General features: G+C 39.7%; 39 protein-coding genes. 20 read left to right on the top strand and 19 right to left on the bottom strand.

Translation table 11 applies throughout. The features are described from left to right. Nucleotides 1-27: 27 nt before the first annotated feature. The 3 genes from JHD79_RS13560 to JHD79_RS13550 form a co-directional block, all read right to left on the bottom strand. Nucleotides 28-1,509 carry an outer membrane beta-barrel protein gene (locus JHD79_RS13560; RefSeq protein ID WP_199119836.1) on the bottom strand — a complete coding sequence of 494 codons (1,482 nt, stop codon included), beginning with the start codon at nt 1,507-1,509 and terminating at the stop codon, nt 28-30. Nucleotides 1,510-1,920: 411 nt separating this feature from the next. Beyond that, the gene (locus JHD79_RS13555) at nt 1,921-3,540 is read right to left on the bottom strand and encodes a PspC domain-containing protein (RefSeq protein WP_233164705.1); all 1,620 of its coding nucleotides are present in this window, start codon (nt 3,538-3,540) and stop codon (nt 1,921-1,923) included. Nucleotides 3,541-3,553: 13 nt separating this feature from the next. Next, complete coding sequence (locus tag JHD79_RS13550; RefSeq protein WP_199119835.1) at nt 3,554-3,907, bottom strand: PadR family transcriptional regulator; 354 nt, start codon at nt 3,905-3,907, stop codon at nt 3,554-3,556. Nucleotides 3,908-4,224: 317 nt separating this feature from the next. Between JHD79_RS13550 and proB the strand changes: the two genes are divergently transcribed. The 3 genes from proB to JHD79_RS13535 all read left to right on the top strand — a co-directional run bounded on the left by proB (nt 4,225) and on the right by JHD79_RS13535 (nt 7,093). Then, nucleotides 4,225-5,304: a glutamate 5-kinase gene (gene proB, locus JHD79_RS13545; RefSeq protein WP_199119834.1), complete on the top strand. Its 1,080-nt coding sequence runs from the start codon at nt 4,225-4,227 to the stop codon at nt 5,302-5,304. Nucleotides 5,305-5,395: 91 nt separating this feature from the next. Continuing rightward, nucleotides 5,396-6,643 (top strand): glutamate-5-semialdehyde dehydrogenase, encoded by a 1,248-nt coding sequence (locus JHD79_RS13540; RefSeq protein ID WP_199119833.1) that lies wholly within the window; start codon nt 5,396-5,398, stop codon nt 6,641-6,643. Between the two features lie 288 nt (nt 6,644-6,931). Continuing rightward, nucleotides 6,932-7,093 (top strand): hypothetical protein, encoded by a 162-nt coding sequence (locus JHD79_RS13535; RefSeq protein WP_199119832.1) that lies wholly within the window; start codon nt 6,932-6,934, stop codon nt 7,091-7,093. A gap of 4 nt (nt 7,094-7,097) precedes the next feature. Here JHD79_RS13535 and JHD79_RS13530 read toward each other — a convergent pair whose 3' ends face one another. Next, on the bottom strand, nt 7,098-8,240 hold the full coding sequence (locus JHD79_RS13530; protein WP_199119831.1) for a putative sensor domain DACNV-containing protein: 1,143 nt from the start codon (nt 8,238-8,240) through the stop codon (nt 7,098-7,100). Nucleotides 8,241-8,495: 255 nt separating this feature from the next. On the opposite strand from JHD79_RS13530, the gene JHD79_RS13525 reads away from it, so the two are divergent. The 3 genes from JHD79_RS13525 (at nt 8,496) to JHD79_RS13515 (ending at nt 11,161) form a co-directional block, all read left to right on the top strand. Beyond that, a complete protein-coding gene (locus JHD79_RS13525; protein ID WP_199119830.1) occupies nt 8,496-9,209 on the top strand; it encodes a pirin family protein in 714 nt (237 codons plus the stop codon). Between the two features lie 4 nt (nt 9,210-9,213). Continuing rightward, nucleotides 9,214-9,516 carry a hypothetical protein gene (locus JHD79_RS13520; RefSeq protein WP_199119829.1) on the top strand — a complete coding sequence of 101 codons (303 nt, stop codon included), beginning with the start codon at nt 9,214-9,216 and terminating at the stop codon, nt 9,514-9,516. Nucleotides 9,517-9,661: 145 nt separating this feature from the next. After that, the gene (locus JHD79_RS13515; protein WP_199119828.1) at nt 9,662-11,161 is read left to right on the top strand and encodes an acetyl-CoA hydrolase/transferase family protein; all 1,500 of its coding nucleotides are present in this window, start codon (nt 9,662-9,664) and stop codon (nt 11,159-11,161) included. A gap of 118 nt (nt 11,162-11,279) precedes the next feature. Here the strand turns inward: JHD79_RS13515 and JHD79_RS13510 are convergent, their stop codons facing one another. Then, nucleotides 11,280-12,863 carry a S8 family peptidase gene (locus JHD79_RS13510; protein WP_199119827.1) on the bottom strand — a complete coding sequence of 528 codons (1,584 nt, stop codon included), beginning with the start codon at nt 12,861-12,863 and terminating at the stop codon, nt 11,280-11,282. A gap of 495 nt (nt 12,864-13,358) precedes the next feature. On the opposite strand from JHD79_RS13510, the gene JHD79_RS13505 reads away from it, so the two are divergent. Continuing rightward, complete coding sequence (locus tag JHD79_RS13505) at nt 13,359-13,553, top strand: hypothetical protein (protein WP_199119826.1); 195 nt, start codon at nt 13,359-13,361, stop codon at nt 13,551-13,553. 11 nt (nt 13,554-13,564) lie between these two features. On the opposite strand, the gene JHD79_RS13500 is transcribed toward JHD79_RS13505, so the two are convergent. The 6 genes from JHD79_RS13500 to JHD79_RS13475 all read right to left on the bottom strand — a co-directional run bounded on the left by JHD79_RS13500 (nt 13,565) and on the right by JHD79_RS13475 (nt 22,133). Continuing rightward, nucleotides 13,565-14,974, bottom strand: coding sequence for a TolC family protein (locus JHD79_RS13500; protein ID WP_199119825.1), 1,410 nt, complete (start codon nt 14,972-14,974; stop codon nt 13,565-13,567). Between the two features lie 99 nt (nt 14,975-15,073). Next, nucleotides 15,074-18,241: an efflux RND transporter permease subunit gene (locus tag JHD79_RS13495; protein ID WP_199119824.1), complete on the bottom strand. Its 3,168-nt coding sequence runs from the start codon at nt 18,239-18,241 to the stop codon at nt 15,074-15,076. A gap of 9 nt (nt 18,242-18,250) precedes the next feature. Continuing rightward, nucleotides 18,251-19,444: an efflux RND transporter periplasmic adaptor subunit gene (locus JHD79_RS13490; RefSeq protein WP_199119823.1), complete on the bottom strand. Its 1,194-nt coding sequence runs from the start codon at nt 19,442-19,444 to the stop codon at nt 18,251-18,253. A 142-nt stretch (nt 19,445-19,586) separates the two neighbouring features. Then, nucleotides 19,587-20,186 (bottom strand): TetR/AcrR family transcriptional regulator, encoded by a 600-nt coding sequence (locus JHD79_RS13485; protein ID WP_199119822.1) that lies wholly within the window; start codon nt 20,184-20,186, stop codon nt 19,587-19,589. Nucleotides 20,187-20,408: 222 nt separating this feature from the next. After that, entirely contained in the window at nt 20,409-20,783 is a 375-nt protein-coding gene (locus JHD79_RS13480) for a response regulator transcription factor (RefSeq protein WP_199119821.1), read from the bottom strand. Nucleotides 20,784-20,921: 138 nt separating this feature from the next. Continuing rightward, nucleotides 20,922-22,133 carry an MFS transporter gene (locus tag JHD79_RS13475; protein ID WP_199119820.1) on the bottom strand — a complete coding sequence of 404 codons (1,212 nt, stop codon included), beginning with the start codon at nt 22,131-22,133 and terminating at the stop codon, nt 20,922-20,924. Between the two features lie 191 nt (nt 22,134-22,324). Here JHD79_RS13475 and JHD79_RS13470 point away from each other — a divergent pair, with 191 nt between their 5' ends. The 4 genes from JHD79_RS13470 (at nt 22,325) to JHD79_RS13455 (ending at nt 30,565) form a co-directional block, all read left to right on the top strand. Beyond that, nucleotides 22,325-23,572, top strand: a complete 1,248-nt coding sequence (locus JHD79_RS13470) for a DUF2130 domain-containing protein (RefSeq protein WP_233164704.1) — start codon at nt 22,325-22,327, stop codon at nt 23,570-23,572. A gap of 370 nt (nt 23,573-23,942) precedes the next feature. Next, nucleotides 23,943-27,041, top strand: coding sequence for a TonB-dependent receptor (locus JHD79_RS13465; protein WP_199119819.1), 3,099 nt, complete (start codon nt 23,943-23,945; stop codon nt 27,039-27,041). Nucleotides 27,042-27,052: 11 nt separating this feature from the next. Continuing rightward, nucleotides 27,053-28,861, top strand: coding sequence for a RagB/SusD family nutrient uptake outer membrane protein (locus tag JHD79_RS13460; RefSeq protein WP_199119818.1), 1,809 nt, complete (start codon nt 27,053-27,055; stop codon nt 28,859-28,861). 30 nt (nt 28,862-28,891) lie between these two features. Continuing rightward, nucleotides 28,892-30,565 (top strand): endo-1,4-beta-xylanase, encoded by a 1,674-nt coding sequence (locus tag JHD79_RS13455; protein ID WP_199119817.1) that lies wholly within the window; start codon nt 28,892-28,894, stop codon nt 30,563-30,565. Between the two features lie 242 nt (nt 30,566-30,807). On the opposite strand, the gene JHD79_RS13450 is transcribed toward JHD79_RS13455, so the two are convergent. Further along, the gene (locus JHD79_RS13450) at nt 30,808-32,739 is read right to left on the bottom strand and encodes a sialate O-acetylesterase (RefSeq protein WP_199119816.1); all 1,932 of its coding nucleotides are present in this window, start codon (nt 32,737-32,739) and stop codon (nt 30,808-30,810) included. 118 nt (nt 32,740-32,857) lie between these two features. Between JHD79_RS13450 and JHD79_RS13445 the strand changes: the two genes are divergently transcribed. Then, the gene (locus tag JHD79_RS13445) at nt 32,858-34,519 is read left to right on the top strand and encodes a glycoside hydrolase family 43 protein (RefSeq protein ID WP_199119815.1); all 1,662 of its coding nucleotides are present in this window, start codon (nt 32,858-32,860) and stop codon (nt 34,517-34,519) included. A 79-nt stretch (nt 34,520-34,598) separates the two neighbouring features. Here JHD79_RS13445 and JHD79_RS13440 read toward each other — a convergent pair whose 3' ends face one another. Genes JHD79_RS13440 through JHD79_RS13425 form a run of 4 tightly spaced genes read right to left on the bottom strand, consistent with a single transcriptional unit; the run spans nt 34,599 to nt 40,785 of the window. Beyond that, nucleotides 34,599-35,693: a glycoside hydrolase family 43 protein gene (locus JHD79_RS13440; protein ID WP_233164703.1), complete on the bottom strand. Its 1,095-nt coding sequence runs from the start codon at nt 35,691-35,693 to the stop codon at nt 34,599-34,601. A gap of 23 nt (nt 35,694-35,716) precedes the next feature. Further along, the gene (locus JHD79_RS13435) at nt 35,717-38,569 is read right to left on the bottom strand and encodes a glycosyl hydrolase 115 family protein (RefSeq protein WP_199119814.1); all 2,853 of its coding nucleotides are present in this window, start codon (nt 38,567-38,569) and stop codon (nt 35,717-35,719) included. 2 nt (nt 38,570-38,571) lie between these two features. Next, entirely contained in the window at nt 38,572-39,702 is a 1,131-nt protein-coding gene (locus JHD79_RS13430; protein ID WP_233164702.1) for an endo-1,4-beta-xylanase, read from the bottom strand. Nucleotides 39,703-39,744: 42 nt separating this feature from the next. Beyond that, complete coding sequence (locus tag JHD79_RS13425) at nt 39,745-40,785, bottom strand: LacI family DNA-binding transcriptional regulator (RefSeq protein WP_199119813.1); 1,041 nt, start codon at nt 40,783-40,785, stop codon at nt 39,745-39,747. A 163-nt stretch (nt 40,786-40,948) separates the two neighbouring features. On the opposite strand from JHD79_RS13425, the gene JHD79_RS13420 reads away from it, so the two are divergent. From JHD79_RS13420 to JHD79_RS13385, 8 genes are all read left to right on the top strand, one after another. Beyond that, nucleotides 40,949-41,968 (top strand): LacI family DNA-binding transcriptional regulator, encoded by a 1,020-nt coding sequence (locus JHD79_RS13420; RefSeq protein WP_199119812.1) that lies wholly within the window; start codon nt 40,949-40,951, stop codon nt 41,966-41,968. A 150-nt stretch (nt 41,969-42,118) separates the two neighbouring features. Continuing rightward, the gene (locus JHD79_RS13415; RefSeq protein WP_199119811.1) at nt 42,119-43,627 is read left to right on the top strand and encodes a xylulokinase; all 1,509 of its coding nucleotides are present in this window, start codon (nt 42,119-42,121) and stop codon (nt 43,625-43,627) included. Further along, nucleotides 43,624-44,955, top strand: coding sequence for a xylose isomerase (gene xylA, locus JHD79_RS13410; RefSeq protein WP_199119810.1), 1,332 nt, complete (start codon nt 43,624-43,626; stop codon nt 44,953-44,955). The genes JHD79_RS13415 and xylA overlap by 4 nt, the downstream gene beginning before the upstream one ends. Before the next feature lie 136 nt (nt 44,956-45,091). Beyond that, nucleotides 45,092-46,780, top strand: a complete 1,689-nt coding sequence (locus tag JHD79_RS13405) for a sodium/sugar symporter (protein ID WP_199119809.1) — start codon at nt 45,092-45,094, stop codon at nt 46,778-46,780. A gap of 198 nt (nt 46,781-46,978) precedes the next feature. Further along, nucleotides 46,979-48,178, top strand: a complete 1,200-nt coding sequence (locus tag JHD79_RS13400; protein ID WP_199119808.1) for a glycoside hydrolase family 88 protein — start codon at nt 46,979-46,981, stop codon at nt 48,176-48,178. Between the two features lie 64 nt (nt 48,179-48,242). After that, entirely contained in the window at nt 48,243-49,679 is a 1,437-nt protein-coding gene (locus tag JHD79_RS13395) for an alpha-L-fucosidase (RefSeq protein WP_233164701.1), read from the top strand. A gap of 10 nt (nt 49,680-49,689) precedes the next feature. Further along, nucleotides 49,690-51,747: a glycoside hydrolase family 2 protein gene (locus tag JHD79_RS13390; RefSeq protein WP_199119806.1), complete on the top strand. Its 2,058-nt coding sequence runs from the start codon at nt 49,690-49,692 to the stop codon at nt 51,745-51,747. Nucleotides 51,748-51,828: 81 nt separating this feature from the next. Continuing rightward, a complete protein-coding gene (locus JHD79_RS13385) occupies nt 51,829-52,320 on the top strand; it encodes a hypothetical protein (RefSeq protein ID WP_199119805.1) in 492 nt (163 codons plus the stop codon). An 83-nt stretch (nt 52,321-52,403) separates the two neighbouring features. Here the strand turns inward: JHD79_RS13385 and JHD79_RS13380 are convergent, their stop codons facing one another. From JHD79_RS13380 to ggt, 3 genes are all read right to left on the bottom strand, one after another. Beyond that, nucleotides 52,404-53,726, bottom strand: a complete 1,323-nt coding sequence (locus JHD79_RS13380) for an OmpA family protein (protein WP_199119804.1) — start codon at nt 53,724-53,726, stop codon at nt 52,404-52,406. Between the two features lie 223 nt (nt 53,727-53,949). Then, nucleotides 53,950-55,659 (bottom strand): DUF885 family protein, encoded by a 1,710-nt coding sequence (locus JHD79_RS13375; RefSeq protein WP_199119803.1) that lies wholly within the window; start codon nt 55,657-55,659, stop codon nt 53,950-53,952. Between the two features lie 140 nt (nt 55,660-55,799). After that, on the bottom strand, nt 55,800-57,527 hold the full coding sequence (gene ggt, locus JHD79_RS13370) for a gamma-glutamyltransferase (protein ID WP_199119802.1): 1,728 nt from the start codon (nt 57,525-57,527) through the stop codon (nt 55,800-55,802). Nucleotides 57,528-57,671 lie beyond the last annotated feature (144 nt).

Here is a 57,671-nt window from a genome sequence, read left to right as displayed (position 1 = left end):
CCCCAATCCCCCCCCCCCCACCCACATCTACACTATGGCTCGATCGTCGGCAGCGTCAGATGTGTATAAGAGACAGGAACGACCTAGGGCATCGGTCCATTGACCATTGTTCAACTGTTCTGATACAAAATCATTATTGGTTTTAACAAAGCTGCTTTTAAGGCCCGATTCGAATTTAAGGGTTTTGGAAAATGGCCAGGTAAAATCTGTTTTTGCAGCCATCACTTCTATGTGGGCATCTGTAAGATTCCTTAGACTAGAGGTATTGGTAAGGGTTTGGGCAGCATTGAAATAATTTGCATCGAAATTTTCGCTTCGATCCATGTTATAGCCTGCATAATCCAGATCAAAAGTAAGACTGGCATCTTCCTTTACCAAATCGTGCTTTACATTGAAGTTGGCCGTAAGGTTATTGAACTTGCCATTGTTGCCACTGTTCTGGCTAACAGAACTTGGTGTTTGCGTACTGTTCTGATATTCGTTAATATAGGTATCGCTAAATCCCACCTGGTTATTGTTCACCGTCATTAGGTCTACCATCACGCCTATCACCGTTTTTTTAGAGGCATAATAATCTGCACCGATCTTTCCCGAATAACCAGGTCCTTTTTGTCTACGGTTAAAAGTTTGGTCGAAAAAGGTTTGGGTATTTGCGGTATTAACGGTACGGTTCAATACGGTCTGATTAAAATTAGAACGGGTATTGAAAGAAGCATTACCAAATATATTCCATTGTTCTACCCTATGGTTGAGATTAAGGTTTGCGCTGTGCCGATACAGGTCTGTAGGGCCATTTTTAACACTAGCCCAACCAGAATTGGCGGCTATGCTTCCATTAGTCCCAAAGTTTTTGTTTCTTTTGAGCTTAATATTAATAATGCCCGCATTTCCAGCCGCATCGTATTTGGAAGAAGGATTGGTAATCAACTCAATGGTAGCTACCTGATCGCTGGTCATATTGCTAAGCAACGTTGTGATATCTGCACCAGAAAGAAAATTGGTTTTGCCATCTACCATAATGGTAATTCCAGCTTTATTATTCAGCTTAATCTGTTCGTTTTGCCTATCTACAGTAACACCGGGAGCTTTTTCTAAGAGTTCCAAAACACTATTGCCCGCAGCACTAATATTCTGCTCTACGTTGAGCACTGTTTTGTCTGCTCTACGTTCTACAAAGGGTTTTTGTCCCACGACATTCACTTCTTTAAGCTGCTTGGTATTGGACATCATTTTTATGGGGGCCAAAATAAGATCTACCTCTTCCACTAACAGTTTTTGGATGGTGTGGTTGTGATAGCCCACCATTTTAACAACGAGCCTATAGTTACCCCGCGGTGTATTTGCAAATTCATATTGGCCATCAAAATTGGTCGTAGCCTGCAGTTCCTTCAATGTATCTGCCAGGTTAACAAGCCTTAAGAGGCTATAAGGCAATGGCTCGTTGTTTTCAGCAAGCACTTTTCCACTAAGGCTTGCTTTTTTCTGGGCAAAACAAGCCCCCCACGCCATCAGGCATGTGATTAAAAGTAAAATCTTTTTCATGTTGTATAATTTTTTAGTGATGATGAAGCCATCATGATGTTATCTATGCCCTTCCATATCTTGGAAAATCACAATGGCTTTCGCCTGTTTATTTTTATATTTCAGTAGTCCGCAAAACTTATTCTTTCGAAGTTTCATGGGTTTAAGAACCCTAAACGATCATCCGATAGCTCCCATTGCATTTCCTCCTATATTATGCTTAACTTAAAACAATGCTTCTATTCGTTCAGCATGCCCTTATTACCAATGTACACTTAGCATTTTTTGGGCAATACCCTATCCTCCCTCTTCAAAGAGGGCTATTTCAAGGGTAATAGATCAGTTATTAAAAAAGTGTCGGTAGTTTAAGGCACTTGATAAATAGGCGGCACTAGTTTATTATTGGCCATTTTCTCCACCTTCGGGATGATCAATATCATATTTACATTTTAATCCTTCTTCTGTCATGACCCATTCCCGATAAGGATCATTTTCGAATTTTCTATCTGTTCTACACCAATAGAATTGATAAAAGCTAAGGTATCTATGGCTGTTTTGGTTCACCAGTAATCGAGTACCCACAGGCAATTTCAATAAGATATGTACTCTTTGTCCACGCCAGGCAATATTTTGTTTGAACCGTAAGTTAGGATTAAAGATAAGGGCCGAGTCTTTCTGTATAAAGCGATATTCTATATTCTGCACATTTTTAAGCGCCGTCTGGAAATCCCTGCCCTGCGATTCAAAAGTACTTATAGCAGACGCCTTATCATTCAAACTTTTCTCAATTTCCAAGCTTACACTTCTCGGGTTTTTGAATGGCCCGCTATCGTAATTATCAACAATAACACGATTGCCTATATTCATTTCTTCCAGGTGATAGGTTGCACTATCTTGTTTACTAAACACCATGCTCTTATCCACATCAATTACATAAATTGGATATTGCTTAAGTTCGGTATGTTGCACCAATTCTGCCTCTTCCTTAAATTCGCCCAATATTTTCGCGGTGTAATAGCCCGAGGTAGAGGCCCCTATTAACCATAAAATCAATAATGCGAACCAAATGTACTTGCTGATTTCAATTCTATTGAAAACGACCCTCAGCGCAAATAATACCAAGGCCAAAACAGGGATAAAAAGGGTAAGAAAAGCATTAAAGATCAAACCGTCTCTAAAGGGAATATTGATCACATTCAATGGAAATGTTTGATAAGTGCTCTCATCCCAAAAGCCCAAAAGCATACCCAAGCTCACAATCAGTGTGATCATCATGCCGAAACCTAACACAATAAAACAGATGGCTATCGTTTTACCAAATACCTTGACCAAGCTGGTTATTAAACGCCCGAACATTTTAACCACATCGTTAAAAAAATTGCCTGAACGTCTAACCAATGGCTGTATTTGCTCATTGGCTGATTTCATATTCGCCTTAATGGCAGCAACTTCCTCATCAAAACTTCTTTTATAGCCATACAGATTGGTAGCCTCGCCTCTCATTTCCATTCTTTCTGAACGGGTAACTGCTCTTGGCATAGCAATCCATAAAATAAGATAGGCTAAAACACCTGTACCCGCCAAGAATACCAATAAGAAGAAAGCCAATCTAATCCAACGGGCTTCTACGTTAAGGTAATGGCCTAGGCCTGCACAAACTCCGGCAACTACGCCTTCATCGGTATCTCGGTACAGCTTTTTAATGCCTGTATAATGCATGTTCAAGTTTTCTGCCTGTGCAGTTTCCTCTTCTTCGTTTAAGAAATCCTGCACACTTCCCATTTGGGCAATCACCTCTTTTACATCGGCCACATCGATTACCTGTTTCTGTCCCTTCTGTAAGATTTCGGCAAACATTTCTGCTATACGGTTCTCTATATCTTTAACGATCTCAAAATCATCAGCATTTTTGGCAAAATGATATTTGATTTCGTTCAAATAGGCCATCAATATTTCATATGCTTCTTCTTCAATATGAATGATGGAGTTGCCTATATTTATGATTATTGTCTTATTCATGGTGGGTTAATTTCTATTTTTCTTCTTCTGTTGATTGGTTTGCTCCTTTTTGGGAGGTGGTTATGGCGTACATTAGCTCTTGCCATGTACCATCCAGCTGCGTTAGAATTTGCCTACCCTCTGGAGTAAGCACATAATATTTACGTGGCGGTCCCGAAGTTGATTCCACCCAATTGTAACTCAACAAGCCATTATTCTTCAACCTGGTGAGCAAAGGATATAAGGTACCCTCTACCACCAAGAGCTTTGCTCGTTTGAGCTCGGCAATGATATCTGACGCATAAATCTCTCCCCTAGAGATGATTAGAAGCACACAGTATTCCAGTATGCCCTTGCGCATTTGTGTTTGCGTATTTTCGGCTATCATAATACAAAGATATATGTTTCATATAGTATTATGCAATACATAGTACTATAAAAATAACAAAATAAAACACAAACAACTGATAATCAACATATTTAATTTTAATATACTTTTTTAAATAGAAATTTAAGAGGGCAATTCTATTAGATTCTGTAAAACAACATAGCTCTTCGTGGCAAAATCAGTTTCGCTTTTAGCCATATTTCAGCTTCAATCTGGTTTGTTTAACAACGTTTAGCTTCCAAAAAATCAAATAGCAAACAAGCAATTCTTATGAAAAACACGACTTATTTGGTAGATTAGCAGTTTCAGATCAAACAATGGCTTTACAGTATAAAAAAATCGTCGTTAAAATAGGTTCTAATGTAATTACACAGGCAGATGGATTACCAGATGAAACACGTATTATGCATTTGGTATCACAATTGTCTACCCTTAAACAAAAGGGCATTGAAATCATTTTGGTATCTTCTGGGGCCGTTGCAGCTGGACGCAGTTTAATCAAGATATCTGAAAAACAGGATGCTGTAGCCACCCGTCAACTATTGGCAGCTATTGGGCAAGTAAAGCTGATCAACACTTATGCCGATTATTTTGGCCAGCATCAAATCAAATGCGCACAAGTTTTGGTTACCAAAGAGGATTTCAGAGATCGTGTACACTACCTCAACATGAAAAACTGTATGAACATTCTATTACAGAATAACGTAATACCAGTAGTGAACGAGAACGATGTTGTTTCTGTTACAGAGCTAATGTTCACCGATAATGACGAACTTGCTGGCTTAATTGCTTCAATGCTCAATGCCGATGCCCTGTTTATCCTTTCTAATGTAAATGGCATTTACGATGGCGATCCCAAATTACCTGGTTCAAAAGTAATTGAACAGGTAAAGGGCACGTTAACGGATCTGAGCTCATTCATCAGCACAGGAAAGTCTCAATTCGGCAGGGGCGGTATGATCACCAAATCTACCATTGCGCAAAAAGTAGCCAAATTGGGCATCAATGTTCATATTACCAATGGGAAAACCGATCATATTCTAACAGATCTACTAGCACATAAAGTTGTACATACGCATTTTTTAGCCGACAAGATCAAATCGGGCAAAAAGAAGTGGATTGCCCATGCAGAAAATGCGGCAACCGGTGCCGTACAGTTAAACAATGGCGCCAAAGCCGTACTCACTTCCGGTAAGGCCACTAGCCTATTACCAGTTGGCATTATTGCCATTAAGGCCGATTTTCTAAAAGGTGATATTATTAAAATTTTGGATGAAGAAGAAAAATTGATAGGGCTAGGTATTGCCAAATATGGATCTGACAAGGCCAGGGAAAGAATTGGACAGAAGAACGAGAAACCCTTAGTACACTACGACTATTTTTATGCTGCCATTTAGCTAAAAAAGTCCAAAAACCTAAGGTCCGAGGAGTTGAATCCGAGCTTTAAAACAACGATCAACCGATTTAAACAGTTAACCAGTAAAACAAATGAACCACACTATATATTTCGAACAAGCGAAGCAAGCGACCAGAAACATCATTTCCCTAAACAAGGAAACGATTAATTTAGTCCTTAATAATTTAGCAATTGCCTTAATAGAAAACAGCCCTTTCATTCTGGCTGAAAATCAGAAAGATTTGGAGCGCATGCCTGCTACAGATCCAAAATATGATCGGTTAAAATTAACAAAAGACCGTATACAAGATATAGCCAATGATGTTAAAAACGTAGCCAATCTAGCTAATCCATTAGGCAATATCATTCAGGAAAAAACTTTGCCCAACAACCTTAATATTAAAAAGGTACGTGTACCTTTAGGGGTAGTTGGTGTGATTTATGAGGCCAGGCCCAATGTCACCGTTGATGTTTTTACCCTCTGCTTTAAAACCGGAAATGTTGCTGTATTAAAAGGAGGTAGCGATGCAGCATTTTCCAATCTGGCAATCTGTAAAGTGATACACGATGTATTAGAAAAACACCAGATCAATATAAATTCCCTTACACTCTTGCCAGCAGACCGTTCCGCTACCGAAGCGCTTTTAAATGCTACAGGATATGTAGACGTACTTATTCCAAGAGGTAGTCAATCACTTATCAATTATGTACGCGATCATAGTAAAATCCCTGTTATAGAAACTGGCGCAGGCATTGTACACACTTTTTTTGATGCTTCAGCAGATCTGGAAAAAGGAAAAATAATTATTGCCAATGCCAAAACCAGAAGAGTTAGCGTTTGCAATGCACTAGACTGTGTATTGGTGCATGAAGCCAGATTAAAAGACTTACCATTTTTGGTATCCCCCTTGGCAGCAAAAGAAGTAGAACTTTATGCCGATGAAGATAGCTATCATCTATTAAAGAGCACCTACCCTGCTCATTTATTGCACAAGGCCATGCCAGAACATTTTGGCACCGAATTTCTCTCCCTAAAAATGGCCGTTAAAATGGTTAAAGATATTAATGAAGCACTTGACCACATTGCCTCTTATAGCTCTAAGCATAGCGAAGCCATCATTACTGAAAATGCTGAGAATATTGCCCTGTTCTTAAATCAGGTAGATGCAGCTGCCGTATATGCCAATGCCTCTACCGCTTTTACCGATGGGGCGCAGTTTGGGCTAGGTGCAGAAATTGGCATTAGCACGCAAAAACTACATGCCCGTGGCCCAATGGCATTAGAAGAATTAACCAGTTATAAATGGCTGGTTACCGGTAATGGACAAGTAAGGGCTTAAAAAGTACTGAAGTTTTTTAAAACATATGATTTTGGGCGGGACTGCCCACCCAAAGTCTATCTTGACTATTTAATCTGAAGCTTGATATGAGCTAAGCATTTGAATGATCTAAAATTGACCCTTTGTACAATGGCAATTGTTCATAAAAACAGACATTTCTACCTACCCCACAAAACCTTCAGGAATAAATTAGAATAAAAAACATAACTTTTCCACATTTTAACATACTCATGTTCATTGGCTTACATTTTGCTACATTCAAAATATTAATTAAGAAAGGAGTAAGCCATGTTAGCGAGATTACAACAACCGCACTTATCTGTCTATACAAATACCAAGAGCAATGAAGTTGCCAAGGCTTCTACTTATAAGGAAAGGGTTAAAGCAGATCGTATTGTGATGCTGGCCATGTTGGTAATCACCATAATTGGAGCCGTGTTAACCAGTTAACTTATTACAATAAGAGCGCATCAATACGATGTGCCTGTACCATATTCAAATATATAGACCAGCTAAATATAGTGAAATGGCCGTCCTGGGAAGCAACAAGTGCCAAAGCATTGCGTTGATCAAAAACAAACTGTGCTGCAGAAAGATGCCTAGTTCCTCCTATTTTTGCGGGGTGTACAATAATTGCCTCTCCATCATTGATAGGTTCAGAAAATAAAATTTGTTGTATGTGTTCACTGCTATTGGCCCTTCCTGTTTTAGCACCAAAGGCCAACAACTCATACTCATCGGTAATGATTGTAGCGCCATCTACAGCGGTAAGCCCAGCCAAATGATCTATTTCTCTTTTTAGGGCAGTTTGCCAAAAAATTTCGCTAGCTTCTGTACGGTCTTTTCTCACCAGATCGGCCAAGCCCTTAAATGACGGTGTTAAGGCATAATTAATGGGGTGTATTACCGATGTCTCCCAATCCTTCGAATCTTGAGGAACCACCAATACCGCACCGCCCCTACCGTGGGCCCTCATGGACACGGAAAGTTGTATCAGGATATTTGCCGAATCGTTCCAATAAGAATGTGCAGTAAGGTCTAACAACGACAGCAATATACTAGGACAATCGCCCTGACTTGCTCCCTTTTCATTTACAATTTTAATCTGGTCTCCTTTGAGTACAGCTACGTTGGTGAACTTACCGAAACCATAGATTCTACGGTGTTTTACAACCAATAAACCAGGTTCTGAAACATCAACTACAAAGCAATAGTTCGGAATATTCAAGGTAGTCCCCCAAATATGCAGATTGTAACCATCATGCCAAACCCCAATATGTATCCCTCCTCTCTCTACCCCCGGAGCCAATTTAGTAAGTACAGTGGGATTTAAGGGCAACATCTGATTGAACAACAAAGGCTTAGTAGCTTGTTCTGGTGGTAAAAAGGCAATAGATATTTTAGGAGAATGGCCCTCTTCCTTGCGCAAACTGCTCCAAAAAGCGGCGTCTATAATTGCTTCTATTACGCGTGCAGGAGGTTGGGGAGCCAAATCAACTTCGCCTTTTTTATTGGCTTCAGCCAGGTGACTGGCAAAATGTGCTTCTATGGTAGAAGCCACAATTTTCGCTGCTTGGTAGGTAGCCCTATTAATCATACCACTAAGTTATCTATTTGGTAACGCAAAATACGACTTTAGATTTACGAATGACGTTTAGAAGACAGGAAATCGTTTAATGCGCTATGGTTTAATTGTTGGATTGTTTCACTATTAAAATAAAACTGTCAATTGATTAAGGAACTTAATTGTTTAATTGTTTAATATTTTTTTGTGGGATTTTCTTTCTTATCCTACATCAATAGCAAGCAGCTACTTATGCTGTACATTTGTGTCATTAAAAGGAGAATAAAAATGGCACAAACAGTATTACATCCAGCCAACACCCGTGGAGCGGCAGATCATGGTTGGTTAAAAAGTTTCCATTCTTTCAGCTTTGCTGGATATTACAACCCCGAACGCATCCATTTTGGTGCACTAAGAGTACTTAACGACGATTTCGTAACTGGCGGCATGGGCTTTGGGGAACATCCACACGACAACATGGAGATCATTTCCATTCCTTTGGAAGGCGAATTGCAACACAAAGACAGCATGGGAAATGTAGCCACCATTAAAGCTGGCGAAATACAGGTAATGAGCGCCGGAACTGGAATTTATCATTCCGAATATAATTCAGATCCGAACCACCCGGCCAAATTTTTACAGATATGGGTTTTCCCCAACCAAAGAAATGTAGCACCCCGATACGACCAGATAAACATAGATAAAGACACCAGAAATGAGTTTATACAAATTCTATCGCCAAATGCAGACGATGCGGGTGTATGGATCTATCAGGATGCCTGGTTCAATTTAGCCAACTTTGATAAGTCGACCAGCAGGACTTATACATTGAACAAAAAAGAGAATGGCGTTTATGTTTTTGTACTAAGTGGTCGTTTGGAAGTAAATGGTCAACCTTTAGCTATAAGAGATGGTCTTGGTATTTGGGATACCGATAGTTTTGAAGTGAAGGCCGCCGAAAATGCCGAATTTTTACTGATGGAGGTTCCCATGAAATTCTAAGCACATGCAAAAAATTGAAATTTTAATTATAGGCACCAATGAGCCTATCGTTAAAACCATTGCCCGCTTAATAGACAAGAAAGATCAGTGGCATGCCGCAACGGCATTTAGCCTAAATGATGCGCTCGAGCATTGCTATGCAAAAGCCTATCATTTGATACTAATCGGCGCAGGCATTGACGATAGACAGGAAGAAGTATTAAAACTACATTTGGAAAAGCTGCAACAGGATACTCCTGTGGTAAAACATTATGGTGGTGGTAGCGGCCTGTTATATGCCGAAATTTATCAGGCTATTGGCAAATAGGCCAAATTAACTGGAATATATAGTTAGAAAACTGATCAAAATCAGAATTCCTATTGAAATTTAAAACACCAGGCAGACGTTATTTTTTTACATTTGGTTATAGACTTGGTCTGCCAGAACACCTTTGTTAATGATATCAAATCATATGTATGAAAACAGAATACGTAAACCTACACTAGAACAACTTATCATTAGTGCAGAACAGGCTGCATTGCTGTTTAAAGACAAGATGGTGGTCGCTTCTAGTGGCTTCACCAAGGCTGGCGATAGTAAAGCTGTACTCATGGCCTTAGCCGAAAGGGCCCACAAAGATTCATTAAAGATCACGTTAATGACCGGTGCCTCTTTAGGTTATGGAACCGATGGTGCATTGGCAGAAGCAAAAGCACTATCGTTGCGGCTTCCTTTTCAGGTAGATCCCGTTCTACGAAAAGCGATCAATAATGGAGAGGTATTTTTTATAGATCAACATTTGGGCGAAACAGCCAACCTATTAAGGGCAAACAACTTCCCCAAAATAGACATTGCCATACTCGAAGCCTGCTTAATTGAAGAAGATGGCAGCATTATTCCAACTACCTCGATTGGAAATTCGGCCTCTTTTGCCGCCTTGGCAGAGAAAATCATTATTGAACTCAACTTATCTGTTCCCCTATCTATTCAGGGGGTTCATGATATTTTTTCCACGGGAGAATATCCAAACCGAAAGGAAATTCCAATTACCAAAGCCTACTCAAAAATTGGCACTTCGGCCATTTCCATTAATCCCGATAAGATAGCGGGCATTGTAATCACCTCTAAAACAGACAGTCCAGCCGACATTGAAGCTCCAGATGACGCTACTACAGCCATTGCCAATCATTTAATTGGATTCTTTAATCGTGAAGTGGCCAGGGGTAATTTAACCAAATCGCTACTGCCATTACAAGCTGGAATTGGTAAAGTGGCCAATGCTGTGCTTACAGGATTTACACATAGTGATTTTGAAGATTTAACCATGTATTCGGAAGTTTTACAAGACAGTACATTCGATTTGCTGGACTCCGGAAAACTGCTATTTGCTTCCGGGTCATCCATAACAGTATCACAAGCATACTACGACAAGATTTTTTCTAATTTTGAAGCTTATAAAAACAAGATTGTACTACGTCCTCAAGACATTAGCAATGCTGCCGAAGTAATTAGAAGATTGGGAGTTATAGCGATGAATACCGCTTTAGAATGTGATATTTATGGCAACGTAAACTCTACCCATATCGGTGGTACACACATGATGAATGGCATTGGTGGTTCTGGTGACTTTGCCCGCAACTCTTACCTTAGTATTTTTGTCACTTCTTCGGTAGCCAAAGACCATAAAATTTCCTGTATTGTGCCTATGGTATCGCATGTTGACCATTGTGAACATGATGTAGATATTATTGTAACCGAACAGGGGTTAGCCGACCTACGTGGACTGGCACCGAGACAGCGGGCCAAAGTCATTATCGAAAAGTGTGTACATCCCCAATACAAGCAACAACTACAAGACTATTTTGAAAGAGCTTGTTTGAAAGGGGGCCAAACACCGCATTTATTAGAAGAAGCTTTTAGCTGGCATGTGCAACTAAAAGAAACGGGAAGTATGAAAATGCCAATTAAATAAAAAGGTGTCCAAAAAACCTCGTCTATCATCTATCCAATATTCTCTTTGGCATTCCTGTTTTTCACAGGGATAATGATTTGATTCTTCAGACACCTTTACGAAAAGATACCGGTCCTAGTTAATACGTGGCAGCCAACTTTAACGCATTGTAGGCGTTTACGATGCCTCCAGAAACCGATAGGTTGGCAAAAGGTACGCTGACTACATCTGCTCCTTTTCTAAAACTTACATTATAGTCGATCTTCTCTACAGATTTTACAATAATTTCCTTTACCTGAGGAGCGGTTAGTTTTGGATAATATGAACGTATTAACGCTGCCAAACCTGCCACCACTGGCGAAGCCATACTTGTTCCATTCTCATCTAAATATTTTTGGTCAGGCACTGTCGAATAAATGGCTACTCCTGGTGCAAAAACATCTACATTCACCTTACCATAATTAGAGAAAGATGCTTTTAACTTATCGCCACTTTTTGGTCCTGATGCTCCAACGGTAATCCAAGATTTACGTATATTAGCATCTACATCTTTATTAGAAGGATAATTAGGGGCCACATCAATATCGTTATTATCATTCCCTGCAGCTTGTACCAATAAAACATCTTTGCTCACTGCATATTTAATAGCTTCATCTACCACCGACTTATCCCAAACATAAGCCTTTCCAAAGCTCATGTTCAATACCTTTGCGCCATTATCTGCTGCATAGCGGATGGCATTTGCTACGTCCTTGTCTCGCTCATCGCCATTAGGCACGGTACGTACGCTCATGATCAATACATTGTCTGCCACCCCATTAATACCAATATTATTGGTACGGTCTGCAGCAATAATACCTGCCACATGGGTACCGTGCAAAGCATCTGGGCCTTGTACATCATTATTGCCGTAAATACGCTCTTTACTATCGTTAGGGTTATCTCCCACTATACTACGAGGATCATAGGCTAAATTGTAATTGTAATTTACCTGATCATAAAAATAATCATAGGGTGCTTTTATCTGAGCCTCATAAAATGAAGCAAAATCTGCATTGACCATATTTTGCACAAGAATTCTTTTGGCATCGGATTCTTTTTGGCCTTCTGGTGTATAATTTTTCACCTCTTCCAGTGTAGGATTATCCTTCCCAATTTTCTTTACCAAAGCATCAATATTTTCTTTCCTATTGGTGTAACCAATTAAGGATGCTTTAGCTTTAGCCAGCCCTGTTTCTAGTGCTCTTTTATTTCCAAGATAAGTTTCATAATCTGCCTTGTCTTTTGCAGGCACATTTTCCTCAGTTACATTGGCAAAACGTGCCTGATCTCTACGTACCAAGCGGGTAAGCTCTAACGTTTCATGATTGACCGAACCATTTTTACCTCCAATAAAGTTCCAACCATGAATATCATCTATGTAGCCATTTTTATCGTCATCTTTACCATTGCCAGCCTTCTCTTTTTTATTGACCCACATGATCCTTTTCAGGTCTTCGTGCTTGTAATCTACCCCAGCGTCTAAAACACCAACAATAACGGGAGTTGATTTTTTACCTTTTAAAAGTTCACTGTACGCTTTTTCTGTACTGATACCAAAAACGCTATCAGTTTTAAGATCTAGATTATACCAATTCAGTTTTTGAGATTGGGCAGATGCTAAAAATGGAGCTGCTGCCAATAAACCTATAGCAACCAGACTTTTCAGGTGATGTTTATTCATACTTTATATTTTTATAAATTAAGTTAACGTTAAAAAACGGCAATATAGTTGGTTTAGTATTGATTTCCATGCCAGGAGATCATGATATCATACTTATGGAGCAATCCTGACAAATTTTCAACAGATATTTGGCCTTACGTACTTTGTTTATTATTTGTATGCTATACCCAAACATAAAATACCATAAAAGTCCGTATGGCTCATATTTTATCTTCATACAAACTGCTACAGCAAAGTCTAATCGATCAAAAACGTCTAAAGTAAGACGGCCTCCAAGGCATCGCCACCTTTGGAACTATTCAACTTTATCAAATATTGCATACTACAATAGCTTCTTTTTTGTTTAAGAAAAACTTTTGTATGCAAATTAATCATTTCACTTCAATATCGACATCTTCAGTGCTATTAAAGTGCTTTCAAAACTATACTTTTTTTCATAAGCAACAGGAGAAAGAGAATGAGTATTTACAATAGGCCGAATGACCTAGCAGAGAATTGAGGAGGAAAGCATTTGGAGAGGAAGAACTGACCTCAGAAAGTAGGCGATTGATCAGTGAGCAAATTGATCGTTTACTTTGGCAGTTAACCAATCAGGAGTTAACCGTTAATCATTGCTATTATAAAGGGCTAAAGCCTATTAAGATCGCCAAGAAGTATTCATCTTATATGAATTTCCTGACGATCCCATAGTCAAAATTTGTCTATTGCCATCCACCACCTAAGGCCCGATACAAATCTAAGCTAGCCGTAAGCTGGGCTGTTTTTAAACTGGTAAGCTCTAATTCGCCTTGTAATAGATTTCCTTGTGCCGTGATGACCTCTAAATAATTTGCCATTCCGCTTTTAAAGAGCAGATCAGCATTTTTAACGGCAAGCTGCAAAGTCTTAACCCGCTGCTGGGCAATAATATATTCATTTTTTAGGTTTTCTAGCTTAGCCTGTTCATTTGAAACCTCTACCACTGCCCCTATAATAGCCTGTCTAAATAAAAGTACCGATTTCTCACGCTCTACTTTGGCCAGCTCGAATTGGGTTTTCAGCTCTTTATGCTGAAAAATAGGCTGTGTTATTCCTGCGCCCACTACACCGAATAATGATGCAGGTATGTTGAACCAATTACTCGCTTTAAAAGAATTAAGCCCTGCGCTGGCCGAAATTGTAAGGGTGGGATACAACCTTGCATTGGCAATACCTACTTTGGCATTGGCAATCTTTAGATCTAGCTCAACACTTTTAACATCTGGCCTAATGCTAAGCATTGTTGCCGGAATTCCTATGGCCAACTGCTCCGGAACTTTTAATTCCTCAAGGGTCACAGCCCTTTCAATTGTTGTAGGATATCGTCCTGTCAATTCACTCAGTACATTTTCCTGAATACTGATTTCCTGGGTAATTTTCGGGATAAGTTGGCTTGCCTTGAGCAGTTGTACTTCGGCCTGCTGTATAGCCAACGAGCTCACTTGAGCAGCTTCAAACTGTATCCTGATCATTTTCAAGGTACTGTCATTCAACTTCACATTTCTTTGAGCTACTTTCAATTGGGCATCCAACATCAATAGGCGGTAAAAGCCACCAGCAACCGTAGCCACAATACGGGTTTGAACTGCTTTTTTAACTTCTGCCGATTGGAGATAAGCGGCATAAGCTGCATTTTTTTGTCCCCTAATCTTCCCCCAAATATCCGCTTCCCAACTCAGGGCCAAACTTCCATTAAAATCTTCTATATGACTGGTATTGAGGAATTGCGAAGTGCTCAACCCATTCAAACTATTATCTGATGGACGATTTGAATTAGTGGATACCTGAAGATTCAATTGAGGTAGATTGCCCAATTTTGCCCTAGACAATAAAAGGTTGGCTGCTTCAATATTCTTTAATGCTATTTGCAGGTCAATATTTCTAACCAGGGCACTATCTATTAATTGCTGAATAGCTGGTGTAGTAAAAAACTCTTTTACCGGTAGTGAGCCAATGCTATTCGTATCCACACTGCGAATGTCCCTAAACTGAAAAGGCACGTCTTTTCTGGGATTGATCACACTTTGAGGAATACTACAGCCATATATTGCTAAAAATAAAATGGCCAGGAAACTATTTATAATTGTCTTCATTTTTTTTAATTTTTATTGAACCATTTTTCCAACCATGCCCTAATATGAGCCACATCTTCTTTTGAAGCATGCAGCTTTGTTCTTACTGATAAATCGTCATTAAATTTCATGGCTATCATTTTGTGGTCCCGATTGGGCCAATGTGAATGGCAATCCTGTTATTTTTTCTTGCAGGTACTGGAATATAATGAACAAGACCGGAATAATAAACACGCCCAATACCACTCCAAAAATCATCCCTCCGGCTGCAGCTATACTAATGGAATGGTTACCAAGAGCAGATGGCCCAACTGCCGTCATCATTGGGATCATACCTACAATGAATGCCAAAGAAGTCATAATAATTGGGCGCAAGCGTAATTTTGCCGCCTCTAATGCCGAGGCCAGTAAAGACTTTCCTGACCTTCTTCTTTGGATGGCAAACTCTACGATCAGAATGGCATTCTTTGCCAATAATCCGATGAGCATAACGAGAGCTACCTGTACATAAATGTTATTGGAAATTCCGGTCAGGCCAATGGCCACAAAAACGCCAAATATTCCTGTTGGGATAGACAGAATAACGGAGAATGGCAAAATATAACTTTCATATTGTGCCGAAAGTAAAAAGTAGACAAATAGCAGACACAGTATAAAAATAATGGCCGACTGTCCTCCTGATGAAAGTTCTTCTTTTGTCATACCCGAAAATTCGTACCCATATCCTCCCGGCAAATGCTTAGCAGCTACTTCCTCTACCGCTTTAATGGCATCTCCCGAACTATAGCCCGGTTTTGCCATGGCATTTAAACTAATGGAACTAAAAAGATTATAGCGTGAGGCGGTTTCCGGACCATACACTCTTTCCAGTTTCACTAGTGTATTGATGGGCACCATTTCATTATTCACATTTTTAACAAAGACACCATCCATGGCGCTTGCATTGGCCCGATCGGCTTGATCGGCCTGTACAATTACCCTGTAATACTTACCAAAACGATTAAAGTCTGAAGCTTGGGCACTCCCAAAATAAGCTTGCATAGTTTGCAGCACATCTTTTACGTTTACCCCAAGCTGTGCGGCCTTAACTTCATCCAATTTCATTTCCAGTTGGGGATAATCCGATCTAAATGAAGTAAATGCCACAGCTATTTCTGGTCTTTTCATCAATTCAGCTATGAAGTTGCTGGCAACCCCACTGAATTTATCCAATCCACCACTTGTTTTATCCTGTAGCACCATATCCAGTCCATCAATATTGCTAAAACCAGGTACTGTTGGGAAGGTGAACACAAAAAAGTTCGCCCCTTTAATGGCCGATAGTTTTTGCCTTACCTCATTCATAATTCCGTCTATATCCTTTACTTTACCTCTTTCTGGGGTTGGTTTTAGGAGTACAAACGCCACACCTGATGATGGACTTGAAGATTGGGTGAGCATATTGAAACCGGAAAGCCCCATTAATGTTCTTTTTGATTCCATATTGCCCAACAACGATTCTGCCTGTTTAATGACTTCGGTTGTGCGATCGAGGGAAGCGCCTGCTGGCATAGACAATGATATGGCAATAAAACCCTGATCTTCGGAAGGAATAAAACCGGAAGGTGTTCGCTTAATCAATATACCGGTAACGACTAATACCGCTGCCAATGCAGCTAAGCTTAGCCAACGAAAGCGGATCAATGTTCGTAAGGTGCGTACATATTGATTGGTTATTTTTTCGAATCCAGAATTGAACCCTGCGAAGAATTTTTCCTTAAAGGTTTTCTTTTCCGTTGTGTTATGATGACTTTCCTTTAAAAATAATGCGGCCAGTGCCGGACTTAAAGTAAGTGCATTAATTGCCGAAATCACAATGGCTATGGCCAAAGTAAAAGCAAACTGTCTATAGAATAACCCTGTTGAACCTTCCATGAAGCCCACAGGAAGAAATACAGCCGACATGACCAGTGTAATGGAGATAATGGCGCCTGTAATTTCGTGCATAGCTGCTGCAGTTGCCACTTTAGGTGCCAAATGACGATGCTCCATTTTTGCATGGACGGCTTCCACCACCACAATGGCATCATCAACCACAATACCTATGGCCAATACCAAAGCAAAAAGGGTAAGCAGATTAATGGAGAAGCCAAAGATCCACATAAAAAAGAACGTTCCTAAAATGGCCACCGGAACTGCAATAGCCGGAATAAGTGTAGACCTAAAATCCTGCAAAAAGATAAACACCACCAAAAAAACCAATATAAAGGCCTCTATCAGCGTATGTATGACCTGATCTATGGACTGATCCAACGCATTTTTGGTATTATACAATATCAGGTGCTTTACGCCTTTGGGGAAATCTTTCGCCGATTTTTCCATGAGCTTGGCAATGGCGATCTGAATTTCATTTGAATTTGAACCCGCCAACTGAACCACCCCAATATTAACGCCTGGTTTGCCGTTTACCCTTGTAAAATTAGTATAGGAGTAAGCCCCAAACTCAATTCTGGCCAAATCCTTAAGTCTAAGTATGGATCCATCGGCATTAGCCTTGATAACCATATCTCCATATTCTTCCGGCTTATTTAATTTCCCTTTATAGGTTATGACATATTCAAAGGCTTCTTTACTACTTTCTCCAAATTTACCTGGAGCCGCTTCTAAATTTTTTTCCTGAATAATGGCCATTACTTCCTTTGGCGTTAGGTTGTAAGTCGCCATTTTTGAGGGATTCAGCCAAATTCGCATAGAGTAATCTTTATTACCTCCAAAAATGGTTGCCGATCCTACACCTGGTATCCTCTTAATATCGGGAATGATATTGATCTGCGCATAATTGGCCAAAAAGGTCTGGTCATAATTTTTCTCATCATCAGTAAAAAGATCTACCACCATAATTAAACTATTTTGTTGCTTTACGGTGGTAATACCTGCCTGGACTACTTCTGAAGGGAGCTGGCTGGTGGCCTGTGCAACCCGATTTTGCACATTAACTGCCGCTTGGTCGGGGTTGGTGCCCAGTTTAAAATAAACGGTAATGACCAATGAACCGTCATTACTTGCCGTAGAGCTCATGTAACTCATATTCTCTACCCCATTTATGGATTCTTCTAAAGAAGGGGCAACAGAACGGAGCACTGTTTCGGCATTGGCACCAGGATAGAAAGCCATTACCTGTACTGCTGGCGGTGCAATATCTGGAAATTGTTGCAAGGGTAATTTTGATAATCCCAATACGCCTAGTATAACCAAAAGAATAGAAATGACCGTTGCTAAAACAGGTCGATTTAGAAATATTTTGAACATGATATATATTTATTTTGAGGTATTAAAAGCGGTAATGGCTTTTATTTTTTCTGGTTGGATCAGATCACCTTCCTTTAAACTTTCAAAGCCTTTAGATACAATTTGATCGCCAGATTTAAGTCCTTCACTAACCAGGTAGTTTGTACCACTTGTACCCAATACCTTGATCGGTTGTTTACTCACTTTATTATCCTTATCTACTGAAAACACAAAAATCTTATCCTGTATTTCGATGGTAGCAGCCTGAGGCACCAACATCACTTTTTCATGGGCCAATGCCAACCTTATTTTACCGGTATTCCCAGATCTCAATGTTCCTTCTTTATTTTCAAAAATTGCCCTCAAGGTGATGGCGCCGGTGGTTTTATCAAACTGTCCATTTACCATATCTATCTTTCCTTTTATGGGATATAGGTTCTGATCGGCCAGAACTAGGGAAACTGCAGGTAAATGCTTAATTCTATCGATGACCGAGTGCCCTTGGTACTTTGCATTGAAGTTGATAAAATCTGTTTCCGCTAATGAAAAATAAGCGTATACTTCATGTACATCGGAAAGCTGGGTCAAGGGTTCAATATCAGTTGGTGCCACCAAACTTCCCTGCTTTTTGGGAAGTCTCCCAATGTAGCCGCTGATGGGTGCCTTAATTTGTGTATAGGCTAAATTAATTTGGGCGCTGTTTACACTGGCTTTGGCCTGTTCTACATTGGCCAATGCAATTTGATAAGTAGTTTTTGCAGTCTGTAGCTGAAAATCTGACACGACCTTGTTTTGTACCAAAGGGGTAAGCTTATCTATTTCCAATTGTGCATTTAAAACCGCAGATTTTGCCGCCTGTAAGGCTGCCATAGCATTATTTAACTGCGCCTTAAAGGGAAGCTCGGAAATCTCGAATAGCAATTGGCCTTTACTAACCAACTGGCCTTCATTTACATAAATCCTATCAATTGTGCCCGCTATCTGCGGTCTAATCTCTAGGTCTGTAACGCCTTGTATAGCCGCCGGATAATCAGTAAAAGTCTCTTCAGCGCTTTCATTGATCTTTACTACTGGTAATAACGGAGCTGTAGCTGTATTCACTTGTTCTGGTTGTCCCGTGCAACTTGCCAGGAACAGAATAATGGTAACAGCAGCTAAAATTATCCACTCGTTAAATAATTTAACGTTGTTAGATAATGGATTAAGTGGGGACAGATTATTCATAATTATTGAGATTTTAAAAGTATACTTTACAGTTATTAAGTTATTTAACGTTGTTAAGTAAAAGACAGTCAAGTCATCATTAGCCGTTCCAATTTTACAGCTATAATTTATTTAACACTGTTAGATAATGGTATAAAAAATTTTAGTCGTTAATGGTAGCAATAATTGCTTTTATTGCGCCTATCAAAATCTGTTGGTTAATTTCTTCATTGGTACCTTTCTGAACAAGGTTAATGGAAATCAGTCCGTGGATAATAGACCAAAAAGTGTAATATTTTAAGCAGACCACATTTTCTTGATGTGTATCTTTTGTAATCAGCTTTTCGATTTCATCATTAAACAATTTGGTGGTGTATTCTGCCTCTGGCAATATTTTGTTCAGTTCGCAACAATTCATATCTACTCCAAACATCAACTGGTAAAGTTCCTTTTCTTCAAAAGCAAAATTCCAGTAGGCAATCCACATGGCTTCTAATTTTGCCGCTGTTCCGGTCTCTTTTTCCTTTGCAGCCTTAATCTTAGCGCCCAACTTGATATATCCCTGTCTAGTCAGTTCAATGAGAATACCTTCCTTATTAGAAAAATACTCGTAAATAATTGGCGCAGTATATTCAATAACATCAGCGATCTTCCGCATGCTTAACGCATTCCATCCCTCTTGTTTTACAATATGCAAGGCTGCACCTAAAATATTCTTACGTGTATCTTCTTTTTGTCGTTGAATTCTTTCTTTACTTCCCATCTCTGATAAGTGACGTAAAATAATCTAACACCGTTAGGCAAATGTATAAACAGTTTTAACAATACATATCATTAATTTGTCAGATAATTAAAATTAGATTCGCTGATACTTTTAATGTTCCGTATACAAGGCAATAAAAGAACTTACTGCACAAAAGATTAAGCTATTTAATTGGCCTTGACTTTTATACAGTAAGAATCAATTTTGGTTTGATTAAAGCTCTTAAGCTACTTTTTGTTCACCAATTAGCCTTTTAATCCTGACTTCAATATCATCAAGATCGAAGGGTTTACTAATGTAATCGTCTGGGCTTGCCGCTTCGCTCATTTGTTTGCTGCGCACATTTGCCGACATCACAATTACAGGAATGTGCTTTGTGAACACATCATTTTTCAAATCTTTACAAATCTCCAAACCATTTCCGTCTGGCAGCATTACATCTAGGATAAATAGATCAGGAATGGAGTCTTTAAGTTTACTTTTCAATTCTTTAAATGTGGAAGACACTTGTATTTCGTATCCTTCGTCTTTCAGCAAAAACTCAATAATAAAGGCAATATCCTTGTCATCTTCTAAAACGTGTATCCTCTTTTTCATTTATTTATTATATGGCTAGATTAAATAATTATTGTTCGGCAATTTAATAGTCATTACAACTTCTAGTTGTTGAAACAAATGAGCCGAAAAATTGTTTGCCTTGGGCTCAAAATATTTTTAAAAAAAGAAAAATAAACATCACTGCATTGGTTCATCCTTTAGGTTAAGCAGGCTAAACCCATAAGCACACAATAAAAGTAAGGCAACTATAGCCATCCAAAGTACATTATAACCAAATCTTTCGGCAATGTAAAAGCCACTGGTTGGTCCTATGACCTGTGCCACAGACCAGCTCAGGGTATAACCTGCGGCATAAAGTCCGCGATTAAATTCATTGCTCCTCTTCACCACAAAGGTATTGAAGAAAGGTAAGGAAAACATCTCCCCGAAGGTAAAAAACAAAATACTGGCCACTGCCAAAACCAGAGGTATAGATTTGGGCAGCATAAGCACTCCAAAAGAAAAGGATATAATAATTACCCCCAATACAATGTAAAATATAGGTGACTTTTTATTTTCTATCTTATTGATCATTACCATCTCCAAAACAGCAATAACGATTCCGTTAATCCCTAAAATAAATCCAATTAAGGCCTCATTGAGGTGCCAAACTTCCTTATAAAACACAGGCACTACCCTGAACATGAGAAAAAAGCAAGTAATAAAAATGGTAGAGAGGCATAAAAATTTGATAAACAAAGCATCTTGCCAAGGCTTTCTCACGCGACCTACAAACTGGGCCTTGGCTTTTTTTAACCTTTCATTGATAGAGGGCAATAACCACAAAATGGCAAAAGATACAAGTACGCTAATTCCTCCATCTACCATAAATAAGAGCTGGTAATTAAAAGAGGCTATAATCCCCCCCATACTCACCCCAACTGCCCAACCAATATTGGTGGCCAAACGATTTAGGGAATAGGATCTGGTTTCGGTTCCCTTTGCAGCATAAGCAGCAATGGCGGAATAGTTCGCAGGCCTAAAGGCTTCCGAAAAAAAACTAATCACTACCGCAAGCACACAAAGTGAAGTAAAATGTGTTACAAAGGCAAAACATAAGAAGAATGCACCACCCATTAACGAAGCCATAATCTGTACTGGCCTAAACCCAAAAACATCAGTCAATTTGCCGCCCACCGCTGCACCGCCTATAGCGCCAAACCCAAATAGGGAAATAATAATTCCGGCATCAGATTCTGGCCGATGTAATGCTTGGGTAACATATAAGCCCATAAAGGGCACTGCCATAAATCCACAACGGTTTATTAAGATGACTAAGCTAAGTACCCAGGTTTCCCTACTTAATCCCGAAAAAGAGGATTTATAAGCGTCAAAAATCTTTTTGAACATTTGTTTTGGTTGAGCCGCAAAATTAACCATTATGCAATCCAACATGAACAGTTGATGATTAAATAATTTTAAACATATGAAGAACCGCCCAATGACAACAAAACACCTCCGAGCTTTGGAAACATAAATGTAAACAGATGAAATCTATTGCGTAATTTTGGGTTCTTCTTAATTTTCATAACCATAATTTTATGTCTACAGAAATTAAATGCCCTAACTGTAACCATGCTTTTCCCATAGAAGAAGTAATGGCCGAAGAATACAAGAAAGATCTTAGGGAAAAGATGCAAGCTTTTACCAAACAAAAGGAAGAAGACTTTAGGAAAAAGATTGAAGAATTTGAAAATCAAAAAAGGCAACAGGAACAGGCCTTTGAACAAAGGCTGGCCAAAGAAAAGGCCGATCTGCAAAGCAGCGTATCAGAAAGTTTACGCAAGTCTATTAGTGCCGACTTTGAAAACAGGCTAAAGCTACTTGATGAATCGAATAAAGAGAATGAGGAAAAATTAAAAGCGGCCCGACAAAAAGAACTGGAATACCTGCAAATGGCCAATGAACTTAAGCGCAAGCAGGAAGAACTTGACTTAGAAATTCAAAAGAAACTTACCGAAGAGCGGGAGAAAATGGCCACAGACATCAGGAACATAGAGAACCAACGCTTACAGCAGGCCGAACTTGATTTTAAGATGAAACTGGCCGAAAAGGACAAACAACTTGAAGATCAGAAAAAATTGGCTGAAGAGATGAAACGTAAGGTCGAACAAGGATCCATGCAGCTACAGGGGGAAATACAGGAGCTGGCATTGGAAGAATTGTTAAGGACTTCTTTCCCTTTCGACCTGATACAGGAAGTAGGTAAAGGCGTACGCGGCGCAGATTGCATACAAACCGTCAGAAATAACTTCGGTCAAGAGTGTGGCCACATTATCTATGAAAGTAAGCGTACCGTGGCCTTTTCTAACGATTGGATAGAAAAACTTAAAACCGACATGCGTAGCCAAGGAGCCGAGATTGCCGTATTGGTTACCCAAAATATGCCCAAAGACATGAATTGTTTTGGCCTTAGAGACGGGGTTTGGATTTGCACCTTTAATGAAGTAGAAGCCCTAACAGCCGTATTAAGAGACGGAATCCTTCGATTGTTCAATGCCGCCAAATCTCAAGAGAACAAGGGGGATAAGATGCATATGCTATATGATTATCTCACCAGCAATGAGTTTTCAGAACAATGGAAAGCCATTAGGGAAGGATTTATGAGCATGAAGTTGTCCATACAACGAGAACGTGATGCCATGGAAAAACTGTGGAAGGCTAGAGAAAAGCAATTGGATAAAGTACTGCTCAATGCGGCACATATCAGAGGCTCTATTGAAGGCATTTCTGGAACAGACAATATACAATTGCATTTAACCGACGATGAGGATCTTCTTTTAGACTAGGGTAGTTAAATCTTTTTAATTACAGGCAATCCCACTTTTAAAGAACCCATTCTTTAAAAGTGGGATTTTTATTGGCAAGGACTGCCATAAAACATTCGTTTCAGAAATTCTTACACAACGATTTTTAAGCTGTTAAAAAACACAAGTCACTCCATAATGCAACCGATACATACACAAATAAAATAAGTTTATGTGATTTAAAGGCATTAAAAACTTATTTCAAAAAATATTTATGCAATCGGTTGCAAATTTAATTTATTGTATTTACTTTTATCATAACCAAATATCCTTAGGCCTGCTAAAACTATAAGAGCAATACCCTTAAGATTATTTAAAGGCAACTAACAACTCGCATTTAAATTAAACCTGTATGGAAAAACCTAGACAAAAATCTTTAACCAGGAATGTGCTTTTGCTCGTTCTTTTATTTGGGTTAAGCCCCACCCTACTTTTTGCCCAGAAAGTACTCAAGGGCAAAGTAGTAGACGAGAACAATCTTCCCATGCCCGGAGCTGGCATCAAGCTACTTCCTTCTGGCAAAACAAGCGTAACCAATACAAATGGCGAATTTAACATTACGGCTAATGAGAATGACAAAACCTTGTCCGTATCATTTATTGGCTACCCCGTAAAGGAAGTACCTCTTTCAGCTTCTACTTCCACTTACAACATTTCCCTTATCCCAGACTCGAAAAATCTTAGCGAAATCATCGTAGTCGGCTATGGACAACAGAAAAAATCTGATGTGACTGGCGCCATTGCCAGCATTAAAGGCGATGCCTTACTGGAAGTCCCATCGGCCAATGCAGTGGCAGCACTTCAAGGGCGTATTGCCGGGGTCGACATCGCCAGAAATAGTTCAAGACCCGGTGCCGCCGGCCAAATCAGAATCAGGGGAAACCGTTCACTTAGCGGAACGAGCGATCCGCTTATTGTGTTAGATGGAGTACCATTTGGAGGCAGCATAAATGAAATCAACAATGACGATATTGCCAGCATAGACATTTTAAAAGATGCTTCTTCAACAGCCATTTATGGCTTTAGGGGCTCCAATGGTGTAATTCTAATTACCACAAAAAGAGGAAAAATAGGCAGTCCATCCTTAACTTACAATTCCTATTATGGCACCAGCAAGGTAAGGGATCAATACGATCAATTTAATGGTGAAGAGTTTGTTGCTTTCAGAAATGCCGCTTCTCCCGCCTATACCGCAGGCTATTCACCCTTAGAGCTACAAGGAATTGCAAACGGCACTTCTACCAACTGGCAAGATTACCTGTACAAAACAGGCTTTGTCACCAACCAACAACTCGGCATCGCCGGAGGCACTGAGGGCATTAACTACAATGTTTCGGCTGGCTATTTTAATGAAAGTGGCGTAATTACAGGTGTAGGCTTTGAACGGTATTCATTAAATACATCCATAGATGCTAAATTAACCAAATACCTTAAAATAGGGCTGATTACCCGGAACACCTTAAATTACAATAATGGCGCAGGGGTAAACCCGCTTTATGCTACCATGCGTATTACACCTTTGGCACCTGCTTATAATGCCGACGGGAGCATACTTCTCTATCCTCAGGCGGGTACAGTTGACGAAACCGCGACCGCAAATCCACTTACGCTCAAAGACAGAGAAAACATTGTTGACCGTACCAGAAGACTAAGAACCAATAATGTAATTTACGCAGAGGTCAACATTATAGAAGGCCTAAAATACAAGCTTAATCTAGGTCTAGATTTCAGGCAAGAAAACAGAGGTACTTTCTTTGGCCCAAAAACCATCATTAAGCCTGACGCAGCTACCACTGCCCAAGCTACCGCAAGCATTTCAAACAGCGAAGCTTATACGCTCTTGATGGAAAACCTAGTCACTTATGATAAAGTCATTGCAAAAGACCATAAGATAAATTTTACTGGCCTGTACAGCATACAACGCGACCGTTCGTTTGTTAATGCCTTTAATGGAGTAGGCTTTCCTTCTGAAGCCATTCAGTATTACAACTTTTACCTGGCACAGACCATCACTGCCGTAAATAGTGGCGCAAATGCCTTTAACAGAGGCGGCCTTCAATCATTTATGGCACGTATAAATTATGGCTACAAAGACCGTTATCTCGCCACCTTTACTTTCAGAAGAGATGGCTCCCAAGTCTTTCCTGTTAACCCCTATTTAAATTACCCGGCAGCAGCTATAGGATGGAATATTACGAATGAAGATTTTATGCAAGGTCAAAAAGTATTATCCAACCTAAAACTTAGGGCATCGTATGGTGTAACAGGGAATCCCTCTATTCCCGCAGATGCAACAAGGGGGTCATTATCTTCCAATAATTACAACTATGGTAGTGAGAATGTCCAGGGAAGCTATATCGGTATGCTACCGAATATCGACTTAAGATGGGAAAGCACCAAACAATTGAATATAGGATTAGACTATGGTTTCTTTAACAATCGAATTACCGGATCGATAGAAGTATACAAACAAAATACAGATGACCTTATCGTTCAAAAAGAGTTGCCAAGGAGTAATGGCGCCAGCAGTTTCTGGACCAATGCAGCTGCTACAAAAGGCAAAGGTATCGAATTCAGTATCAGCAGCCAAAATATTACTAGTACCAACAATGGCCTTACCTGGTCTACAGATTTTAACTTCGCCATCAACAGGGAAAAAATTGTAAGGCTAACTAATGCAAACCAGACTCAGGATGTGGGCAATGGTTGGTTTATAGGACAGCCCATCAATGTCATTTACGATTATACCAAGCTTGGAATCTGGCAAACCTCAGAAGCAGTGGAAGCGGCAAGATATGGTGCTGTACCAGGGCAAATTAAAATTGCCGACCTTAGCGGCCCAAATGGTGTACCCGATGGCGCCATCACCGATGCAGATAGAAGCATTATAGGTAACTTCCAACCCGATATCGTAATGGGCATGACACACCGTCTTACCTATAAGGGCTTTGACCTATCCACTGTATTATTCTCTAGGCTAGGCAATAAAATTGTCGCCCCTTACTTAACTACCGATGGTGGAGCTACAGGGTATTTCGCTTTCTTGAATGGTAGGGTAAACCAGGTGAAGGTAGATTACTGGACACCAACCAACCCTACAAATGCCTTCCCTAGGCCAGCAGGAGGAGCTACCAACTTACCTTATTCTTCCACCCTAGGTTATCATGACGGATCCTTTATTAAAGTTCGAAGTATCAATCTGGGATATAATTTTTCAACCAGACTTGCCCAATCTATTGGACTTAGCGGTCTAAGAGTTTATGCTTCTGCCAATAATCCATTCATCCTCTATTCACCTTTCGTTAAATCAGGATTAGGGGTAGATCCAGAGGGAACCCAAGTGGGCGGCTCACTTTCCAACAATGCCATAGCCAATGGAAGAGCCATAACCGTTGGACTTGATCTTCCATCAACCAGACAATTCATATTGGGTATAAATGCAAAATTTTAATCAATCAAAAGATGAAAATTTATCAAAATATTAAACTAGGCTATATTGCCTTGGCTTTTCTAGCCTTAGCTCCACTTAGCTGTAAAAAAGCACTGGAATCCGAATTTCGTGCCAACTTGGGCCCCGAATATTTTAAAACTGCCGAAGGCTTACAAGCTGGACTTAATGCCTCATATGCCACCACCCGTTATTTTTGGGGCAGTGAGGGCTTTACCTCTTCTCAGGTAGCAGGCACCGATGAAGTGATCAGGGGTGGTGATGGCGGATTAGACTTCCACAACTATACCAATATCAATTCCCTGAACGGTACCATACAGGGGGTATGGGATAATAGTTTCGTTCCCATCAATAACCTAAATGGTATATTAGAATTTGGTCCCCAGGCCAATATATCAGAGGCAGCAAAAAACCAATTATTAGGAGAAGCCAAATTTTTAAGGGCGTTTTATTATTTTCTGTTGGTACAAACCTTTGGGGATGTACCCTTAAAACTAAAGTTCAACAACCAACCCAGCACAGAGGATTTGAGAACACCTAAAAAAGAGGTTTATGCCGCCATTATTAAAGATCTTATCGAAGCATCGGTTCAACTGGGCAATATCCAATCCAACCAATCAAAAGGCAGGGCATCAAAAGCAGCCGCACTTCACCTGCTGGCCAAAGCCTACCTTACCAAAGGCTGGGACCCTAGTGCAAGAGATGGCGATGGCACCAATGATTTTAACAATGCCTATACTACCGCTACCGCACTTATCAACTCAAGGGCTACCTATGGCCTAGACCTGGAAGCTAATTTTGCCGATATTTTCAAGGAAGGCAACGAATATGGTAAAGAATCCATTTTTGTAGCAGACAGGAATACAGATCCATTATATTCAGAAAGCGGGTACAATGCTACCACCGCTCCTGCAGGAGGCAATAAAGAAAATAGGTTGAACTGTTATTGGACTTCCTTTTATACCTTGACCAGAAATGTAAACGAGGGTATACCTGGCGCTCCAAACAACACCACACAGATGGTGGCTAGAGATCAGGTAAATGGCCGTATGTACCGTAGGTTCAGGCCAACGCCCTATACCTACGCTACTTTTAACAACAGAGGCAACGATGCCAGATACGATGGTACCTTTCAAAAAGCATGGATCATGAACTTACCTTCTACAGCCAGTAGCGACGTACAGACAACCACCCCGACCTTTACTACAGTAAGAAATGGCATTACCACATCCTTGGTTAAGGGCGTAGATACCGCCATATATATGCCAGGAAGAGAAGTAACCGTGGCAGAGAGACAAGCTTTTAAGGGTGTTATCGTTGCGCCTTCGCAATATGATACAGAATGGTTCCCTACCATGATCAAGCATATGGACAAAACCAAGAAACACTTTAATGATGCTTCAGATAGGCCTATCATCTTAATGCGTCTTGGCGAAACTTATCTGATTGCTGCTGAAGCTGCATTTAAAGCCAATAGGCCCGGAGATGCCGCTACCATGATCAATGCCATCAGAACCAGGGCAGCCTATCGTCCAGGCAATACATCTACCCAAAATGCGAGTGCAGTAGCGGCATTGCAAATTACCGCTGGCGATATCAATCTTAATTACATCCTAGAAGAAAGGACCAGAGAACTTTACGGAGAAATGCACCGATGGTTTGACCTTACACGCACCCAAACTTTGGTGGAAAGGGCTAAACTATATAATGAAATGGCTGCGCCCAACATTAAGGATTACCATATATTGAGACCCATTCCTTCTGCTTCTCAGCTAGACCTATTGACCAACAGGGACAAATTTCCGCAGAACCCAGGCTATTAACCATTTCAAACAAATTAAAAAGAAGACATTATGAAATTTAATAAATTGGTTTATGCCACCATATTCTCCATTGCATTATTAGGCTGTAAAAAAGACAGTCAGAATGGCGGATTTGAGAATGACGGCAATTTCACAGACCTTTCTGGTCCGCTTAAAAGTGCTGCTGTTTTTCCCATAGGGATCGCAGCAGAATATGGCTTATCTACTACCAATCAAAAATATTGGGATGCTGTTAAAACAGAGGCAAGCAATATTACCTTCGGCAACGAATTAAAAAATGGTTCCATTGTAAAGGCTGATGGAAGTTATGACTTTACAACGGCAGACAACTTCTACAATCTGGCCAAAAATGCCGGCCTTGAAGTATTTGGCCATACCTTGATTTGGCATTCTCAGCAGAGGGCCAGCTATTACAATAATTTAATTGGTGGAGGAAGCAGTGGTGGTGGTGCTACGAATCTTGTAGTTAACCCTAGTTTTGAAAGTACAACAGTAGGTACAACCGCAGAACCTGCTGATGGATGGCAGGTACTCAATGGCGCAGGACAGTTTGTAATTACCACAACCAACACTAATTCCGGTTCAAAAGCATTACAGATAAATGTTCCCGCCGGAGGACAAAACTACAATACACAGATCAGTACCAAGGCTCAAATACCAGTTACAGCTGGAAAAACCTACAATTTTTCATATTACATTAAAGGTAGCACTGCGCAAAGTATACAATATGAAATCAGGCCATTTTTGGGCAGTATAGCCGGAAGTGTAGTTTATCGTGGCGGCAAGTCGGTAACCACCAGCTTCTCGCGGCTACTTGAAACGTACGATGTACCTCCAGGCGTTACCTCCATACAAATTGCATTTGACCTTGGCGGTACTGCAAACACCTTATATATCGATGACGTAAGTTTAACCGATGCTTCTGTTACCCCTCCTCCAACTGGCCCTGCAATAATAGCTATAGTAGACAACGCCATGAAAAATCATATCCAAACAGTGCTAGGTCATTATACTGGGAAAATAAAAGCTTGGGATGTGATCAATGAGCCCTTCAGCGAAACGGGCGAATTGAGAAATAACACCAATACACCTTCCACTGGACGTACCGATATATTCGTATGGCAGCACTATTTAGGAAAGGACTATGCAATCAAAGCTTTTCAGTATGCAAAAGCCGCAGATCCAAATTCAGACTTTTACATGAACGACTACAACCTAGAAAGCAGCACGGCAAAACTGGATGCTTTTGTAGCCTTGGCCAAAGAACTTAAAGCAGCGAACACAGGTATTACCGGTGTAGGTACGCAAATGCACATGCTTATTTCTACACCTTATGCAAACATCATTAACATGATGCAGAAATTAGCCTCTACCGGTTTAAAAGTAAAAATTTCTGAACTTGATATGAGAATTAATCCAGGAGGTGCTAATCCGACAATTGGTTATAAGGCAAGCGCCTATGACCTAAGGCTACAAGCAGCCATGTATAAATTTGTAGTGGCTACCTATTTAAAATATATACCTCCTGCACAGCGTGGCGGCATTACGATATGGGGCGTAGACGATACCTCTAGCTGGCTCAACTCTACTGCAAATGTAGCAGCAGACAAATTAGACTATCCTTTATTATTTGATAAAAACTTTGCAAAAAAACCAGCTTATGCTGGGTTTAAACAAGGCCTATTAAGTAACGGGCAGAACTAAATCTTTAACGCACTCAAGCATGTAAAAAAGTGGGGGACCTGTCATGTACAGGCCTCCCACTTTTTTATGTTCTTCATTCTACCGCAAAACGTTTATTCTACTTAAGCCATTTAAAAATATACCTGATATGACAAACGCGAATGATCTTGTTAGATATGTCTGCAATTAAACAAAAGAAAATGTTTTAAAACAAAAACAACCAATGGTTTTACCACAAACAAACACCCTATTATAAATTGAAACTATTTGACCTCTGCCTCAAATGGAGAAGCAGGCAATCCGGCTGAATTATAGAGTTTAGCGCCCTCAGGATTATCGGCCCAAGCATACCTTACCTTTACAGGATGGGTTATCTCCTTATTTGAAAGCACTACCTTATTATCTACAATTGCCGCTTCCGCCCAAACAAAAGTACCATCACTACCCGCAATGGCAAAACTTCTCAACAACCCGTTCTTAGCCATTAACCCTTCCCCTATTTCCGAAAAACTAATGACCAATTGACTGCCCTTTCTTTTGATATCCTTAAAAGAAGGGCCAGCACTTACGATCTTTTCTTTATATGCTATTTTTCTTGCTTGCAAAGCCAGCCTTTTACCTATATCTAATTTATTTAAAGGATGCACATCGTTCCATTCTCCCAAATCAATAGCTACGACCATTCCTGTATGGGGAATATCCTGAAGCTTGCGCTGCTGTTCCCTCAAGCTTGCCCATCCACTTTCTCCTGGCTGTGCCTTTACTTCCATGTAATTAGGCAACTGCACATATAGAAATGGCAAGTGTCGTTCATTAAAGGTAGAACGCCAATCTTCGATCAGGGTACGCATAAGTGCTCCGTAGTCGAGCGGCTGGCCAGTATTGGATTCACCCTGATACCATAATACGCCTTTTAGGCTAAAGTTTTTCAATGGGGAAATCATGGCATTGTATAGCCCTACCGGCTTCCATCTGATAAATGTTGTAGCTGGAGCCAATGGCATTTTTGCTCCTAAATGATATTTCCATTCTCCTTCTAGATTGATCGTATCACGTGCTATAATGAGCTGATAAGGCTTATCTTTAATAAAGCCTCCATTACCACTGTTTACCACCAGTCGAACAGTAATTATATTTTTTCCTTCTTTAAGCACATTACTATTTAACAGGTATCGACGAGGAGGATACATGTAGGTAGTATTCCCTACAAATACTCCATTAATAAAAGTAGAATCTGCATCCCTGAGCGTACCTAATAAGAGTTTTGCTTCTCTATGTACCTGATTTGGCGAAAGGTCTATTTCTTTTTTCAACCACACCACCCCACTCATATTGCCCAAATCAGTTACTTTAATATCTGCAGGCATCTCAATTGTCTGCCAATCGCCAGTATTTTCTTCGCCTTTAGACCATGTTTTTTTTAAGCCCAAATCACTTTTGTTTAATTCTGCGTACCATTGATTGGTTTTAGCTATTTCGGTTCGCTGTATGCTATCAATAAGCTGTTGGTTTTTGAACTTCCAAAACTCGCCATTGTAGGCAGGGAATTGCTTAATAGCTCTTTCACTAAGCCAGGCTTGAGCTGGTGAACCGCCCAATGCGGAATTGATAATTCCAATAGGCACCTTGTATTTAGCATAAACTTCTTTCGCAAAAAAATAGCCAACGGCCGTAAACTTTAATATATTTTTTGGGGATGCACTTTCCCATTGTCCTCCCGAAAAGTCTGTTCTTTCTGAACTGAAATCATATTCGTCGGGCACCAAAAACTGTCTGATCTCTTTGTTTGTCGAACGGCTTATCACCTCTGCATATTTGTCTTCCAAACGTTTCATATCAAGTTCCATATTAGATTGTCCACTACACAGCCAAACGTCTCCATATAGAATATCTTTTAATACCACTTTATTTCTGCCCAAGAATGTCATTTTATAAGGACCACCTTCTTGATGAGGACTTAATTTTAGTGTCCAACTTCCTTGTGCATCAGCTTTCACCAAATATTTTTTCCCAACAAATTCTACACTGACGTTTTCATGGGCAGATGCCCATCCCCAAATCTTCACTGATTCCCCCCGTTGTAATACCATACCATCACTTATCAGTTTTGGTAGCCTAATTTGCGCAAATGAAGCCAAATTCATTAATAAACCACAAACAGTGAGATATTTCACTTTAGCATAAAACATTTTCATTTCAAAAGATCACTTAATAGATAAACTAAATTAACAAATAAAAAAGAAATTGCAATCGGTTGCATTAATAAATATTATTTTTTATATTCCAGCTTTAGAACAATACAAAACCTGATGCATGATGAGAAACCTATTCCTCTCTTTTTTATTACTACTGAGCCATGCCATGAGTGCCCAGTTGACCTTTACCAATCCCATATTGGCAGGCTTTTATCCCGACCCAAGCGTCACCCGGGTAGAGAGTGACTTTTATTTGGTCAACTCTACTTTCTCGTACTTCCCAGGCCTTCCTGTTTTTCACAGCAAAGACTTAAAGAACTGGAAGCAAATAGGTAACGTGATAGATAGGCCCAGTCAGATGAATTTCATGGGTGATGGTGTTTCTAGAGGATTATTTGCGCCATCCATTATACATCATAACGGTATTTATTATGTAACCTGTACTCTAATTGACAGAAAGGGAAACTTTGTGGTTACCGCCAAGAATCCTGCTGGTCCTTGGAGTGACCCTACTTGGTTACCTCAAGTAAAGGGCATTGACCCTTCTCTTTTTTTTGACACCAACGGCAAAGCTTATATCATATACAATAGTGATCCGCCCCATAACAAGCCACTATATAGTGGCCATCGTACCATTAGGATATATGAATTTGACCCCACCAACTTAAAGGTCATTGGGGAAGAGAAGCTTTTGGTGAATGGCGGCGTTGACATCAATAAAAAGCCCGAATGGATAGAAGGCCCACACATTTTCAAACGCAATGACTGGTATTATTTATGTGCTGCCGAGGGAGGCACTTCGGTAAACCATTCACAGGTAATACTAAGGAGCAAACTTGCAACAGGGCCTTATGTTCCTTACGAAAACAATCCCATTCTTACCCAGCGCCATTTAGACCCTAACCGTAAAAACCCGATTACTTCTGCTGGCCATGCCGAATTGGTGGAAGGACCAGATGGTAATACCTATGCTTTGTTCTTGGCGGTAAGACCGTATGAGGGCAATTATTATAATACCGGCCGAGAGACCTTTATTGCTCCTGTAAAATGGCAAAACGATTGGCCAATCATTAATCCCGACTCGGAAGAAATACCTTATCAGTTCACTGCCAATTTTAAAGAGATCAAACAAAAAGCAATTCCACAAAGTGGTAATTTTAACTACAGAATCCATTTTGATAAAAATCTGGACCCTTCTTTATTATTTCTAAGGACAAGAGATACTTCTTGGTTTAAGCTAGACCATAAAAATGGACTTACCATGAAGTTAAGGCCAGAAACCTGTATGGAATTGGGCAATCCATCATTCATTGGGAAAAGACAACAACACTTGGAAGGAAGTGCAAGCACATCTTTAATTTTTAGGGCCAATGCCCCAAATGAAAAAGCAGGTCTACTGATTTACCAGAGCGAAAGTAATTTTTACTTCATTTGCAAATCAATTGACCAAGGGCAGCCCGTAGTACAGTTATTTCAAAGCGAGCCAAAAACAAAAAACATGAACCTGCTTATTCAAAGCCCATTAACAAGTTCCCTAGCTCCACTTTTTTTAAAGATAGAAGCCAAAGGCAAATTTTATGATTTTTATTTTGCAGAGAAGCGCAACAAATGGCAATTACTTAAAGAACATGCAGATGGTAAATTATTAAGCACACAGCAGGCGGGCGGATTTGTTGGGGCATTATATGCTGTATACGTCACTTCCTCTGGTCAAGCATCAGAAAACCTGGCCAGTTTTAAATGGTTAGATTATGAAGGCAACGATATGGTTTATAGATAGCGTTGTCTAGATTCCTTTTAAACAAAAACCCCTCTTCATTAATTTTTTCGATGAAGAGGGGCTAAAACAATAAACTAATTTATGACTTAATAGGATCGATCAGAGCGATACTACCATCGGCATTGTGGGTTAATTCTGTAACCTTAATATTCCTCAAGTGTGTTTTTCCTGAAATTTGTGTATCATGGTAGAAAATATACCACTTTCCTTTTATTTCTACAATGGAATGGTGGGTCGTCCAACCTTGCACTGGGTTCATAAAAGTACCCTGATATACAAAAGGTCCATAGGGCCGATCTCCAATAGCATAGGCTAAGAAATGGGTATCTCCTGTAGAATAAGTAAAATAATACTTTCCATGATACTTATGCATCCATGCCCCCTCAAAAAACCTACGATCGTGATCTTTAGTTAAAATGGGCTGGCCATTCTTATCTAAAATTACTACGTCTTTCACTGGGCCATCAAATTGGAGCATATCCTTACTCATTTTAGCCACCTTAGCCGTTAGGGCAGGTGAATTTTCTTTTAGATGATCTGTTTTCGAGCCATTTGCATTATATTTCCCATTTTCCCAACGTTGTAACTGGCCTCCCCATATACCTCCATAATACATATAACTGATGCCATCATCATCAGTAAATACCGCTGGGTCTATGCTAAAGCTTCCTTCAATTGGTTTAGGTTCAGCCTTAAATGGACCTGCCGGATTTTTGGCCGTTGCTACGCCAATCCGAAAAACATCATCTTTATCCTTCAATGGAAAATATAAATAATAGGTTCCATTTTTATAAGCCGCATCTGGGGCCCATAATTGTCTACCTCCCCATGGGATATCTTTCACACTAAGTGCCACGCCATGATCTATCACCTTTCCTCCAATACTATCCATACTGAACACATGATAATCTCTCATGTCGAAATGATCTCCATCATCATTTTCAGGCCTACCTGCTTCGATATCGTGCGATGGATAAATATAAATCCGCCCCTCAAAAACATGAGCGGAGGGATCTGCGGTAAAGATGTCTTTTACCAATGGTTCATTCAAAAATTTTGAAGTTTTAGTGGTGTCTGTTGTCGCTGCGGTATGCTTGTTATTTTGCCGGCAAGCCGTTGTAGCCACGCTCGCCACAAGCATCAGCCCCAATAAATTAGCAGTAGTACATTTCATATCTTATTGTTTATAAAAGGTTTCTATTTTACTTTAAAGCTTTCTTGCGGACCAAGAAAGCTAGATTTTAGCCCTCCAAGGTCAACCACCATCTTTTGTAGCACCACACCTGGGCTAACCATCCAGTATTTTAAAGTGTGTTTTCCCGGTTTATAAATACGGAGTGAAGTTTTAAATATTTTGATGCTTTCCGCCACTGATTTACGCCAAGCAGCCTCATCATTATAATCTTTACTGATGTTGACCATCACTGGCATTTCATCGTCTACAGATATGCCAAACTTTAAGCCATCAGTATGGGTGAAATCTATAGTCGGGGAAATGAAAGTATGCAAAGTATGATCGCCAGCTTTATCTATATAGATATCATAAGCTAGATATGGCCCGCTTTTATCTAGTTGCTGTTCTTTTGCAGTTACCGGAACAACGATCATTCCTCCATTAGTTTTACCATAATTTTCCAAAGTTTTCCAAAATACAGGCGCAACATTTACCGCTCTATGGTAATTGACTGCCTCTATACTGATATAACCATTGTTTTCTACAAAAAAACTATCATTCTTAGATTCGATAATCTGATGATCTATCGTGATCGGCACATTGATTTTTGAGCCATCGGAAGCCGATATGATTACGTTTATACTATTTTTACCTTTAGGTGCCTTAGCCCAATCTACCTTAATGTTTAATCTTTTTTCCGTTGTAATATATCCAGATCTTTCCGCTATAAGAAGATATGCAGGTGCCTTTATATCATACTTAATTGCTCCATTCCCTTGATTAAACAGCTCGATATAGTAACTTGGATCATTATTATAAAAATTAAACACTGGCAAAGTATCAGTCACGGTAACTTTACCCGTCCAAGAGTTTTCACTACCCTCTATAGCCAGACCCAAAGCCGTTTTCTGTACATCGATCTGATAAGTTTTGGGCATGATATTTTTCTCTGGCTGTTGCCATCCTGTGTAACCAATATGGGTTTGGTCCATCATATGCTTCCATTTGCCATTTGCCATTATGTTATTATAATAATAGCTGATCTTCGCATCTCTTTCAAATAAACTATCGGCCTTTAAGGCCATTGCATTAGCTAAAGACCTTCCCTGCTTGGCATATAATTTATTTTTGGCCAGTACATAATATAGCTCATTTAAATTGGCACTGGCCTCCACTGGATGCAAAACCAATTGATAATAGGCATCCTTCAGCTCTATAGGCATATTTTCATAAATATACCTTGCCTGTTGCTCTATCTGCTTAAAATCTGCCACCACCTGTTCAAATTCATGGTAATTGACCAAGCTATAGGTATTTTGATTGAGCAATTCTGGTTTTACACGACCATTATATTTGGTGTAGGCATCCATCACATCTGCTATTTGGAGTGCATAGGTTGGCCCAAACTGCTTTGTTGCCCAATCAATTGTATATTGCTTCAATTTTTCTGCAGGAATAGCATCAGGTGCCCAAGCATAATCCAAAAAAAACTCTATCGGAAATTCCATAGGCTTTAGATCACCTACATTCACAATCCAAATCTGGTTGGCATTATAACGATAGGCCAAATTCATTTGCTCCCATATTTTTTGGATTGGATTGGTATTGATCCATTTGTAGTTTCTTGGGTCGCCCACATAATCGAAGTGATAATAGATACCATAACCTCCCGGATGCAGCTTCTCACTCAACCTGGGCAGTTTACGAATATTACCCCAATTATCATCGCACAACAATAAGGTAACATCATCTGGCACCCTCATTCCTTTATCGTAGTAATCCTGTACTTCCTTATATAATGCCCAAAGCTGCGGCGTTTGATCTGCTGTTTTTTTTGTTACCTTTTCTATAATTTCACGCTGGTCTTTCACTATTTTTTCCAGCAAGGCCGTAGCCGTGCCTTCTGTCATGGGCTCATCACCATCACCACGCATCCCCACGGTAATAATCTGTTCTTTATCTACAACTCGCTGTAATCCTGTTTCCCAGAATGCCCTTAACTGCTCAGGATTTTGGTCATAATTCCATTTTCCACCTTTAAACCGCTTCCATTCGTCATGTGCTCTGGTTAATGGTTCATGATGAGAGGTCCCTATTACTACGCCATATTCATCAGCCAAAATGGGATTCAGTTTATCATCGTCATTAAATGCATTGCCCCACATGGCAGGCCATAAATAATTACCTTTTAACCGAAGAATGAGTTCAAAAACCTTGGCATAAAACTTACTGTTGAACCCGCCAAATGTTTTATAGCTCCAACCAGATAATGCAGGGGCTTCGTCATTTAAAAATATCCCTCTATATTTTACTGCAGGAGAAGCCATCACATGACGTCCTGAAACTACATATAGGGCTGAACTTTTTTGTGGGACCACATCTGCCCAATAATGCCACGGGGAAACCCCAATTTGATAGCTCAACTCATAAACACCATAAATAGTTCCTCTTTTATCACTTCCGGCTATCACCAATGCACTGTCTATACCTGGCAAGGGGTTCATCACCACCTGGATTAAACCGCTCTCCCATTTGCCAGCTACACCCGCCACATTGATCTTTCCTTTTTCAATCAATGCATCTATCAGCTTACTGTTTCCAATGGTACCTATGATAATGGCCGAAGAGACCGTTTGATCGACCAGTAGCCTGGTTTGAAGCCCGGTTACTTTTAATAGGTCTCCCTGTAGGTCCTGAACAGCTCTTTTTACTCCGGCCCAATCATTCTCGCTCACCATCAAAGTTGCAGACTTCCCTTTTTCGGCAATCGCAAAACTTGCTGGTGTATACTTTTTGGTAATTATCGGATCTAAGCCAGCTGCCAAACAGTTGTAGCACCATACTAAGCAGCTCATTATAAAAAAAAGTTTCTTCATGATTATTTGCGATTAAAATTGATGATTTGCCAATAGGCTTGCTTTGGTTGTAACGCAGCATCAAACAATAGAGGATGGTTTTTCCTACCTCTTACAGGGTACTCATCTAGCCAAGTATACCGATCAGAAACATTCCAGAACGTAACATTGGTAATCACCTCCCTGTACTTTCTGAAAGTATCAAAAACCATTTTATATTGTGCGCTTTGCTGTGCCTCTATTGTTGGGGTGTACACATCCGATTCATTAGGTTTCTTTTCTCTTTTGTTCTTTTCCCAAGCATAAATAGACATATCTAGTTCGGTAAACTGTATTTTTAATCCTAATGAACTGTATTTCTCAATGGCCGCCTCCAAGTCTACCTGCGATGGTTCAAAGATGGACCAATGCGCCTGTAAGCCCACGCCATCTATGGGTACATTTTTTTCTTTCAATTTTTTTAGCAGTTTATAAATCCGATCTCTTTTCTCAGGGCGCTCGGTATTATAGTCATTGTAATAAAGCTTTGCTTCAGGATCTGCTTCATGCGCATATTCAAAAGCTTTGATTATAAAATCCTCCCCTGCAATCTGGTACCACTTGGAGTTGCGAAAGTATTTAGCCGGATCATCGTCAATCACCTCATTTACCACATCCCAAGCATAGATTTTCCCCTTATATCGCTCCACAACCGTATGGATATGCGTTCTCAAACGCTGCAACAATAATTCTTTTGAAGCTTGTGCACCACTTGGGCCTACAAAGAACCAATTGGGAACCTGTTCGTGCCAGCAAAGGTTATGTCCCCTTATTTTAATCTGATTGCTAAGTGCAAAACTTACAATAGAATCTGCTGCTCTCCAATTAAAAACACCTTCCTTTGGCTGCAACGCTTCCATTTTCATGGCATTCTCGGCAGTAATGCTATTAAAATGTCTTTTAATCAAGTTAGCCTCATCGCCAATCAGGTTACGCTGGGCCACTGCAACACCAATGGAAAAATAATTTTTATAGAAATCTTTTAGCCCCCTTTTATCTTGCTGGTAATTTGCTTCTGTTTGCTTCACCCTACAAGCAGCACATAGCAACAAGATCAGCATACAACAGATGATCTTGCAGCCCATCAGTCCCGATAAATAGTCTTTTTTGTTCATTTATATTTGGTTAGTTATGATTGGTAAAGAAACTTTACTTCCTTAAGTAAGGGCTGATATGTCCTTTACAGAGGAGCCCCTTACCACCAATTCCGTTTCAAGAAATATTTTACTCGTAAAGCTCAGATCGCCTTGCCCATTGAGGTAATCGATCAGAATTCTGGCAATACTTTCCCCCATCTCAATTCCCGGATAATGAATAGTGGTAATGGGGGGCTCTGTCACTTTTGAGATCAGATCATTATTAAAACCCACTATGGCCATATCCTCAGGAATTCTCAGCCCTTTTCCCTTTAGAATACTTAGTGCAAATGCTGCGGAAGAATCGTTGGAAATAAAAAGCGCATCAGGAAGCTTTTCTCTTTTCAGTAAATTATGCTCAATGGCTTCTTGTATAGCCTGTTCAGATAGATCATTGCTAATGACCATATCTTCATCGAAAGGAAGATGGGCATCTGCCAAAGCTTGCCTATATCCTTCAAACCTTTCGCGATAAACATTACGCATTCTATTACCTGTTATATGTACAATTAGCCTATACCCCTGCTCAATAAGATGTTGTGTGGCTTTATAACCCGCAGCAAAATTATCTATGAGCACTTTTGTCGTATCTATTTGCTCGGGTACACGATCAAAAAACACAATAGGGATATTTTTCTTCATAAATGATTCAAAGTGGGCATAATCGCTCGTATCGGCGGCCAGTGAAACGATCAAAGCATCTACCCTGTTGTTGAACATGGTTATGGCATTTGTCTTTTCTTTTAATTCCTGCTCAAAAGATTGGCTAATGATCAGATTGTAACCTGCGCCATTTGCCACCTTCTCTATTCCGGAAATTACCGAAGACATAAAAAGACTGTTCAGCCGGGGCACGATCAGTCCTAATGTATTTGTTCTTTTCGTACGTAAATTGCTCGCAAACTTATTGGAGCGATAGCCAAGTTCTATAGCCAGTTCATTTATTCGCTGCTTTGTTTTCTTATTAACAGCCGGGTGATCTTGCAAAGCCCTGCTTACCGTTGCTGCAGAAATAGCTAATTTATCAGCAATGTCATATATGGTTACTTCTTTGTTATTCATACGTTATTCAATAGGTCTACCAAAGGTTTCGAAGACTAAAGTAAATTAAAATTGTTAAAATTGCAATCGGTTGCATGAAATAAAAACAAATTCAACTTAATTGTTGCATAATGCAGTTATTTTTATTTAGTTTGCTGAAGCTATCTATAGAGCATTTGCTAATTTGAAAAAGAAAACCACGATTTATGACATTGCCAAAGAACTAAATGTGACCGTTTCTACGGTTTCGAGGGCATTAAGTGGTTTTGCAGCCATTAGCGATGCGACAAGAGAAGCTGTATTTGCTGCGGCCAAACGTTTAAACTACAGTCCAAACCGTTTAGCTTCAGCCCTAAAATCGGGGAAGACCTACATCATAGGCCTAATTGTGCCGAGCGTACAGGCGCATTTCTTTGCTTCCATTATCCATAGTATTGAAGAAGGATTGAAAGATAGTGGCTATCGGGTCATCCTTTATCAATCTAACGAATCATTAAATGCCGAAATTAACGGGGTAAAAACCCTACTTGAAGCGCAAGTAGATGGGATTATGGCTTCTCTATCACTTGAAACAGAAGATGTATCCCACTTCGCGGAAGTCATTAAACAGAATAAGCCTTTAATCTTATTCGATCGGGTACATGAAAAGTTAAAAGTGCCCACGGTTACACTAGACGATTATAAAGCAGGGTATATGGCCACCCAGCACCTTATAGATCAAGGCTATAAAAACATTGCTTACGTAACCACCGTACACCAGATTAGAATTTTTAATGATAGGCTAAAAGGCTACAAGGCCGCATTGGCCGATAACGAGTTACCCATTAATGAGGAGAATATCATTTTCGGTGGGCTATCTATCAAGGATGGAAGGTTTGGCGCTGGTAAACTTATGCGTGCAACAAACAAACCCGACGCCATTATCGCTGGAGATGACTTTACTGCTTTGGGTGTCATCAAAAAACTAAAGGAAATTGATGAAACTCCACCAAAAATTGGCGTTATAGGATTTGCCAACGAAGCTTTCTCTGCCTATATTACCCCTAATCTATCGACCATTGACCAACATCCAAACCAAATGGGTACAGCATGTGCTAAATTATTTTTGGAAATGGTCCAACAGGCTAATCCATACCAAAACATTAAGCATATTGTATTAGCTCCTTCCTTAGTTGAACGACAATCAACAGATCTAAAGACATAAGTAAGCTGCTACTTGTTGCATAAAACATTTCCTACAGTACACTTTAAGGCCACATTAACGAAAACTTTTCAGAAAATATTTGACATTGTTAATTTAACATCTATCTTTATGCAACCGTTTGCATAACTATAATAAAAAATCTATCTATAAATGTATTTATTAGGTATCGACATAGGCACTTCGTCTATTAAGGTTGCAGTAGTTGACATCGAAACTCAAAAGAGTGTTGCAACTGCACAATATCCTGACGATGAAACGTCCATAAAGTCACTATTCCCTGGATGGGCAGAACAATCTCCCTTAGATTGGTGGGAGCATACCCAAAAAGCAATCTTGAAATTAAATGCCACCAAGCTTTTCAATCCAAAAGAAATAAAAGCAATAGGCATAGGTTACCAGATGCATGGGTTAGTTATTGTTGACAAATCGCAAAATGTACTCAGAGACAGTATCATTTGGTGCGACAGCAGAGCTGTTGAGCTTGGAAACAAAGCATTTGACGAACTTGGCCATGATAAAACCTTGAAAAGCCTGCTTAACTCGCCAGGTAACTTTACTGCTTCAAAACTTGCTTGGGTAAAACAAAATGAGCCCGAGGTCTATGAACAAGTTTATAAAATGATGCTCCCTGGAGATTTTATTGCCATGAAGCTTACCGGTGAGATCACGACCAACATCTCTTCCCTTTCGGAAGGTATTTTTTGGGATTTCAAAAAGAACCAGCTTTCGGATGAACTTCTCAAATATTATGGATTAGATCAACAGTTAATTCCCGAGATAAAACCTTTATTTTCCTCACATGGCACTATAAAAAGGGAAGTTGCCCATTCATTGGGACTCTCCTCAGATGTCATAGTGAGTTACAAAGCTGGCGATCAGCCCAACAATGCCCTCTCGCTCAATGTACTTCGGCCGGGTGAGGTTGCTGCTACAGCAGGAACTTCTGGTGTCATCTATGGCATTAGCGACAGCTTAACTTATGACAAACAATCGAGGGTAAATAGTTTTGCCCATGTTAACTATAGCGAAGAACAAGCCTATACTGGTGTACTGCTATGTATCAACGGAACAGGTAGTATGTACAGATGGGCAAAACATAATTTTGCGCCCCAGCTTAGCTATACCGAAATCAATCATATCGCCTCACAAGCGCCAATTGGCAGTAAATCTTTAAAAGTTCTACCCTTTGGCAATGGGGCAGAGCGTATGCTCAACAACAAATACACAGGCGCACAGTTGATTGGCATTGACTTAAACACCCATCAACAATCTCACATTTTCAGGGCTGTTCAGGAGGGCATTGCATTTGCCTTTAGATACGGGCTGGATATTATGAGAGAAAATGGCATGCAGCCTCAGGTGATCAGGGCAGGAAAAGCCAATCTTTTTCTAAGTGATCTTTTTGCCCAGACTTTTGTTGATGTCACCGGAGTTCCCATAGAACTATACGACAACAATGGCAGTGTAGGCGCAGCAATAGGCGCTGGCATTGGTGCAGGTCTATTCAAGAACATAGAAGAAGCCTTTACTAAACATGAAATACTAGAACATATAAGTCCATTACACACAAAAACTTACGAACCTATCTACCAAGAGTGGAAGGAGATACTAAAACAAACATTACAGCATACAGAACCTAAAAAATCAGAAATACAATGACAAAAGTAGTTAAAGGAGAAAAAGAATTTTTTACAGGAATAGATCAAATCAAGTTTGAAGGTTTACATAGTGACAATCCACTTGCCTTTAGATGGTACGATGCAGACAAGATAGTGTCAGGAAAGACCATGAATGAACACTTCAAATTTGCTTGTGCCTACTGGCATTCATTTAATGGCGATGGTTCTGATCCATTTGGCGGACCGACACATATTTTCCCATGGAATACAAAAAAAGACGCTGTGGAGCGAGCAAAGGATAAAATGGACGCTGCCTTCGAGTTCATCACCAAAATGCAATTGCCTTATTATTGCTTCCACGATGTAGATTTAGTAGACTACACTGACAATATAGCTGAAAATGAAAGACGTTTACAGGCTATAGTAGATTATGCCAAACAAAAACAAGCAGAAAGTGGCGTTAAGCTACTTTGGGGTACAGCAAATCTTTTTAGCCACCATCGTTATATGAATGGGGCAGCCACAAACCCCGATTTCCATGTGTTAGCTCATGGGGCCGCACAAGTAAAAGCGGCATTGGATGCTACCATTGCCCTTGGCGGAGAAAATTATGTTTTCTGGGGCGGTAGAGAAGGCTATATGAGCTTATTGAACACCAACATGAAACGCGAGCAAGAGCATTTGGCAACATTTCTTCACAGTGCAAAAGATTATGCCCGAAAAAATGGCTTTAAAGGCACTTTCTTTATCGAGCCTAAGCCTTGTGAGCCTTCAAAACACCAATATGACTATGATGCAGCTACCGTGAAATCTTTCTTGCAACAATATGGCCTGATGGAAGATTTCAAACTAAATCTGGAAGTAAACCATGCTACTTTAGCTGGACACACCTTTCAGCATGAACTACAGGTTGCTGTTGATTCTGGCCTATTGGGCTCAATTGATGCCAACCGTGGAGACTACCAAAATGGATGGGACACTGACCAGTTTCCAAATGATATCAATGAATTGACCGAATCTATGCTGATCATTTTAGAAGGAGGAGGTTTACAAGGAGGCGGAGTAAATTTTGACGCCAAAATCCGTAGAAATTCTACCGATCAGACAGATCTGTTCTATGCACATATTGGAGGGATGGATATTTTTGCTAGGGCTTTAATTACTGCTGACAACATTTTGCAAAAATCGGATTACAAAAAAATAAGGGCAGAAAGGTATGCTTCTTTCGACAGTGGAAAAGGTGCCGAGTTTGAGCAAGGCAAACTTAGCTTGCAAGACCTGAGAAACTATGCCGTTGAAAATGGAGAACCTTTAACGAGAAGCGGGAAACAGGAATACCTGGAAAACTTAATCAATAGGTATATCTAACCTCTGCAAAAGTACACTTAGGCACTTTTAAAACCTGAGTGTACTTTTTACACTATACTATTTGTAATTTTAAATTACGAACCATACATTTGATTGTTTAATCAAAAACACTAACCTAAAAATAAACCAAAAATAAATGAACAATAATGTATTAGATATAAAGGACTATATCGTGTTCTTTGTATATTTTGTAATTGTTGCCGCTTACGGGCTTTACATCTATTACAAAAAGAAATCCGCAACTTCAGATTCCAAAGATTATTTCCTTGCAGAAGGATCTTTAACTTGGTGGGCTATCGGCGCATCCTTAATCGCCTCTAATATTTCCGCAGAGCAATTTATTGGCATGAGCGGATCGGGCTTTAAAATGGGACTTGCTATTGCAACCTACGAATGGATGGCCGCGGCAACCTTAATTGTAGTTGCCGTATTTTTTATCCCGGTCTACTTGAAGAACAATATTGCCACCATGCCGCAATTTCTAAACCAACGTTACAACGGAACGGTGGCCATGATCATGGCTATTTTTTGGCTATTGCTTTATGTCGTGGTAAATCTTACCTCAATTCTCTATTTGGGTGCACTTGCCGTAAGTAGTATCTCGGGCTTTGACCTTACCTACTGTATGTATGCCATTGCAGTATTTGCGATTATCATTACCCTTGGAGGAATGAAAGTCATTGGTTTTACAGACGTAATACAAGTTTTTTTCCTAATTCTGGGTGGATTGGCCACCACTTATCTGGCCCTAAATCTCGTTTCAGACCATTACGGTACAAAAGGAATATTGGAAGGCTATGGTCTAATGACCAACAAAGCATCTGAACACTTTCACATGATATTAAAACCAGACAATGAGAATTACATTGATCTACCTGGACTTTCTGTATTGATTGGCGGTATGTGGATTGTAAACCTAAACTACTGGGGCTGTAACCAATACATTACACAGAGGGCCTTAGGAGCCGACCTAAAAACAGCTCGAAGAGGAATCTTATTTGCTGCATTCTTGAAACTTTTAATGCCAATTATAGTGGTTTTACCAGGAATTGCCGCTTACGTTCTATATAAAGAAGGAGCTTTCCAAACGGAGATGATGCAAGATGGATCGGTTAATCCCGATAGAGCGTATCCTGTACTATTAAATCTTTTACCTGCAGGGTTAAAAGGACTTTCCTTTGCTGCCCTAACCGCAGCAGTTGTTGCCTCTTTAGCTGGGAAAGCCAACAGTATAGCCACCATTTTCACACTTGATGTGTATAAAAAAGCAATCAATAAAAATGCCAATGAGAAAACATTGGTTGGCGTTGGCAAGATAACTATTGTTGTTGCTATGATATTGGGCGTTATTATTGCCCCTCATCTAGGTATTGACAAAAAAGGAGGCTTCCAGTTTATCCAAGAATACACCGGCTTCTTTTCACCAGGAATTTTCGCCATGTTCATTTTAGGCTTTTTCTGGAAAAAGACAACCTCTAATGCCGCATTATTTGCAACATTAGGAGGTTTCTCTTTATCTGTACTCCTTAAAAAACTTCCATTAATGGTCGACTTAGGTTTCTTAGAAGGCATGGGCTTTTCTAAATTGGTGAAACAAGAAAATGGCACTATGCTTTACGAAATTCCATTTATAGACAGGATGGGCTTTGTTTTTCTTTTCTGTGCTATAGGGATGTACATCATTAGTATTATCGAGAACAAAAAAGGAGTTGTTCCTAAAGGGCTTGAGGTGGATGCCAAAATGTTCAAGACCGATTCTAAATTTACAGTTGGTGCACTGATTGTAATCGGAATTATTATTGCACTATATACACTTTATTGGTAATCAAATCAAAAAACAATAAAAAAAGCACCTTAAAAAGGTGCTTTTTTTATTTATGTAAATACCCAACGAAGTGGCATTCTCCGACACAGCAAATCAAACGTTTGCGTAAAGATTAAATTGCTTAACCGATTTTTAGTAGATATTTTAGGGCTGAGACACGTTATAAATAACTAGTTCCCAAAGACCAAACCTTAAGATATGATCAAAAAACTTCTATTTTCATTAGCATTCACTTCTTGCCTATTTATCAAGGCTTCTGCCCAACAAAGTAGAGAAAGTCAAATAGACATGAAAAATTTCATTAAAGACCAATTTGACTTTGCCGCTAAACAATATGGCTATTTAGCCAAAAATACACCTAGCGACCGTATGCCCAAAACATATGACAAGACCACCGGAAAATCAGAAACCAGTAGCACAAAATGGTGGTGCAGTGGCTTTTACCCTGGGACATTATTATACATTTATGAATACACCCAAGACACCTCCATTTTAAATGAGGCAAAAAAAAGATTGAATATCCTAGAAAAAGAGAAGCACTATACCGGGAATCACGACCTTGGTTTTATGATGTATTGCAGCTTTGGCAACGCCTATCGTATTTTAAAAGATAAAAAATACATTTCCACAATAGATACTGCAGCAGCCTCTCTCTCTACCCGCTTTAGGGAAAAGGCAGGCGTTATCCAATCATGGAATTCAACCTCAAAATTCCAAGGCCCCGTAATTATTGATAACATGATGAATTTAGAACTATTGTGTTGGGCCAGCAAAACAACAGACAATAAAAAATATTGGGAAATTGCCATCAGTCATGCAGATAGTACTTTAAAAAATCATTTTAGATCAGATTTCAGCTCTTATCATGTAGTTGATTACGACATGGCAAATGGCAAGGTGATCAAAAAGCTAACCCATCAAGGAGCCGCAGACGAGTCAGCTTGGAGCCGAGGTCAAAGTTGGGCGCTATACGGCTACACCTTAATGTACCGCTTTACAAAAGATAAAAAATATTTGGATCAAGCCAACCACATTGCAAAATTTATATTAACCAATCCCAATCTTCCTGCCGATAAAATACCTTACTGGGATTTTAATGCCCCTGGTATCCCTAATGCTTTACGTGACGTTTCGGCAGCTACCATTAATGCTTCTGCACTTTTAGAATTGGCCCAATATAACAAACAGAAAAGAAATCATTACGTGAACACCGCCAAACAAATACTGCTAAATGTAGCCAGCGATAAGTACAAGGCCAAGCTGGGTGAAAATGGGGGCTTTATTTTGATGCATAGCGTAGGCTCTATGCCGCACCAGAACGAAATAGATGTTCCACTAACCTATGCAGATTATTACTTTTTAGAAGCCTTACATCGATATAAAAATTGGTATCTATAAGTATCCATTTCCTATGAAATTTTGTTGCCGAACATTTAGCTTTGTTGCCGCTATTATTTTGAACATGAATTTTGCCTATGCACAGCAAAATGACAATTCAAAAAACGATACTATCCCTTTAAGATATGGAGCCCATCGCATTAGCGCTCGTAAGGATACAATGATGCAAAGATGGCGTGATTATGGGTTAGGACAATTTATACATTGGGGCGTTTACGCCATCCCAGGCGGTCATTGGGAGAACAAAACTTACCACGGTGCCTCAGAATGGATTCGGACATGGAGTGGCCCAGCTTCCCCTAAAGATTGGAAGTCAATTTATGACCAGCTTTACAAGCAGTTTAACCCAGTCAGTTTTAAAGCAAGTGAATGGGCCAAACAGGCCAAGACAATGGGAGCAAAATATGTCATTTTCACCACCAAACATCACGACGGTTTTTGTCTATGGCCTAGCAAATACACTAATTATACCATTGCCAATACACCTTATCGAAAAGACATTGTTAAAGAAATAGTAGAAGCCTATGATGCCGAGGGGATTGATGTTTATCTTTATTTCTCCATCATAGACTGGAATCATTCTGGCTACAGCAGTTCAATCCCAAAAAATCAGGCAGATAGCATGGCTTATGAAAGGTTTAAAAAATTTACCCGTAACCAGTTGATAGAACTGTTAGACCGATACCCTAAAGCCAAGGGATTATGGTTTGATGGTTCTTGGGATGCCGCATGGATTAAACAGGCTGCATTTACAAATGAATTGGAAAAAGAATTACGCGAACTTCACCCCGGTTTAATTATTGGCAGTCGTTTTCGTGCCGATGATTATGGGAAAAGACATTTCGACTCGAATGGCAGAATGATGGGAGATTACGAGCAAGGTTGGGAGCGCAAATTACCGGCCCACATTGATCTTGTTAAAACCAACGATTGGGATGCGGTAATGACCATACCCCCTAACCAGTGGGGTTACAATAGCGATTGGCAATCCTCTTACATTAAGACCCCTTATGATTTAACAGATATGCTGATGCATGCCGTTTCTATGAATGGCAATCTCGTTATCAATTTTGGACCAGACGGCAAAGGCAACATTAGAGATGAAGAAGACAATGTGGCCGTCAAATTAGGAGCCTGGATGGATATAAACCATGAAGCCGTCTATGGAACAACCTATGCCAATCTGCCCAAGCCAGATTATGGTTATTTTACCAAGAAAGACAATAAATTATTCCTTACCGTTTTCAATCTACCTTTAAATCGCCTCGTACGTATCGCCATCCCAAAAAACTTTGGCAGCGCTCCATCAAAAGCCAATTTGTTATCCAATATGAACCCTTTAGCTCTAAAGCGCACAGACATGGGGCTGGACCGAGATCAAAACATTTATTATGATGTGACAATCCCTGATCATTTTCATGCCAAGGATCCTTTTGTAATTGTTTTTGAGCTTAAGCAACTTGATAAAGACAAAAAGGATTATGGAGATTCAAAAATTTAACCCGTTCATTATGAATTTCAGATATCTTCCCATACTATGTCTCTTGTTATTCGTCTTAACCAGTTCGAAAAGCAATGCCCAAAACGGCCGATCATCCATCGATTTTAACAGTAATTGGAAATTTAAAAAATCGGCAGACACGGCGAATAAAAGTGTGAATTGGCTGAACATTACCTTACCACACACTTGGAACGACACAGATATGCAACTAGGTAAAAATTTCTATGAGGGCGAGGCACTTTATGGGAAAGAATTTTTATTCGAACCCCAGTTAAAGAACAAACGCATTTTCATCAGGTTTGAGGGGGTTGGTCAAGTGGCAGAGCTATACATTAACAACAAACTCATCGGCTCTCACCAAGGTTCATATAGTGCTTTTTGTTTCGATATTTCCCATGCCGTTATTTTGGGCAAAAAGAACAACTTTTTAGTAAAGGTTAGCAACAAAGCTAGAAGAGATATCATTCCTGTAAATCATTTTCTTTTTGGCATTTATGGCGGCATCTATAGGCCAGTTAGCCTAATTATTACCAATCCTATTAACATTACCACTACCGATTATGCCTCTTCGGGAATTTACATTTCCCAAAAAGAGGTAAGCCATACAGCTGCCAGCATCAGCATCACCGCCAAAGTGGAAAACACTACTGGACAGCCCGCCAACATTGAAATCAAAAATACGGTTTACCGTCAAAATGGTTCGGTATACTATGAAAAAGCAAGCGCTTATAAATTAAGTACTTTAGGCAGGCAAGAACTCACACAAAATTTCACGCTCAACAACCCTATACTGTGGGAAGGTATAAACTATCCCTATCTATACAAGGTAATTACACAAATTCTGCAAGAAGGAAAGATTATAGACGAAGTAATTCAACCTTTAGGAATTAGAAAATTTGAAATGGTAGCAGGAAAAGGGATGTTTTTAAATCATAAACCTTATCCCATGTATGGGGTGTGTCGTCATCAGGACAGGTGGCAATATGGCAATGCGCTAAGTAATGGCCAACACCAGGAAGATTTGGCCATTATCAAAGAAATGGGTACCACCACACTACGCCTGGCACACTACCAACAAGCTGAATATATGTATGCCAAATCAGACTCTCTAGGCTTTATGGTTTGGGCAGAAATTCCATTCGTTAACACTTTCACCAGAGAAGAAGCAGCCAATGCCAAACAACAGTTGGAAGAGTTGATTAAACAAAATTATAACCACCCGTCCATCTATATATGGGGATTACATAATGAAGTCTATGGAAAAACCCCTGCTGATTATCCCGCAGTACTGACCCGCGACCTAAATGATTTGGCAAAACGAATTGATCCCTATCGCTATACTGTAGCCGTTAGTGGTTATGGCGAGATGGAAAGGCCTACCAATCTGAATACCGATATACAAGGCATGAACCGTTACTATGGATGGTACGAATCAAAAATTAATGATTTAGAGAAGTGGGCAAAAAACTTAAAAAAAGACTATCCTGATGACATTGTGATCCTATCAGAATATGGTGCTGATGGAAATATTCTTCAACAACAGGAGCAATCTACCTTGCCCGAAAACTGGGACTATTCTTCACCTATATATCCCGAAAATTTTGAAACCAAAACACATGAACAACAATGGGCAATTATTGCTAAAAACCCCTACATAACGGCTTCTTACGTATGGAATATGTTTGACTTCGCCACGCCGATGTGGAACCGTGGAAGCTTAGTGGCAAGGAATATGAAAGGTTTGGTTTCATTCGACAGGGTTTTAAAAAAAGATGTTTTCTATTGGTATAAGGCCAACTGGAGCAAGGAACCGGTTGTTTACCTAACAGAAAGAAGGACCATTAAACGTAAAAATGCCCTCACTCCGGTTACCGTATATTCCAACCAAGGTGAACCCTCATTATATTTGAATGGTAAAAAATTAAATATACGATCTGTGGTTAAAGGCACAGCAGTGCATTATGTATTTGAAAACGTAAAATTGAAAAAGGGGAAAAACAAGATTAAAACAATCGTAAAAAATAAGGACCAGCGTTATAGCGACGAATTGATTTGGGAGCTTATTTAGTTTTCCAACATTACTAATTACTTGTGTACAAAAACTTTTCACTAACTTATTGGTTTAACTCATTCAAAACACTTTATAATTATGAAAAAGAAATTTGTACTTCTAGCAATGTCTGCACTATGCGCTGCATGGTGGGGCTGTACCCAAAATGGTAACCAAGCAGCTACGGAAAAAAAGGAGAAAAAAAAGGAACTTATCGACACCCTAAAAGAATGTTATTCGGCAGCCTATGAAAAAGACAGTGCCGATTTACAATTAAACATCATCGATTCCTCTAAGGTAGAAGGAAAGCTATTAATTAACTACCATGGAAAACCTAAAAACGATGGCACCATAGATGGCCGTTTCAAAGGAGATACCTTATTTGTTGATTACACCTTCAAAACTGGAAAAAACTCCACAATATATTCTAATCCACTTGCATTCCTAAAAAAAGATGGAAAACTGATCATGGGTGTAGGACAAATTGAAACTTCTTTGGGGAAATCCTATTTCGTAAAAGACAAGCCTATCAATTTTGAAAGGGGAAAATTTACTTTTACAATTATGGAATGTCAGGAAAAAGGCTATTGATTATTTCATTATAACTTAAAAAAATTACGCCCCAATTATTGGGGCGTAATTTTTTATGCTTTTCAAGGTCAATATCAGTGTGATTAGTAAAGTGTGAACTCTACCCTTCTGTTCTGTTGACGGCCTGCCGCGGTTTTATTGGTCGCAATAGGCTGATCTGGGCCATAACCGGTGGCTTCTATACGAGAAGCATTGGCTCCCTGAGATACTAAATATGCCTTTACAGCTTCCGCTCTTTCTTTAGACAAACGTAAATTAAGTTCTCTAGAACCAGTAATATCGGTATGGCCTGCCAATTTTAAGCTGAAGTTTTTCTCCACCAATAAGGCAGCTACCCTATTTAAAGTTTCGTATGATTTGGCACGAATTGTTGCTTTGCCCAAATCAAACTCAAGATTAGAAATGGCATCTTTTACCACTTTACGATCTGCTTCCGTAATAATCACTTTTTCGGTAATTTGGGGTGCAGGAACTTTTAAAGGACAACCCGAACCATCTACCACGGTACCAGCTGGTGTATTAGGGCATTTATCCAATTTATCTGCCACACCATCGCCATCACTATCTTTTAGTAGGTCATTCATTTCTGAACGTAACCTTGCGTTTTCTGCTTTTTGTGCATCCAAATCCGACCTTAAGGCATTGGCTGTATTTTTAGCCGCTAAGGCTTCTTCGTAAGTGGCTGCAGTAGGGCTAAAGAAAGCAAGTTGTTTTCCTTTGCCCAATGCAAACTCTAAGCCTGCATAACCATAATTATACTTATCGTTACTTCCCCTAGCATAACCATCAAAAGTATCTCCATCAACAAAGTTAATGGTCCAACCTAAATCGAAGTTAACACCTTCAGACAAACGAAACTTTGCCCCAACGCCTACTGGAATAATCATCTTATTTACAGCAGGACCTGTTGTTTCTGTTGACGAGCCAGTGGGAGTAGTGGTTGTTTTGTAGTTAACAAAACCACCTCCAGCAAGTGCATAAAGTTGCGCATTATTTTGCTGACTGAACATACTCCAGTTTACCATGTTCAATTGTGCACTTAAACTTGCTGAATACCTCAGGTCAGTATTATAGGAGCCGATTGTACTACTATTTATGGTACCATCATTATATGGCTTCGAATTGTCGCCTTTTACCTTGCCCCTAACTCCATCTAAACGCAGTGAAAATCCAGGAGAAATTTGTTTCTTGATATAAAGGCCATAACCCAAGCTTGCTTTCCAATGTGAAAAGTCATTTTGGCCGCCAAGGGGCGATATACCAGTTAACACTCCTCCGTTAAGACCTATTGACCAAGTGCTAAGTGATGGTTTTACCCCCATATTGGTTTCTTGGGCATGAACGTTACTACACATTATTAATCCAGCTAATGCTACCGGAAAGAATTGTAAGAATTTTAGTTTCATAATATTGATTTTATAAGTTTGTTAATTACCAACAATTTGTCAATACCTGTACCAAAAACAAACCTTAAATCTATAAAATATAATTAAAACCGCATTAGATGGCAATTCCGCATAATAAATATAAAATAGTTCCGTTGCAATAAGTGTTCATTTTGCTGTACACTATTTGTTGTACAACAGCTCAAATATGTATGGGTAAATGAACTACGCCCTTGTTCCATTATTATAAACTACCCGCAAATTTCCAACTTGTAGCATGATCTTCTTTTAACTCCTGATTTGTTAAAATTGCCCTCACCATTTCTACCGGCATGGTATTCTCTTTTAATATTCTTTCATGGAACTCGACATTTGACATTTTCCCAGTCTCTACCAATTCTTTATGAAGTGCACTAAACTGTAATCCTCCAAGCATATAGCCTATCTGATAAAGAGGTCCATAATTCCCCGTAAAAGATCTTCTTACCTCTGCCGCAGCATTAGAGCGTTCAAAGCCTACTCGCTCTACCAAAAAATCAATACACTGCTTGGGTGTCCATTTTCCTAAATGATAATTCATTGAAAAAATGATACGGGCACAACGATGCATACGCCAAAAAAGCATCCCGATCTTATCTTCAGGAGTTTTGGCAAATTGATGATCCCATAACAACATTTCCCAATATAAAGACCAACCTTCTGTCCAAAATGGTGTTGAAAAAACCTTACGATAGGGTTTATATCTATTTTGCATAAAATACTGAAGGTTATGTCCAGGAATTAATTCGTGAAAAACCACTGCCCTCGAAAAATGTTTATTATTGCCTCGCATCGTCATTAGCTTAACTTCTTCACTCATATCTTCGGTAGGATAGGCAATTAACACCGACTCTCCGCCAAGAAAAAATGGCGCATACAGTTGTTGCTGTGGACTTAGCATATGCATACTCCAGCCTTCCTTTGCCAGCTCGGGCACTTCTATTAGTTTATTTTGCTGTATAAAGTCTATTGCTTCCTGAGCTAAACCATAAACAAGTTCTGGCTGTTTACCTAAGGCCGGATAATCATTCTTCACTTTCTCCAGTGCCTTTTTCCAATCTTTACCAAAGCCCATTTGCTTAGAAGCTTTTAACATTTCTTTATCGCACCAGGCAAATTCTTTTAGTGCTATAGCTTCCAATTGTGCAGGAGTATAAGCCAACATCTCCTCTTTTAATAAGGTTTCAAATGCTTCCTTTCCTATAGGATTTCCAATAATCCCACTACCATCATCATCATGCTGATATTTAATGGACAGGCCTTTAACAGTTTCAGCATAATTCTTCAAAGCTTCCACCACATGATGATAATCAGTTTTAGTCGCCTTGGTAAACTGTGGATCATAACCATCATAAAACTTATAGGAATCGACAAATACCCTTTGATATTGGCTCAATGTCCCACCTATCCATTTTAATTGTGTTGGTGTTAAGGTCAACTCCCCTTTTTTAACTGTTTTTTCGATCTTTTCAATATCTTTTGCCAACTGATCGAACATCGCTGCAGTTTTTAGGCCATCCTGCTGCGCTCCTACTCTACGCTTTTGTTCAAAATTGGAAATAGCCAATGCAAATGGAATGCTAAATTTGGTTAAAATAAAAGTTTCCAAAGCTTCTTTATTTTCCCTTAAGTCGGCATTGATATCTCTTTTTAAGAGCAGGTAATCTACCCGTTCATTTACTGTAAGCTGATCAAATGCTATCTTTTTTATCTTGGTCAACCAGTCCTCATAAAAACGATCCATCCGGTCTAGGTATTCTGGTGATTGTTTAAGTGGGTATTTTCTTTTCAGCATTTGCTCATCAGCCTGGTATTGGTTAATATAGGGCATTATCGAGCTTGCTTCATTGACTTGAGCAAATAAGGGATGTGCCACAAAGAGCAGCAATGATATAACAGGGAATAACTTACGCATGTATAGAATTGTTCATTTGTTCATCACAAAATACTCATTTCTTCACACATAATAAAAGCAAATAAAAAAGCGAGGCTTTCCTAAACATGCTTATTAGGGAAAACCTCGCTCAACTTATTGTTTTTTAACTTGCTTTAGCCTTACCAACCACCAGCAGCATCATCTCCTCTTGGATCTGCACCAGTTTGATAACTGCCCCATTTGGTCCTTAAAATGGCATCTACCCTACCAATCGATCCCCTTTTGAAAATGGTGTATCCTTTGGCTTCCAATTTCTGTTGTGTAGCGCTATCCAGCGCTCCTTCTTCTACATCAACCCTATCTGGCAACCACTGGTGATGAAACTTTTTGGCATCCACAGCGGCCTGCATAGATTTACCAAAATCTATTACATTTAATATGGTTTGAAAAACAGAAGTAATAATGGTTGAACCACCTGGTGTACCCACTACCATAAATAACTGACCATCTTTTTCCAAGATAGTTGGTGTCATAGAGCTCAACATTCTTTTATTTGGAGCTACGGCATTCGCTTCACCTCCAACCAAGCCAAAAAGATTGGGTGTACCAGGCTTTACAGAGAAATCGTCCATTTCATTATTCAACAAAAACCCTGCGCCTTTTACCACCACCAACGAACCATATGCAGCATTAATCGTTGTGGTCAATGATACGGCATTTCCCTCTCTATCTACAATGGAAAAGTGTGTCGTCTGCTCGCTTTCCTTTGCTCCAACATTACCTGCTGCTATAGCCGAACTTGGCGTTGCCTTATCCCAGGTAAAGTTTGACATTCGATTTTTATTATAACTGTTTTCCAGTAACTGTTTTTGCGGTACAGCCCAAAAATCAGGATCGCCTAAATGTTTCGCCCTATCTGCATACACCCTTCGCTCAGCTTCCACCATCAATTGAATGGTCGAATCGGCATTCAGTCCCCATCTGCTTAATGGATAAGGTTCTACTGCCTGTAAAAGTTGTAGTAGCGCTATACCTCCGCTTGATGTTGGTGGCATGGTAATGACTTTGTAACCTCTATAATTACCTACAATAGGCGTTCTCCAAACTGCTTTATAGTTTTTCAGGTCGGCTTTACTGATGATTCCTCCCCCACGTTTCATTTCAGCAACAATAGAATCTGCCACCGCTCCTTCATAAAATCCGGCATTTCCTTTTTCTTTGATCAGTTTCAACGTATTTGCCAGTTCCTTTTGGATAAGCAAATCGCCAGTGGCCCAATCACCTCGATCTTTAATCAATGCAGTACCTAGTGGGTTAAACTGTTGAAATTTTGACTTCATCCTATTCAACTCTCCTGCCTGCTTAGCCGTTATCTTAAATCCATTTGCCGCTAATTTATAAGCGGGCTCAACCAGGTCTGCCCATTTAAGCTTACCGTATTTCTTATGCGCCTCCACCATTCCAGATACCGATCCCGGTACACCAGAAGCTAAATGTCCATATAAACTTTTATTGGTAATTGCATTTCCCTGCTCATCCAAAAACATGTCTTTGGTAGCCAGGCCGGGGCCTTTCTCCCTAAAGTCCAATGAATTGATCTCTCCTTTAGCGGAACGATAGACCAGAAAACCTCCACCACCTATATTTCCTGCATTTGGATATACCACCGCCAATGCAAATTGTACTGCAACAGCTGCATCTACTGCATTACCTCCCTTTTTAAGAATTTCTACTCCCACTGCTGTTGCTTCTGGATGGGCAGATACAACAGCTCCATTTTTATATTCTCCACTATTATTTTGACCTAATTGGCCACTTACACAACTGTAATTTAAAATAAAAGCAAATACAATTAGGGTTTTGGGTTTAAACACCTTACTAAATCTAGGGATGATAATTTTCTGCATCTTTATATATTTTTTCTATAATGTCTTTATTTTTTTCTAAAATAACTTTTCTCTTCAAACTCAATTTTGGCGTAAGTTCCCCTCCATTAATACTCCATTCCAAAGGCTTTTGGCGACACCCTCAAAATAGGCGGCGTTTGATAC

Source organism: Pedobacter sp. ASV28, assembly GCF_016428855.1.
Classification (GTDB): domain Bacteria; phylum Bacteroidota; class Bacteroidia; order Sphingobacteriales; family Sphingobacteriaceae; genus Pedobacter.
Note: the sequence above shows the minus strand (reverse complement) of the source record. Positions and strands in the feature narration are given on the sequence as shown.

Coding starts and splice junctions, on each gene's coding strand:
- JHD79_RS13430 (WP_233164702.1), bottom strand. CDS start 39,702: ATGAACAAAAAAGACTATTTATCGGGACTGATGGGCTGCAAGATCATC.
- JHD79_RS13500 (WP_199119825.1), bottom strand. CDS start 14,974: ATGAAGACAATTATAAATAGTTTCCTGGCCATTTTATTTTTAGCAATA.
- JHD79_RS13535 (WP_199119832.1), top strand. CDS start 6,932: ATGTTAGCGAGATTACAACAACCGCACTTATCTGTCTATACAAATACC.
- JHD79_RS13395 (WP_233164701.1), top strand. CDS start 48,243: ATGAATTTTGCCTATGCACAGCAAAATGACAATTCAAAAAACGATACT.
- proB (WP_199119834.1), top strand. CDS start 4,225: ATGGCTTTACAGTATAAAAAAATCGTCGTTAAAATAGGTTCTAATGTA.
- JHD79_RS13525 (WP_199119830.1), top strand. CDS start 8,496: ATGGCACAAACAGTATTACATCCAGCCAACACCCGTGGAGCGGCAGAT.
- JHD79_RS13470 (WP_233164704.1), top strand. CDS start 22,325: ATGTCTACAGAAATTAAATGCCCTAACTGTAACCATGCTTTTCCCATA.
- JHD79_RS13520 (WP_199119829.1), top strand. CDS start 9,214: ATGCAAAAAATTGAAATTTTAATTATAGGCACCAATGAGCCTATCGTT.
- ggt (WP_199119802.1), bottom strand. CDS start 57,527: ATGCAGAAAATTATCATCCCTAGATTTAGTAAGGTGTTTAAACCCAAA.
- JHD79_RS13380 (WP_199119804.1), bottom strand. CDS start 53,726: ATGAAACTAAAATTCTTACAATTCTTTCCGGTAGCATTAGCTGGATTA.
- JHD79_RS13400 (WP_199119808.1), top strand. CDS start 46,979: ATGATCAAAAAACTTCTATTTTCATTAGCATTCACTTCTTGCCTATTT.
- JHD79_RS13405 (WP_199119809.1), top strand. CDS start 45,092: ATGAACAATAATGTATTAGATATAAAGGACTATATCGTGTTCTTTGTA.
- xylA (WP_199119810.1), top strand. CDS start 43,624: ATGACAAAAGTAGTTAAAGGAGAAAAAGAATTTTTTACAGGAATAGAT.
- JHD79_RS13435 (WP_199119814.1), bottom strand. CDS start 38,569: ATGAAGAAACTTTTTTTTATAATGAGCTGCTTAGTATGGTGCTACAAC.
- JHD79_RS13485 (WP_199119822.1), bottom strand. CDS start 20,186: ATGGGAAGTAAAGAAAGAATTCAACGACAAAAAGAAGATACACGTAAG.
- JHD79_RS13385 (WP_199119805.1), top strand. CDS start 51,829: ATGAAAAAGAAATTTGTACTTCTAGCAATGTCTGCACTATGCGCTGCA.
- JHD79_RS13490 (WP_199119823.1), bottom strand. CDS start 19,444: ATGAATAATCTGTCCCCACTTAATCCATTATCTAACAACGTTAAATTA.
- JHD79_RS13560 (WP_199119836.1), bottom strand. CDS start 1,509: ATGGCGTGGGGGGCTTGTTTTGCCCAGAAAAAAGCAAGCCTTAGTGGA.
- JHD79_RS13475 (WP_199119820.1), bottom strand. CDS start 22,133: ATGTTCAAAAAGATTTTTGACGCTTATAAATCCTCTTTTTCGGGATTA.
- JHD79_RS13450 (WP_199119816.1), bottom strand. CDS start 32,739: ATGAAAATGTTTTATGCTAAAGTGAAATATCTCACTGTTTGTGGTTTA.
- JHD79_RS13555 (WP_233164705.1), bottom strand. CDS start 3,540: ATGAATAAGACAATAATCATAAATATAGGCAACTCCATCATTCATATT.
- JHD79_RS13460 (WP_199119818.1), top strand. CDS start 27,053: ATGAAAATTTATCAAAATATTAAACTAGGCTATATTGCCTTGGCTTTT.
- JHD79_RS13425 (WP_199119813.1), bottom strand. CDS start 40,785: ATGAATAACAAAGAAGTAACCATATATGACATTGCTGATAAATTAGCT.
- JHD79_RS13445 (WP_199119815.1), top strand. CDS start 32,858: ATGATGAGAAACCTATTCCTCTCTTTTTTATTACTACTGAGCCATGCC.
- JHD79_RS13440 (WP_233164703.1), bottom strand. CDS start 35,693: ATGAAATGTACTACTGCTAATTTATTGGGGCTGATGCTTGTGGCGAGC.
- JHD79_RS13510 (WP_199119827.1), bottom strand. CDS start 12,863: ATGAATAAACATCACCTGAAAAGTCTGGTTGCTATAGGTTTATTGGCA.
- JHD79_RS13455 (WP_199119817.1), top strand. CDS start 28,892: ATGAAATTTAATAAATTGGTTTATGCCACCATATTCTCCATTGCATTA.
- JHD79_RS13495 (WP_199119824.1), bottom strand. CDS start 18,241: ATGTTCAAAATATTTCTAAATCGACCTGTTTTAGCAACGGTCATTTCT.
- JHD79_RS13375 (WP_199119803.1), bottom strand. CDS start 55,659: ATGCGTAAGTTATTCCCTGTTATATCATTGCTGCTCTTTGTGGCACAT.
- JHD79_RS13390 (WP_199119806.1), top strand. CDS start 49,690: ATGAATTTCAGATATCTTCCCATACTATGTCTCTTGTTATTCGTCTTA.
- JHD79_RS13480 (WP_199119821.1), bottom strand. CDS start 20,783: ATGAAAAAGAGGATACACGTTTTAGAAGATGACAAGGATATTGCCTTT.
- JHD79_RS13540 (WP_199119833.1), top strand. CDS start 5,396: ATGAACCACACTATATATTTCGAACAAGCGAAGCAAGCGACCAGAAAC.
- JHD79_RS13550 (WP_199119835.1), bottom strand. CDS start 3,907: ATGATAGCCGAAAATACGCAAACACAAATGCGCAAGGGCATACTGGAA.
- JHD79_RS13515 (WP_199119828.1), top strand. CDS start 9,662: ATGTATGAAAACAGAATACGTAAACCTACACTAGAACAACTTATCATT.
- JHD79_RS13465 (WP_199119819.1), top strand. CDS start 23,943: ATGGAAAAACCTAGACAAAAATCTTTAACCAGGAATGTGCTTTTGCTC.
- JHD79_RS13415 (WP_199119811.1), top strand. CDS start 42,119: ATGTATTTATTAGGTATCGACATAGGCACTTCGTCTATTAAGGTTGCA.
- JHD79_RS13530 (WP_199119831.1), bottom strand. CDS start 8,240: ATGATTAATAGGGCTACCTACCAAGCAGCGAAAATTGTGGCTTCTACC.